Genomic DNA, 57,671 nt, shown 5'->3' on the forward strand with positions numbered 1-57,671 from the left:
TGTTAAGCCTGCCGCCAGCGTTCAATCTGAGCCATGATCAAACTCTTCAATTCAAAAAGTTTAATCGCTCAATACTGCTGACTTAATTAATCATCTATATAAATAAACGAATCTTCGTAGCACTATTCAGTTCAATTTTAAAATTCTTTAATGATAAAAACGAATCTTCAAGTGCCCACACAGTTTGTCTGATTGATTGTTAAAGAACATTTGCACTAAGCAAGGTTGATAATTCTAACTTCCCGTTATTTTATCGTCAAGAAAAATTCTCAAAAATTTTTCTTTTTGTTTGCTACCCTTGCGGTGCGGAGGCGTATTATAGAGATTCGATCTTGAGGATCAAGTGTTTTTTTCAAAAAAATGTTTGATAGGTTAGAAAAAATACAATCTATGTAATTTAATGCAAATTTTCACCGCACTTATACTACAATCTAAGCGAATAGCAATTATGCTTATTGGCGGTTAAACTATTTCGTCTTCTTTGATACAATTTCTTCAATTATTCAGATTCCTATTTTTGAGGTTTGTTGTGACAAAATTCCATTTTCCAACATTTCATGAAATGTTTCCCGTAGAAAAACGCAAATTAAAATTATTGCGGGAATGGCTACGTTATCAGGTGCGCCGTTTGTTTTTTGCAACGCAATGCCGGGCGTTAGTCAATTTTATTCATGAAAATCCATTGTGGCAGCCGGTTTTTGTACAGTATCCTTATCGTGTGAATACGCTATTAAGCCAGTACTGTGATAAACACTTTAATGTGACACAGCGTTTAGACGCTATTAAGACCAATTTTGCCATGGCGGAAAAACACTTTGGTGTGGCGTTATGTGAGACATTAATTTCACAACAGCCGATACTGTTGGCACAGTTAACAGATGAATTGGCGTTAAATTTAACGCTCAACCATATCGATCCTTATGAAGGCTTTTTTGCTATCGCTTTAACCGATGCTAATCAACGTACGATTTATTCTGCCAGCTTTACGTTTTTAGCGGATAACCGTTTATTGATCGCCTCAATTCAAGGACCAAAAGGCGATGAGGCGCAAGATTTAGTGCGTCAGGCGACAAAATTATTGCATGGTGTTCGCCCGATGTTTATGTTGGTGAATGCCTTTAAAGTTTTTGCGGAGACGTTGAATTGTCGTTTGGAAGGCATTCCGCATAAACGTCAGGCAAAATATCGTTGGAATGATTCGGCAAAATTATTGTTTAACTACGATGAATTTTGGCAGGAAAATGAGGGCAAGTTGGCAGAAAATTATTGGCAAATTCCGACCGCACTTGAGCGTCGTCCTTTAGAAGACATTCAAAGTAAAAAACGTTCTATGTATCGCAAACGTTATGACATGTTTGACCAAATGACGGTTGAGATTCAATCCCTTTTGACAGAGAAAAATCATGAATAAAATTATTACGGTTGACGGACCAAGTGGTGCCGGTAAAGGCACTTTATGTTACGCATTGGCAGAAAAACTAGGTTTTGCGTTGCTAGATTCCGGCGCAATTTATCGTGTGACGGCATTGGCCGCGTTAAAACGCCATGCCGATTTAACCAATGAAACCGAATTGGCTGATCTTGCCCGTCATTTGGATATTCAGTTTGTGCCGAAAAATGGTGAGGTGAATGTATTATTAGGTGGCATGGATGTCAGCCATTTAATTCGTACGCAAGAAGTGGCGGATACCGCATCAAAAGTGGCAGTTTTCCCGCAAGTTCGTGCGGCATTATTACAACTCCAGCAGGATTTTGCCAAAAATGAGGGTTTAATTGCGGATGGTCGCGATATGGGAACGGTGGTATTTCCTGATGCGCAAGTGAAATTATTTTTAGATGCGAGTGCGGAAGAACGTGCAAAAAGACGCTATAACCAGTTGCAAAATAAGGGGATTAGTGGTAACTTTGCACAGATTTTAGCCGAGATAAAAGAGCGTGATTTGCGCGATAGAAATCGAGCAGTCGCCCCTTTAAAACCTGCTGATGATGCGTTTTTACTTGACAGCACGACATTGAGTATCGATGAAGTGATTTGTCAGGCCTTAAGCTATATTCAGCAGCGTATTGATATTAAAGCTTAAATTTTTATGGTTTATTCAAGGATGGATAAACTTTATTATCAGCCCCACTTTTTATGGATTAGAAGTGGACGTTATTTACTTAAATTGAAGATTAATTATGACAGAATCTTTTGCTCAACTTTTTGAAGAATCATTAAAAGACCTTGAAACCCGTCAAGGTGCAGTTGTTAAAGGTACCATCGTTGCTATCCAAAAAGGCTTCGTCCTTGTAGATACCGGTTCTAAATCCGAGTCTGCAATTCCTTCCGAAGAATTTTTAAATGCACAAGGTGAATTGGAAGTTCAAGTTGGTGATGTTGTTGATGTTGTGCTTAAAGCTGTGGATGATGGTTTCGGTGAAACTGTTGCTTCCCGTGCCGATGCAAAACGCAACGAAGCTTGGATTGTATTGGAAAAAGCTTATGACGAACAAGCAACTGTACTTGGTTTAGTTAACGGTAAAGTGAAAGGCGGCTTCACAGTTGAGTTAAACGGTGTTCGCGCATTCTTACCGGGTTCATTAGTGGATACCCGTCCAGTTCGTGACGCAGATCACTTACTTGGTAAAGAATTAGAATTCAAAGTAATCAAACTTGATCAAAAACGTAACAACGTTGTTGTTTCCCGTCGTGCAGTAATCGAATCTGAAAGCAGCCAAGATCGTGAAGAAGTATTAGCGAACTTGTCTGAAGGTGCTGAAGTTAAAGGTACTGTTAAGAACTTAACTGACTACGGCGCATTCGTTGATTTAGGCGGTGTTGACGGTTTATTACATATTACCGATATGGCTTGGAAACGTGTTAAACACCCAAGCGAAATCGTTAATGTTGGTGATGAAATCACCGTTAAAGTATTGAAATTCGACAAAGATCGTACCCGTGTTTCTTTAGGCTTAAAACAATTAGGTCAAGACCCTTGGGCTGCAATCGCTGAAAATCATCCAGTAAACAGCAAATTAAGCGGTAAAGTCACTAACTTAACTGACTACGGTTGTTTCGTTGAAATTTTAGACGGTGTTGAAGGTTTAGTTCACGTTTCTGAAATGGATTGGACTAACAAAAATATTCACCCATCTAAAGTGGTTAGCTTAGGTGATGTTGTTGAAGTAATGGTATTAGAAATTGATGAAGAACGCCGTCGTATTTCTTTAGGTTTAAAACAATGTAAACCAAATCCATGGACTCAATTCGCGGAAACTCACAACAAAGGTGACAAAGTTGTTGGTAAAATCAAATCTATCACTGACTTTGGTATCTTCATCGGTTTAGAAGGCGGTATCGACGGTTTAGTTCACTTGTCTGATATTTCTTGGAATGTTCAAGGTGAAGAAGCGGTTCGTAATTACAAAAAAGGTGATGAAGTTGCCGCAGTTGTATTACAAGTCGATGCAGTAAAAGAGCGTATTTCTTTAGGTATCAAACAACTTGAAGAAGATCCATTCAATAACTTCGTTGCTATCAACAAAAAAGGTGCTGTATTAAATGCAAAAGTAGTTGAAGCTGATGCAAAAGGCGCTAAAGTTGAATTAGACGGCGGTGTTGAAGGTTACATTCGCGCAGCTGATTTAACTCATGAAGTTGCTGTAGGCGATGTTGTTGAAGCTAAATACACCGGTGTAGATCGTAAATCACGTATTGTTCACTTGTCTGTACGTGCGAAAGATCAAGCTGAAGAAGCGGCCGCTGTAGCAAACGTGAATAAGCAAGAAGAAGTTGCTATTCCAAATGCCATGGCTGAAGCTTTCAAAGCGGCTAAAGGTGAATAATTCACTTCATTAATAAACCGGCATAGCAATATGCCGGTTCATAAAAGTTAGGAGAATGGTATGACAAAGTCAGAGCTTATTGGGCTTTTAATGCAAAAAAATAATAGCCTTTCCCTGAAACATATCGAGGAAGCCGTCAAAGCCATTTTAGAGCAAATGTCATGCGTATTAGAAAATGGCGAACGTATTGAAGTGCGAGGATTTGGTAGCTTTTCTTTACACTGTCGCCAACCTAGACTTGGGCGAAATCCTAAAACGGGAGAACAGGTTCAATTAGAAGCGAAGTGCGTACCCTATTTTAAAGCGGGCAAAGAGCTAAGAAAACGCGTTGACGTTTATGCATAATTTATTTCACTAACTTTCATTAACGACACTTTTAAGTGTCGTTTTTTATGCTCATTTTTGGCATAATGAGCAACAACTTTATTTTAAGGAGAAACCAAATGATTAAATATATTTTGGGATTAATCATTATCTTGGCTATCATCTTAGTTGCTATTACCGTGGGAGCAAATAATGATCAAGTAATTACCTTTAATTACATTTTTGCACAAAGCCAATTCCAACTTTCTACCTTAGTAGCTATTTTATTTGGCTTAGGGCTTATCCTTGGTTGGTTTATCACAGGGGTTTTCTACCTTAAGTTAAAATTAAAAAATATTGCATTAAATCGTCAAATAAAACGCCAAACTCAACAAATCAATGAATTAACGACCAGCAGAGATAAGGCTCCTCAATAATGCTTGAACTACTCTTCCTTCTTCTACCAATAGCTGCCGCGTATGGTTGGTATATGGGGCATCGTAGCGCCAAAAAAGATCAGGAAGATATCAGTAATAAACTCTCCCGTGATTACGTTGCTGGGGTTAATTTTCTTTTAGCCAATCAAACTGAAAAAGCTGTTGATTTATTTTTAGATATGCTACAAAAGCAGGAAAATGAAAATGAAATTGACAGCAATTCACAATTTGAAGCTGAACTTACCTTAGGTAATTTATTTCGTTCTCGAGGTGAAGTGGATCGCGCATTACGTATCCATCAAGCCCTCGATAGCAGTCCTCATTACACATTCGAACAAAAGCTATTAGCTAAACAGCAATTAGCCCGAGATTTTATGGCAGTAGGTTTTTTTGACCGCGCCGAACACCTTTATATTTTAATGGTAGATGAACCGGAGTTTGCTGAAGGCGCACTACAACAGCTTGCGCTTATCTATCAGAAAACAAAAGAATGGAAAAAAGCCATTAATGTTGCGGAAAAATTAGCCAAAATATCACCCAATAGCCATCAAATTGAATTAGCGCATTATTATTGTGAGTATGTCAAAAATCTCCCTGACGAAAGTAAAGAAGATCCAAAACAAATTTTGTTACAAGCCCTCGCCGTTTCTCCAACTTGCGTACGCGCCTCTATGATGCTGGCAGAATTATCCATTAAACAGAAAGATTACCAAAGTGCGGTGCATTTTTTAGAAAATATTTTAATGCAAAATCCTGACTATATTGGTGAAGTCTTGCACCGTTTAAAATTCTGTTATCAACAACTCAATCAATGGGATAATTTTGAATTATTTCTCATTAAGGCAAGCCGTGAAAAGAATAATAGTGCCGTTGCATTAATGTTAGCAGACTTAATTGAAGAAAAAGATGGTCGCGCCGCTGCACAACTCAAACTCTACCAACAATTACAGCAAAATCCGGCAACCCCTATTTTTCACCGTTTTATTCAATATCAAATTGATGATGCAGAAAAGGGCCGAGGAAAAGACAGTTTGATCTTGTTACATAAAATGGTAGGAGAACGAATTAAACAAACATTTGGTTATCGTTGCAGTAATTGCGGTTATCAAACACACAAATTAATTTGGTGTTGTCCTTCTTGCCGCCAATGGGAAACGATTAAACCGGTTAGCTCAATTGAGCATAATTAAATGCTAACCTGCGTGTTTATAAGGAGAAAACTATGACGAATAAAGTCATCATTGCATTAGATTACGAAAAAGAAGCCGACGCATTGGCATTGGTTGATCAGCTTGAGCCACAAACCTGCCGCTTAAAAGTCGGAAAAGAAATGTTTACAACCCTTGGTACCGGATTTGTAAAACAACTACATAATCGCCACTTTGATGTTTTTCTGGATTTAAAATTCCATGACATTCCAAATACAGTGGCAAGAGCAGTTCGTTCTGCCGCTGATTTAGGTGTTTGGATGGTGGACTTACACGCCAGCGGAGGTTTGCGCATGATGGATGAAGCGAAAAAAATCCTTGAACCTTATGGTAAAGAGGCACCTTTACTGATTGGGGTAACCGTGTTAACCAGCATGGAAGACTTGGATTTATTACAAATCGGCATTAATTCCTCGCCAATGGAACACGTTATCCGTTTGGCACATTTAACACAACGTGCCGGATTAGATGGTGTGGTATGCTCCCCACAAGAGGTTGAAATTTTACGTAGTACCTGTGGACCGGATTTTAAATTAGTCACCCCGGGAATTCGCCCTATCGGCACAGATTTTGGCGATCAACGTCGTGTCATGACACCGGCAGCAGCAATTCGCTCCGGTGCAGATTATTTAGTGATTGGTCGCCCAATTACACAAGCTGAAAATCCGGTTGACGTTTTAAATGCGATTAACGCTTCCATTGCGTAAATTATTATGACGAATCATTTAGTTTATTCTACCGAGAGCGGGCGGATTAAAGCTGATAAACCACAAGCGCAAATTCCCCAAGGGGATGGCATTGTACGTATCCAGTTGCAAAAAAGCGGACGCAAAGGCAATGGTGTCAGTATCATCACCGGATTGGGGCTTGTTGAAACCGAATTAAAATTGCTTGCGGCAGAGTTAAAAAAACGTTGTGGTTGCGGAGGTGCTGTAAAAAATCACACCATTGAAATTCAAGGGGAAAAACGTGATTTACTGAAACAGTTACTGGAACAAAAGGGTTATAAGGTAAAATTAGCCGGCGGTTAAACACCTATTCTTTAAAAAATATCTCCATATTTAAAAATAGAAAGCACAAAATGCTAATGTTTTGTGCTTTCTTTGCTTTCTAATATTTCTAATAAAGTGATCTTAATCAGTTGAGGTGTTCTCAGGCTTATCTACAACGTTCTAATACATTAGCTAATTTGCCCCTAAAATTCACCGCACTTTTTGATCATAAAAGGCCTCATTACGATTTAGGTATATCAGCACCTGAAGCCAGTAGATCTTGAATATCTGATTTTAAGACATCGGCTTTAGGCCCGTAAATGGCTTGAATACCTGAACCTTTTACAATAAAACCCATTGCACCGGCTTGTTTCCAGCTCGCCTCATCTCCGACTAAATCAGGATTATGCACTGTGATACGTAAACGTGTCATACAGGCATCCACCTCAGCAATATTGTTGCGTCCACCGAGAAGATTGATGATTTGCACCACTTGCGCACTAGCATTTGCGACTTTTTTCTCCTCAGCAGCAGGCGATTCATCAGTACCTTTCGCATCGTAGTTGCCGTTACGACCTGCTGTAGCTAGATTGAATTTCTTAATCATGAAATTTGCGATGACAAATGACAACACAGCAAAAAGACCAGAAACCCAAATGAAATTAACTAGATCCATGCCAATACCTGCTTTAATCGCCATTGGTGTACGGGTTAAAAATTCAATATTCCCAAACGCATGAACCCGTAAATTCACAATGTCTGCCATGGCAAAGGCACAACCTTGCACAACGGCATAAACGAGGTAAAGGGGCAATGCAACGAACATAAACATATATTCGATAGGCTCAGTGACACCGGTTAAAAACACCGCAAGGGCAGAAGAAAGGAAAATCCCTTTATAGATGGTTTTCTTATCTGGATCAACATTGAGATACATCGCTAACGTAATCCCCATGAGAATACCACTTGAACCAATCATTTGACCTACTTTAAAACGAGCTGGGGTAACATGAGTGAGCAGTTCATTATATTGTGCTAAATCACCGGAATCTTTCAGGTTGATTAAATCACTGATCCAAGCGAGCCATAAAGGATCTTGTCCAAAGACTTGCTTACCTTGTTGCACTCCGGTTAAAAATTCATAGGTGCCGCCCAATGATGTGTAGTTCATAGGAATGGTAAGCATATGATGTAGCCCAAATGGTAATAAAAGACGTTCTAATGTTCCGTAAACAAATGGGGCTAAGATCGGCGCAGAACTTTGTGAATTCGCAATCCACTCTCCAAAATGGTTTATACCGGTTTGTACTAAAGGCCAGAATAACGCCAAAATAATTGCAACGAATACGGAACGATAAATGACAACAAAAGGAACAAAGCGTTTACCATTAAAAAAGGTCAACACCTCTGGTAATTTACGGAAGTTGTAGTAACTATTAAAGGTTGTTGCGCCTACAAAGCCCGCAATGATTCCCACAAAAACGCCCATATTTAATGCAGGTTGTCCAAGAATATTCACAAAATAATGTGCCACCGGAATATCACCTGCAAATAGCGTGCTCACATGCGCCGTTGGGTCGGTTAACATTTCAACTTTTACGCCGAAAAAATTTCCCGTAATTAAGTTAATGAGAATAAAGGCAAGACCTGCGGCAAATGCACCACCCGCACGTTCATTTGCCCAACTACCACCAATGGCCAAAGCAAATAAGAGATGTAAGTTACCAATAATCCCCCAACCAATTTGTGCAATTATATGACCGATGCGAGCCAGCCATTCAGCATCACTAATTAATGGTAATGAGTTACCGATACTCACCATTAAACCAGCAGCAGGCATTACGGCAATCACGACCATCAGACATTTGCCGAATTTTTGCCAAAATTCAAAACTGAGCAATTTTTTCATATGTGTTCTCCTACAAAATGAGCTCAACGTCTAAACCGAAATGATCGGAAACGACCGGTTTATTTTTACCATTAAAAATCACCTGACTTGATAAAACCTGTTTCGGTTGATTTAAAAAAATGTAATCTAAGCGCTTTTCTTCGCTGTGACCATTCCAACCATCAATGGCTTTCTCAACGGTAATTCCGCTGTCTTTCTGTTCTGCTATATCAAATGTATCAAGCAAACCTAAACATTTAATTTTCTGATACGAGACAGGATCGCTTATAGCATCTGTATTAAAATCACCCATCAGAATTTTAAGATTTTGGCTTTGATTGCGTTCCACGATGGTACGAATATTGTCCAATTGATCTTCCCCCTCGCAATTTGGTAAGTTGATATGGCAGGAATAACAATCCACAAGCTGCCCTTGATACTCTACTGTTAACCCCAGAATTTTACGGGAAAGAATAGAGTCGGCACATTGATGTTGGCTACAATAAAAGGCATCTACCTCATAAACCGGTAATTTGGTTAAGAATGCGATACCCTCATCATATTTGTCATAGCCAATATGCGAATTGCTCCAAAACAGTGAATATTTTTGTCTCACTCGCGGATTAATTTTATTCAACAACACCACACCGTAATTATCTTGCTTTAATGCTTGAGAAATCACTGGGGATGATATTAATTGATTCACTTCTTGCAACGCGATAATGTCATAACCTTTTTCAACAATAGTCTCGGCAATAACATCCATTTTTTCCGCTTGGTTATCTTCTAACCAAGCGTGTGTATTTAGGGTGAGCAGTTTCATAGATTCTCCCCTTTAATCCTCACAATGCCAAATATCAGCGTTATATTGTGCAATGGTGCGGTCAGATGAGAAAAATCCCGCTTTCGCAATATTATGAATCACTTTTCTATTCCAGCTATCTTGATCTTCATAATCCGCTAAAATGTGTTCTTTTGCTTTCACATACGCATCAAAATCAATCAAGGTCATAAACCAGTCTTTATTAAGCAATTCATCATGCAGACGTTTTAAACGCGTTTTATTACCCAGTTTCACTAGCGTAGAATCAAGGATAAAATCGACCGCTCTTTTAATATATTTATCCTTTTCATAGTAATCTTTCGACACGTAACCGGCAGTTTCATACAGCTTGATAATGCTTTCAGCATCCTTACCAAAGGTATAAATATTTTCTGCGCCGGCTAATTCTGCGATTTCAACATTTGCACCATCCATGGTGCCTAAAGTTAATGCACCATTCAGCATAAACTTCATATTGCCGGTACCAGATGCTTCTTTTGAAGCAAGGGATATTTGTTCTGAAATATCTGTTGCCGGAATCAATTTTTCCGCCACGCTAACATTATAGTTTTCCACTAAATACACGTTTAAATACTGATTCACGTCCGGATCATTATTGATTAACTCAGACAAGCAAAGAATTAAATGAATAATATCTTGCGCAATCACATAAGCAGGTGCAGCTTTCCCACCGAAAATCACGGTAATTTTCCGTTTTGGCAGTTTACCTGCTTTGATTTCAAGGTATTTATGAATTACATAAAGGGCATTCATTTGTTGGCGTTTATATTCATGGAAACGCTTAATTTGCGTATCGATAATCGAATTTTCATCCAATTCAATCCCTTTATTTTCTTTTAAATAGGTTTTTAGCGCTAATTTATTCTGAAATTTAATTTCAGCTAATTTTTGATGTACTTTTTTATCATCCTTAAACGCAAGCAATTTTTCTAATTTTGTTGCATCGTGTAAATAATCATCGCCAATTAACTCTTTAATATACTCCGCTAATGGTTGGTTAGAAAACTCTAACCAACGGCGGAAGGTAATGCCATTTGTCTTATTATTGAATTTTTCAGGATATAACACATAGAAGGCTTTCAGTTCAGAATTTTTCAAAATCTCTGTATGTAATGCAGCAACACCATTAACGGAATTTGAGAAATGAATATCCATATGCGCCATATGCACACGTTTTTGCTCATCAATAATGTGTACTGCGCTATCGTTATATGCCTTTTTGACTAATTTATCTAGTTTTTTGATAATGTTAACCAAATGTGGAACAACTTCTTCTAAATAGGCTAAAGGCCATTTTTCTAATGCTTCAGCAAGAATCGTATGATTAGTATAGCCCACCATATTACGTACAATCTCTACCGCTTCATCAAATTTGATCTGATGTTTTTCTGTTAGTAAGCGAATTAATTCAGGAATAACCATGGAAGGGTGAGTATCATTGATTTGCACGTAAGCATAATCAGCCAAATCATGCAAATTACTGCCACGCGCAATGGCTTCATCAATAAGTAATTGTGCCGCATTGGATACCATAAAATATTGCTGATAAATACGTAATAATTCTCCATTTTTATCTGAGTCATCCGGATAAAGAAATAAGGTCAAGTTCTCTTGAATATCAGTTTTATCAAATTCAATGCCTTTTTTAATCAAATGATAATTCACTGATTGAATATCAAATAAATTAAGGGAGTTTTTACTTTCTTTCTTGTAACCTAAAATATCAATGCGATCTAATTTTGAGGTTAACGTAAATTTTTTAAACGGCACTTCATAATGAATATCGGTGGGAATTAACCAAGAATTCTCTTCAATCCAATGGTTAGGTTCCGCATATTGTTCATTTTTCTTGAAGACCTGCTTAAATAAACCGCAGTGATAGTTTAATCCTACCCCTTCTGCATTTAGGCCAAGTGTAGCCATTGAATCAACAAAGCAAGACGCTAAGCGACCTAGCCCCCCATTCCCCAAAGAGGGTTCCGGTTCAATATCTTCGATATGACTTAATGACTTTCCTACCTGTGCCAGCTCATCTTTAATTTCTTGATAAATCCCAAGATTAATTAAGTTATTGGAAAGTAATTTACCAATCAAAAACTCTGCAGAAATGTAATAAACTTTCCGTTTTCCATTATTTTTAGGTTTATCTGCGGCAAGATGTTTAATGTAGTTTAGCAACTGAATATAAATTTCTTTATCGCTGAGCTGTTCTAATGATTTATTTGTCTCATTTTTCACATAGGTACTCAATTTCATCATGTCTTCTCCCTTATTTGCACGGTGATATAAGGTTGTCACCTGTCTTAAAAAGTCTTTTTTCGCTTGCGTTAAATCGCTTGGTTGCATACGCCATTCCCAATTTCCACCAATTGTTGAAGGCGTATTCATTCTTGAGCTAGCCGGTAACGCTAAAATATCCTGCATTGTGGCGATGGCAATATGACTAACCGTGGCAAAAAGCTGGCGAATCATTGCTTGGCAAATTGATTCATCATGACGGCGATGTGTATAACTGTTGATATATTGCTGTTGCTCTAGCGTTAGGCCGTTATACCATCCTTGCGTCACATCATTATCATGTGTCCCGGTATAAACAATGCTGTGAGGAATACAATAATGCGGACTATCTAAACTTTCACCGCTCACATCTTCAAAGCCAAACTGCAAAATCTTCATGCCGGGATAATTGCAATCTGTCAGTAATTTCCGGGCTTTATCATCAATATTTCCTAAATCTTCAGCAATAATTGGCAAATCGCCTAACTGCGCTTTAATTGCTTTAAATAAATCATATCCCGGACCGGGTTGCCAGCAACCATATTTGGCAATGTCCGCTTTGCCATCCACTTGCCAATAATCGGAGAAGCCCTTGAAATGGTCAATACGAAGAACATCATAAATCTTGAAGCTTTCTTCGATACGATGAATCCACCAAGCATAATGTTGTTTTTTGTGCGCCTCCCAATCATAAAGCGGATTGCCCCACAGTTGCCCCGTTGCACTAAATTGATCTGCCGGCACGCCGGCAACAAAACGAGGATTCCGCTCTGCATCTAATTGGAATAATTCCGGTTTGGTCCAGACTTCAACACTATCTGCAGCGACATAAATCGGCATATCACCAATAATCTGAATCCCTTTCCTATTGGCATAGGCTTTTAATGCCTTCCATTGTTGAAAGAAGAAATATTGCGTAACCTTAAAATACTGAATTTTTTCTTTCAGCATGGCTCGGTATTTCTCAAGTGCTTTTGGTTGGCGAGCAATGAGCTGTTTATCTTCCCATTTTTGCAGCGCTTTATTACCGAAATGTTCTTTAAATGCCATAAACTCGGCATAATCATCTAACCAAGTGCGGTTATTTTTTTCAAAGTTTTGAAAGTCTGAGCGGAAAGCGTCTTTGGTTAGGAAATTTTTGACGGCAATTTCAAGAATAGGACGGCGTGCATGAAAAATGCGTTCATAATCCACTTTAGTCAGATCCTCTCCAAAATTCACGGAAGCATAGTCTGATGTGTTTAATAATCCCGCTTGGGCCAATAAATCAAAATCAATAAAGTGTGTATTACCGGCAATCGCTGAGAATGATTGATACGGAGAATCGCCATAACTCGTTGTGGTCAGCGGAAGGATTTGCCAATAAGTTTGTTTGGTTTCCACCAAAAAATCCACGAAATCATACGCAGATTGACCAAAGCTCCCAATACCAAATGCGTTTGGAAGCGAAGTAATGTGCATTAAAACACCACTTGAACGTGTAAACATAGTCTCTCCTTTCAGAAGCAAAGTGTCTGCCGATTCTAAACGAAACTCATATTTATGCAACAACATTTACGTAAGAGTTACAACATTTCCGAAATATTGTGATAATTATCAAATTTATCCGTATAAGTAAGCTAATTTGTGTTATGCTATTCCGTATCAGAAAAGGGAATTAAAGAAACAATGAGTAAATACCGAAAAGTTTACAATGATATAAAAAACCAAATTAATCATGGTGTTTTAGCACCAAAGCAAGAATTACCGAGTGAAAGTGAACTCATGCAACACTATGGTTTTTCGAAAGATACGATTCGCAAAGCCCTTTCATTACTGGAAATGGATGGCTACATTCAGAAGCAACAAGGACGCAACTCCATTGTGCTTGAACACAATCTCTCCACCCCTCAAATCCTGTCTGAAATTAAAACCGTTGGTGAACTTAACCGCCCTTTAACCCATCAAGTCAAAACGACATTGACAAGTCTATATATCGTGCAAGGCGAAGAGACATTGATGCGGATCTTTAACGTCGATGATCAAATGGATTTTTACCGTATCGGCCGTGTGCGCGAAATTGACGGCGAGGCCGTGGAATACGAGGTTTCCTACTTTGATCGCCGTATCGTTTCTTTTATTAACCGAGAGATCGCAGAACAATCTATTTATCACTATTTAGAAAAGGAATTAGGTCTCAAAATCAGCCATTCCCAGCGAGAAATCGTTTTTCGCTATGCGAATGAAGAAGAAAAAAATACAATGGATCTCAATGAATATAATATGGTGGTTAACGTCGCCAGCACCACCTATTTATCCGATGGTCGCCCATTTCAGTATGGCAGCATTAGTTATCGTCCCGACAAAATTGCCTTTACTTCAATCGCCAAACGCCATGCATCCTAGTTTTTCATCATATCGTAAAGTGCGGTCGGCTTTTAAAATATGCTAAAAACTGACCGCACTTTGATCTGTTTCGCCCAAATGCCCAGTTTCCAAAAAATGCCCCGCCTCGAAAGCCAAACTAAGGCATAAAATACTACGCACGCTATGGCGCAAAACCTCAAACGCCCTCTAACATTTCTTGTGCATTCGCCAATACGGCATCCGTAATTTTGCTTCCGCCTAACAATTTTGCTAATGCCTTGACCCGTTGTTGAGGCGAAAGTGCGGTCATTTTTGTTTCCGTTTTTTGATCGACGGTCGATTTTTCAACGGAGAAATGATGTGTTCCATGGCAGGCGACTTGTGGCAAGTGGGTAACACAAATGACTTGGCATTTTTCGCTGAGTTTTCTTAATAATTTGCCGACTACATTTGCCGTGGCACCGCTAATACCGACATCAATTTCATCAAAAATCAATGTTGGGATGGCGGTTTGGTTAGATGCTTGTACCTGAATGGCTAAGGCAATGCGAGAAAGTTCACCGCCGGAAGCAATTTTGGCGAGCGGTTGAGCGCTTTGACCTAAGTTACTTTGTAGGGTAAAAATCGCATTATCTGCGCCATTTGCACTTATCTTGTCATAGTCACTATGCAATTCAATAAAAAATTCTGCGTGTTCCATGGCTAATTGTTTGATGGATTTGGTCACTTGCTGTGCGAGTTTTTGCGCACCCAATTGACGGCTTTGATGAAGTGCGGTCGCGGTAGCAAGCATTTTTTCATGAGCAGCTTGTTCTTGTTGAATGAGCATTTCTTCACTGCCGGAAAAATCTTCCAATTCATTCAATTCCGCTTTGAGACGACGGTGTAATGCCACTAACTCTTGTGGTTTTACATTGTGCTTGCGCGCTAATTGCACGGTTTGTCCTAGGCGTTGTTCAATGTCTGCCAATAACGTTGGATCTTGCTCAATATTGCTGCTTAACGATTGAATTTCATTGGTGGCTTCTTGCACTTGAATCAATGCTTCATTTAATAGATTTTGCACATCGGTATAACGATTATCTAACTCGCAGAGTTCACTTAAATGTTGCACAGCGCGATAAAGTAGTGAATCTGCGCTGACCGTTTCATTTTCGCTTAATAATTGCAAAACTGATTGGGAAAGCTGCGTTAATTCTTCACTATTGGAGAGACGAAGATGATCCGCTTCTAATTCCTCGTATTCATTTTCTTTTAAATTAAACTCATCCAGTTCACTCACTTGATATTGCAGAAGCTGTTTTCTCGCTTCGTTTTCCGCACATTTTTGTTGGAAGGTTTTGACTTGATGTTGCAAATTGCGCCATGTTTGATAATCAAGGCTCATTTGTTGTAAAAGTGCGGTATGTTGACAGAAATTATCGACTAACTGCAGTTGGTAGTCGTTTTTCAGTAAACGTTGTGATGCGTGTTGTCCATTAATTTGAATGAGATGTTGCCCGATCTCTTTTAATTGGGCGGCCGACACCGGAATGCCATTAATGAAGGCTTTAGAGCGTCCGTCATGATTAATAATGCGGCGTAAAATGCAGTCTTCAGGATTGTCAGGATCCTGCAATTCGTTTTCTTGCAGAAATTGGAAAGCCGGGTTGTTACTGTTTAGATGAAACGTCGCGCAAATATCCGCGCGTTCTTGACCTTCTCGTAACATGGAGGCTTCTGTTCGTTGTCCGAGACAAACACCTAGTGCATCAATGGCAATAGATTTTCCCGCACCGGTTTCCCCGGTGATGACGGACATTCCTTGTAATAATTCAATATTTAACTGACGAACGATAGCAAAATTATTAATGGTGAGTTGGGTCAACATAAGCAAATCCTCTTTACTGTATGTTTGTCAGTATATTACTGTTTTAATATACAGTAAAGAGGGTTTGTTAATCTTTAAGAAAAGTTACGTAACCAACCTAATTTGGAACTTAATACTTTGTAATAATTGTAGCTTTTAAGGTGCAGCAAACGGAGAGGATAGTCACACTTTTGAATGTGGATAATATCATCAGGCCCGAATTGGAGGGCAACTTGACTGTCGCAACCTAATTCTAATTGAGAGGTGTTGTATTCCGCAAAGCGAATAGAAATTTTGCTGTTCCCATCCACCACGAGCGGGCGTGAAGACAAGGTATGCGGAAACATCGGCACCAGTGCGATGGCATTTAATTGCGGGGTTAAAATCGGGCCACCGGCGGAAAGAGAATAGGCGGTTGAGCCGGTGGGCGTTGAAATGATTAAACCATCGGAACGTTGTGAAAACGCAAATTGGTCATTGATATGCACATGAAAATCAATCATATGCGCAATTTTTGCCGGGTGAATCACTGCCTCATTGACGGCAATACTACTGGCGATAATTTCGTTGTCGCGTTCCACGCAGGCTTTCAAGAGGAAGCGTTCTTCTACAAAAAACTCGCCGTTTTCCAAGCAGGCTTGTAATTGGGAATAGGCGTTTTTCGGGTCGATGTCGGTTAAAAAACCTAAATTGCCACGGTTGATGCCAATAAGCGGAATATGATATTCGGCTAAAATGCGGGCACGACCCAACATATTGCCATCTCCGCCAATAACAATCGCAAGCTGGGCGGATTGACCGATTTCCTCTAAGCTGGCTAAATGTTTTGGGGGAAGCTCAATTTTTTTACCGATATCTTGCTCAACCAACACGTGATAACCGCGTTCAATTAACCAAAAAAACAGGTTTTTATGCATTTGTAGGTTGATGTCATTTCTCGGTTTACCGACTAATGCAATGGTTTGAAACGAGGTATGCAACGTTTGCGGTTTTGCCGAATTTAACGTGTCCATATTGTTTTTACACTAACTTGAATTCAATGAATTGGGCACTATATTACAACAGAAAGCCTTTTACTCAAGTGGTAAATGCGGTATTTTTTGTTATAATCGCCCAACTTTTATTAATCGGAGAATGACAATGGCAGACGAGCAAAAACAAGAACAAAACGAAGAATTAGAACAAGATCTTCAATCGCAAGAAGTCGATGTTGAAGAACAAAATCAAGCCGAAGATCCTTTGGAAGAAGCTATCGCACGCGTACAAGAATTAGAGTCGCAATTAGCGGAAACCGCAAAAAAAGAACAAGATTTATTGTTGCGTACTCGTGCTGAAATCGACAATATTCGTCGTCGTACAGAACAAGATGTTGAAAAAGCGCATAAATTTGCGTTAGAAAAATTTGCCAAAGACATTTTAAACACCATTGATAACTTAGAACGTGCCCTAGCCACCCCGGCAAATATTGAAGATGAAAGCATTAAGGCTTTATTTGACGGCGTAGAATTAACCTTAAAAGAGCTATTGGCAACGGTTGCCCGTTTTGGCGTTGAGCCTGTAGGCGTTGTCGGTGAGGTTTTCAATCCGGATCTCCACCAAGCTATTTCTATGCAACCGATGGAAGGCTTTGAAACTAACCAAATCACCACCGTATTGCAAAAAGGCTACTTGCTTAACGGTCGCGTGATTCGCCCGGCAATGGTGATGGTCGCGGCGTAAGTCAGTCTAATCACTTCCTCCTTTTCCTGCTATCCTGTGGGGGTATTTTCCCCCATTAAGGATAGGCATAGATGATCTATCAACACAAAGAATAAAAAGGGATTGCAAGGTCTCGATAAACTCCTATAATACAATTGCTCATGAATTAACCTTTAAAGGATGATGCTAAAAAATATAAGCATCATCAATCGATTTTTGGCGGCAATAATATAGCGGATCTACCTGATTCCATACCGAACTCAGATGTGAAATGCCGTAATGCCGATGGTAGTGTGGGAATTTCCCATGTGAGAGTAGGTCACCGCCAAGCTTTATTAAATTGATATCACTTCTTTTAACCTTTTATGAAAAGGCATTGTAGTGCTGTCAGTTTAATATTAGGGCGCTGTAAATAGCCTATCTGGAAGGCATAAATAATTACTGATGCAATGAAAATTGCATTTGCGTAATAAGCCAAACTACAGGTATGTTCATTTAAACAGCAATCGTATATCACTCACGTTGGAAATTACTATGATATCGGCTGTGTCTAAACAGCTTAAGGATGAGCTAGTACCAATTATTGGTGACGTAAAGATTAAGAATCTCTTTGCAGGATATGGAATTTTTTATTCAGAAATGATGTTTGCTATCTACCAAAATGGTAGTTTATATCTTAGAGCGGAGGATGAATTAGCGCAGTACCTTGAATCTTTGGGGGCTGCGGCATATTCAAGAAATCCAGACTGCTCGGATGTTTTAGTCTTATATCATTATTATCAATTACCTCTGGCTGTTCAAAAAGATAAAGCACGATTAGGTCATCTAATTAGCCTTTCTTTGAAGCAAATTCAAACGAAAAAGTTGACTGAAGCGCTTACTAAAAAGTCAAGGATCAAAGAGCTTGCTAATCTCTCTATCAAACACGAAAGATTACTGGCTAAAATCAATGTTTACACTGTGGATGAATTTAGATCATTAGGTGCAACCAATAGTTATGTTAGGTTAAAAAAACTTGGCATCCCTATTAACATTGACATGCTTTGGCGTTTTGCGGCGGCATTAAAAAATAAGCATGTGCATTTATTAACAGAGAAGGAAAAACATACCCTCTTTGTCAGAGTAAATGAGTTGCTTGAAGCAAATGGCTTACGCAAAATTAAGCGCTAACGATCAATGAGTTTTATTGTGATAAGCTAATGCTTGTATCAGAAAAGAAAAGAGTTGATGTGTTCAACTCTTTTTTCTATCTAATATAACGGAATTTAGCAAACAAAAGGTTTCTGAGAAAATATTTTGCTATAGAGAATAAAGTTTTGTAAAATGCGCGCTTAATTAACCGGATTCAATGTAGAACTGTTTGGTTCGCCAAGCAGCATTTTCATAGTTTAACTAATAGAGGAATATCATTATTAAAACCGTAAAAAAAGCACCCGCAGTAAATCGCCCGAATCGTATTAATGACGAAATTAGAGTAAAAGAAGTCCGCTTGATTGATCAGGACGGCGAACAAGTTGGGGTTGTTGCGATTCAACAAGCATTAGAAATGGCGGAAGCCGCAGCTTTAGATCTTGTAGAAATCAGTCCAAATGCGGAACCTCCTGTGTGTCGCATTATGAACTACGGTAAATTCCTCTACGAAAAGAGCAAAACAGCCAAAGAACAGAAGAAAAAACAAAAAGTGGTGCAAGTGAAGGAAATTAAATTCCGTCCTGGCACAGATGAAGGTGACTACCAAGTTAAGTTACGTAGCCTAATCCGCTTTTTGGAAGATGGCGATAAAGCCAAGATTACTGTCCGTTTCCGCGGTCGTGAAATGGCTCACCAAGACATCGGTTTTGATGTATTGGAGCGTGTGAAAAATGATTTAGCCGATATTTCTGTGGTTGAATCTGCGCCAGGGAAATTAGAAGGTCGTCAAGCAGTTATGGTATTGGCACCTAAGAAGAAATAGTTTTTGTTCAGATTTCATCTGAATAACGGAATTTTCACTTCGGTGAAGATACAACGGTACATTGGGCACACTACGCAGCCTAATGACGTTTGAAAAGGGCAATTTTAGATTGTCTTGATTGGAAATAATCAGTGCCTACAAGTAATCGCCTTAAAACGGTTCGCCTGATTATGTTGTTTAAACTTAAAAATGCGGAGTTATTTAACAATGCCTAAAATTAAAACAGTACGCGGTGCTGCTAAGCGTTTCAAAAAAACTGCTTCTGGTGGTTTCAAGCGTAAACAATCTCACTTACGTCATATTTTGACTAAGAAAACAACAAAACGTAAACGTCACCTACGCCATAAATCTATGGTTGCTAAGTCCGACTTAGTATTAGTAGTCGCGTGCTTGCCATACGCATAAGCACAAACGTACGTCAGTTCATTTTAGTTAAAATATTACATAGGAGATTAAATAATGGCTCGTGTAAAACGTGGTGTTATTGCAAGAGCACGCCATAAGAAAGTTCTTAAGGCTGCTAAAGGTTATTATGGTGCACGTTCACGCGTGTATCGCGTTGCTTTCCAAGCGGTGATCAAAGCTGGTCAATACGCATATCGTGACCGCCGTCAACGTAAACGTCAATTCCGTCAATTATGGATTGCACGTATCAACGCAGCGGCTCGTCAAAATGGTTTATCTTACAGCAAATTCATCAACGGCTTGAAAAAAGCGTCTGTTGAAATCGACCGTAAGATCCTTGCCGATATCGCCGTATTCGACAAAGTGGCATTTGCTGCATTAGTTGAAAAAGCAAAATCTGCACTTTAATTCGTTAAAGTTTAGATAAAAATTAGGACGCTCTCGAGCGTCCTTTTTCATTTAATGCGCACTAATAGCAATCAATATCGTAAAAATACGTCAGCACAGGTCAATAAGAGACAAAAACACAACCTCACACTTAACCAAGCATGAGGTTATATTTTAACCATAAAGGCTTACTTCGCAATACGTTTATATTTCATGCGATGTGGTTGAAGCGCATCAGCTCCAAAGGTTTTCTTCTTCCATTCTTCATAATCGGAGAAGTTGCCTTCATAAAAGGTTACCTTGCCTTCATCGCCGTAGTCTAGAATATGGGTCGCGATACGGTCTAAGAACCAGCGGTCATGGGAAATGACCATAGCACAGCCCGGGAATTCTAAAATCGCATTTTCCAATGCGCGTAAGGTTTCCACATCAAGGTCGTTGGTCGGTTCGTCCAGTAATAATACGTTACCGCCGGCTTGTAACAATTTTGCTAGATGCAAACGGCCGCGTTCACCACCGGAAAGTTCACCCACGCGTTTTTGCTGATCCACGCCTTTGAAGTTGAAGCGTCCTACATAAGCACGGCTTGGAATTTCAAAGTTGCCGATAGTTAAAATATCTTGTCCGTTAGAAACTTCTTCCCACACGGTTTTTTTGTCGTCCATGGCATCACGGAATTGATCTACGGAAGCCAACACGACCGTTTCACCTAAGGTGATGGAACCCGAATCCGGCTGTTCTTTACCTGAAAGCATGCGGAATAAAGTCGATTTACCCGCGCCGTTTGCCCCGATAATCCCAACGATAGCGCCTTTCGGAATGCTGAAAGACAAATCATCGATTAAAGTGCGGTCGCCGTAAGATTTACTTAAATGTTGCACTTCAATGACTTTATCGCCTAAGCGTGGGCCAGGTGGAATAAAGAGTTCGTTGGTTTCGTTACGTTTTTGATATTCACCGGAATTAAGTTCCTCAAAACGCGCCATACGCGCTTTGCTTTTCGCTTGACGACCTTTTGGATTTTGGCGTACCCATTCCAATTCTTTCTCAATGGATTTTTGGCGGGCAGATTCTTGCGCTTGTTCTTGCGCCAAGCGTTTTTCTTTTTGTTCTAACCAAGAAGAGTAGTTGCCTTCCCAAGGAATACCTTCACCACGGTCAAGCTCCAAGATCCAACCGGCAACGTTATCTAAGAAGTAACGGTCGTGAGTAATTGCCACAACGGTGCCCTCGTAGTCATGCAAGAAGCGCTCTAACCATGCAACGGATTCTGCATCCAAGTGGTTGGTCGGTTCGTCTAATAACAACATATCCGGTTTTTCGAGCAATAAACGGCAAAGTGCTACACGACGGCGTTCCCCCCCGGATAAATGTTCGATTTTGGCATCCCAATCCGGTAAACGTAACGCATCGGCGGCGCGTTCTAATTGGTTATCTAAATTATGCCCGTCGTGCGCTTGAATGATGGCTTCCAACTCTGCTTGCTCCGCGGCAAGTTTGTCGAAATCTGCATCAGGATCGGCATATAAGGCATAAACTTCATCTAAACGCGTTAACGCACGCTTAACGTCACCCACCGCTTCTTCAATGGCTTCACGCACCGTTTGTTGCGGTTCCAGTTTGGGTTCTTGAGGAAGATAGCCGATTTTAATGCCGGGTTGTGGACGCGCTTCCCCTTCGATTTCTTTATCAATGCCCGCCATAATGCGAAGCAACGTGGATTTACCTGCGCCGTTTAAGCCGAGCACACCAATTTTGGCTCCTGGGAAAAAGCTTAGGGAAATATCTTTTAGAATATGACGTTTCGGCGGAACCACTTTGCCTACTCGGTGCATCGTGTAAACGAATTGTGTTGACATAATTTTTCTCTGGTTAAGGGAAAAGTGCGGTCATTTTTATCGATGTTTTGACATACGGAATGACCCTAAAGAAACAATAAATCACAAAGATTATTGCCATAATTCAGGTGGCTCATTCTACTTGATGTTTGCTGTTGTGCCAATTTCCATTCATGTTTTAGTCGTATTTTTGGCACAAAAAAAACCTCTCCGAAGAGAGGTAGGAAAGTTGTTTAGCTATTATGATTATTTTATTTAGGAACTTTATGAATATCAAGCAATCACTTGATGGTGAAAGATGTTATCGATTTTTCAATAAGAAGCAAAATGCAAAATTAGGTTTGTTTGATATAAATCACAAAAAATAGGTAATTTTTCCATGATAGATGCTTTTTTAACCGTACTGTGGTGCCTTTTTATTTGTGATAAAATAGAAAAATCCAATCTACCGAGAAGGTGAACCTGTGAAAAAAATAAGTTTATTTTTGATAACCTTACTTTGTGCTCAAACACTTTTTGCCCACCCCCATGCGTTTATTGACATGAAAACCAAAGTATTAGTGGAAAAGCAACAATTAGTCGGTTTTTCAATGCAATGGATTTTGGATGAACCCAGTTCGGCTGCTGTGTTATATGATGTAAAACAAGCAAAAGGTGACAAGAAAGCCTTGCAGAAATTAATTGATGAGGTTATCGGCAATGTGGTCAATGAGCATTACTTTAGCTATTTATTTGATAAACAAGGCAATAAAGTAAAATACAGCGCAAAACCTCAAAATTACGGCATGAAGACCAGTGGGGCACAGGTGTTGTATTATTTTGATTTTATGTTGTCAAAACCGCAGCTTTTGCAGGATAACGAATTTACATTAAGTACTTACGATCCGACTTATTATGTTTCTATGTATTACGATCAGCCTTTTCATTCCGCTGTTGATTTTTCTCAATTACCGGAAAATTGCCATGGCGAAGTGTTGGAGCCTAATATCAATGAAAAACTTAAAGCTTACGCCTCCTCGTTAGATCAGTCTCAACGCAACGAAGATGACACCCTTGGCGCACAGTTTGCGCAAAAAGTGCGGTTAATTTGTCGCTAGTTTCTTGTCATTCGGCGATAGAAAATCAAACATAACCCGATTGACACCCAATTTTAATGGGGAATCTCAGCTTGATGAAATCGGCTATCGATAAATCAATGTAAAAATTGCGTGATTCCCCTGCTCTCTGCTCTCCTCTAGTTAGCTCATTCCTCGTGCAGTGTGCATCTTGATGCACGAATCCATGCACAGAAATCGCGGATTTACACGTCGGAGTATTAAAATAGGATCTGTTTTTATCCGGAAAGGTCAGTATAATTAGGCTCTTTTTCTTTCACGCTTAATGAAGTCAATGAAATGCCAATAAACTTTACCCAAATTATTAAAGACAGCTTTCATTTCATGCAAAATGAAAAGCGAATTATCCTTCTCTTATCTATGTTCTACTTTTTTGTCGACATTATCATGGTATGGCTACAGTTTGTCATGTTGCCCAATGAAATTGTTATGTCTTTGTCAAACAATCAAATTGCCTCCACGATGTCAGAAGAACAAGGCATCGATTTGGTGACATTCTTTTTTCTTAAACAGTTTATTTATATTTTTATCAGTGCATGGTGTTTAGTCACCATTCATCAAATTAGCTTGCGTCAATTCAACACGATTTGGCAGAGTTTCTCCTCAACATTAAAACGGATTTTGGGCGCTATTTTGCTGAGTTTCCTGATTTTTATCCCGATCCTTATTGGGCTAACAGAAGCCATGATTGCTATTCAGCAAAACGTACAGCCTTCCATTATTTCATTATTTGCGATGGTTATCGGCATTGGGCTCTATATTCGTTTTTGCTTAGCGCCGGTACATTATTTGCTAACAAACGACAGCATAAGCCATTCCGCTAAAATTACGTGGCGTGCTGCGATGGGGCGTGTGTCTGTATTATTTATCTTCTGCTTGCTGATTTATGTGCTGATCCCATTCGTGGAAAATTTTCTCACCGCCTTTTCAAGCAATGCCATTATGGCACTCATTAGCGGTATCCTGGTTGCGCTAATCAATGTATTTGCATTGGTTGTCACATACCGTTTTTATACGTTATTTATATCAAAGGCATAACATCAATATGAAACAATTACTTGAATTTATTCCCTTAATTCTCTTTTTTGCCGTCTATAAATTAGTTGGAATTCGTGAAGCGGCAATCACCTTGGTGATCGCGACTATCATGCAATTCATTATTTTAAAAGTGAAATACGGCAAAATTGAAACACAACAAAAAGTTGTTGCAGGTGCAGTCATTTTCTTTGGCTCGTTAACCGCCTATTTTAACGATCTTGAGTTTTTAAAATGGAAAGTGACGATTATTTATGCGCTCTTTGCATTGGTTTTACTTGTCGCTCAATTTGGTTTTAAAAAACTGTTGATTAAACAACTTCTTGGTAAAGAAATCACCTTACCTGAGCCGGTGTGGAAGAACCTCAACTTAGGATGGAGCGGCTTTTTTATTTTATGTATGTTGCTTAACATTTATATCAGCCGATATTTATCGGACGACATTTGGGTCGATTTCAAGTCCTTCGGCATTATCGGCATGACGTTTGTCGCCACGATCATTACAGGTCTTTATATTTATCGCTATTTACCTCAAACACAACAAGAAAAAAACAAGGAATAATCGATGTCAGCTCAACTCACTGATAGTAAAACCGGACAACAATCTCACGGCACGCTTCTGCTCAGAACCTTAGCGATGCCCTCAAACACCAACGCCAACGGCGATATTTTCGGTGGCTGGATCATGTCTCAAATGGACATTGGCGGCGCCATTTTAGCAAAAGAAATCGCTCACGGACGCGTTGTGACTGTTGCCGTTGAAAGCATGAATTTCATTCAGCCGGTTTCTGTTGGAGATGTAGTTTGTTGCTATGGACAATGTTTACACGTTGGACGTAGCTCAATTAAAATTAAAGTGGAAGTGTGGGTTAAAAAAGTGGCAAGCGAACCTATTGGTGAACGCTATTGCGTGACAGAAGCACAATTTACGTTTGTTGCTGTCGATCAGGAAGGTAAACCTCGTGCTATTCCACGCGAAAATAATCACGAATTAGATGCCGCTTTGGCACACATGAAAACGCCATAAACTAACAAGAGGACTCAAAATGTACTACGTTATTTTTGCTCAAGACAAACCGAACACGTTGGCTCAACGCTTGGCCGTGCGTGAACAACACCTTGCTCGTTTGAAACAACTCCAAGCCGAAGATCGTTTATTAACCGCAGGCCCAAACCCGGCAATTGATGATGAAAATCCGGGTGAGGCCGGTTTCACCGGTTCGACCGTCATTGCCCAGTTTGAGAGCTTGCAAGCCGCCAAAGACTGGGCAGCTCAAGATCCTTATGTCGAAGCCGGCGTGTATGGTGATGTCATCATTAAGCCGTTTAAAAAAGTATTTTGATCTTCCCAACTATCAGGCAAATCACCAATCCACTGATTTGCCTGAAATCCCTGTTCATTATTTCTACTCTCCCCTATTTCCACCCTTCCCGATCGAAATGCTTTAAAACCTAACTCGTTTTTCCTTGATTTTGCGACTAAGATCCCAAAAGTGCGGTCGTTTTCTCGTGCATTTTTTCGATTTTCGGCAAAGTACGCCCGTTGATTAATTCAACGTGTATTTAACTTTAGTCTGAAAAGGAATCACTATGAAAGTAATGAAACATCTTTTGGCTTCTCTGTTCGTGTTAGGAACGGTGTTTACCGGCACTGCCATGGCAGCAGAAAAGGCGGCAGAACCTACAGCGCAAACAGAGCAACCCGTCGCAACGGCCGCTGTTAGCCAGAAAGTCAACATCAACACGGCCTCTGCTACCGAAATTCAAAAAGCACTTGTGGGTATTGGCGCGAAAAAAGCGGAAGCCGTTGTGCAATACCGTGAAAAACACGGGGCGTTTAGTGCTGTCGAGCAATTATTGGAAGTGCAAGGCATCGGCAAAGCCACACTCGAAAAAAATCGCGATCGCATCACACTTTAATCGCTCTACTCTAACATTGTTTTTATGTAAGACGAGGCAATGCGCCTCGTCTTTTTTATTGGGTGCGTTATAATACGAGGCATTTTTCAACCGCACTTAACAGAATAAGTAAGAGGACAATATGAAACAAAAAATTGTTTTAGCCACTGGCAATCAGGGTAAAGTCAGAGAAATGGCGGATGTGTTAGCCGATTTCGGTTTTGAGGTTATCGCCCAAACCGACTTAGGCATCGACAGCCCAGAAGAAACCGGCTTGACCTTCGTAGAAAACGCCATTTTAAAAGCCCGTTATGCGGCGGAAAAATCCGGTTTACCAGCGATTGCAGACGATTCCGGCTTAGTGGTTGACGCATTAAACGGCGCACCCGGCTTATATTCCGCTCGTTATGCTGGGGTAGATGGCGAGCAAGCTGATGCGAAAAATCGTGAAAAATTGTTAGCGGAATTAGCGAATGTACCCACCGAACAACGCAGTGCGCAATTTGTTAGCACCATTGTCTTGTTACAACACCCAAGCGATCCGTCTCCGATTATTGCGCAAGGCGCATGTCACGGTGTCATTACTTTTAAAGAAAAAGGCGACAATGGCTTTGGTTATGACTCACTCTTTTTCAGCCCGGAGACAGGTTGCACCTTTGCCGAACTGGAAACTGCCGAGAAAAAGAAAATTTCCCACCGTGCCCGTGCATTAGCGGTGCTTAAAGCCAAATTGGGCACCTAAAGTGCGGTCAGTTTTCATAACGAATTTAAAGGGAAAAAGATGATTATTACCACCACACCTCACATTGAAGGCAAGCAAATTGTCGAATATAAACAACTGGTATTCGGCGAAGTCGTTGCCGGTTCAAATTTTATCCGCGACTTTTTTGCCGGCATTACCGACATTATCGGTGGGCGTTCCGGCATGTATGAATCGCGCATTACCAAATCGCGCAAAGAAGCATTAGATGAAATGCAAAAAAACGCTCAAGCATTAGGCGCTAATGCCGTTGTGGGCGTAGAAGTCAATTACACCACCATCACCTCAGATGCCAAAAGCATGTTTATGATTGTGGCAAGCGGTACCGCGGTGGTCGTTCGCTAATGATAACACCGCCGTTAAATCCGTTGCGGTTACCACCGCTGAGTTTATACATTCACATTCCTTGGTGTGTGCAGAAATGTCCCTACTGCGATTTTAATTCGCATGCGCAAAAAGGCGCCATTCCTGAACAAGATTATGTGCATCATTTACTGGCTGATTTAACTGCGGATTTATCGCGTTATCAGGAAAGCCTGCAACAACGTCCGCTACATTCAATTTTTATCGGTGGCGGTACACCGAGCCTGTTTAGCGCAGAAAATATTGCCTATTTATTACATCAAATCGAACAGCACATTCCTTTTGATCCCAACATTGAAATTACCCTCGAAGCCAATCCTGGCACGGCTGAAGCTGAGCGTTTTTTAGGTTATGCACAAGCCGGCATCAATCGGATTTCTATGGGCATTCAAAGTTTTTCCGATGAAAAATTGCAAAAGCTAGGGCGCATTCATAATGCCGCCGAGGCAAAAAGTGCGGTAGGTTTCGCACGCGTTTCTTCTCTGCGCAGTTTTAATTTGGATTTAATGCACGGTTTACCTAACCAAACCTTAAACGAAGCCTTAGCGGATTTGCATCAAGCCATTGAACTGGCACCGCCGCATTTGTCTTGGTATCAGCTCACCATCGAGCCGAATACGATGTTTGCTTATCGTCCGCCGAAACTGCCTGATGACGATGAATTGTGGGATATTTTCGAACAAGGGCATCAATTATTAACGGCTGCCGGCTATCAACAATATGAAACTTCAGCCTATGCCAAACCAGGCTTTCAGTGCCAACACAACCTAAATTATTGGCGCTTCGGCGATTATCTTGCCATTGGTTGCGGTGCACACGGCAAACTCAGTTTTCCAAGCGGAAAAATTTTGCGTTACAGCAAAACCAAACACCCAAAAGGCTATATGCGTGGCGAATATTTGTATGAAGAACGGGACGTCAGCACCGAAGATCGCCCTTTTGAATTCTTTATGAATCGTTTTCGCTTATTGGAAGCCGTACCAAAAAACGAATTTGAACAATTCACCGGCTTGCCATTAAGTGTGGTAGATAAGACGATGGCTTGGGCGCTGGATCAAAAATTCATCACTGAAACCGACCGCACTTGGCAAGTCACCGAGCACGGAAAACTGTTTTTAAACGAGTTATTAGAAGCCTTTTTGCCCGAATAACGCATCTCTACTTGTTTATGCCAAGGAAACTGATTAAAGTAAACGCAATCGTTTACGCGATTTAACTGCGTAATTTTGTGATGTAAGGAGAAAAAATGAATCAACTTGAAATGAAAAAAATCGCCGCGCAAGCGGCTTTGCAATTTGTAAAGCCGGATATGATCGTGGGCGTGGGGAGCGGTTCGACCGTGAATTGCTTTATCGAAGCCTTGGGAACGCTAAAAGATCAAATTAAAGGCGCTGTAGCAGCATCGAAAAATTCAGAAGAACTCCTCCGCCAGCAAGGTATTGAAGTTTTCAGTACGAATGACGTTTCCAGTTTAGATATTTATGTGGATGGCGCGGATGAAATCAATCCACAAAAAATGATGATCAAAGGCGGCGGCGCGGCATTAACCCGTGAAAAAATTGTGGCTGCACTTGCAAAAAATTTCATCTGCATCGTGGATAGCAGCAAACAAGTGGATGTGTTAGGCTCAACTTTCCCGTTACCGATTGAAGTTATCCCCATGGCGCGTTCACAAGTGGCTCGTAAATTAGTCACACTTGGCGGCGCACCGGAATATCGCGAAGGTGTCGTGACCGATAACGGCAACATCATTTTAGACGTACATAATTTTGCTATTATGAATCCGGTGGAAATGGAAAAAGAATTAAATAACATTGCAGGTGTCGTGACTAACGGCGTATTCGCTTTACGCCCGGCAAACACGGTAATTGTCGGCACACCGGACGGCGCAAAAATCATTTAAAAATAATCGGAGAAAAATATGACATCAAAAGTTTCATTAGATAAAAATAAAATCAAATTTGTGTTGTTGGAAGGTGTTCACCAAAGCGCATTAGACACCTTGCACGCCGCAGGTTACACCAACATTGATTACTACAAAAAAGCGTTGGACGGTGATGAACTCAAAGAAGCCATCAAAGATGCCCACTTTATTGGCTTACGTTCGCGCACCCATTTAACCGAAGAAATAATCGCAGCCGCACCGAAATTGATCGCTATCGGTTGTTTCTGTATCGGTACCAACCAAGTGGATTTAAATGCGGCGAAAGTACGCGGCATTCCGGTCTTTAATGCGCCGTTCTCTAACACGCGTTCTGTAGCAGAATTAGTCTTGGGTGAAATCTTATTATTAATGCGTAACATTCCGCAAGCCAATGCCGATGTGCACCGTGGTTTATGGAATAAATCGGCGGTGGGTTCACACGAAGTGCGTGGCAAAAAATTAGGGATCGTAGGCTACGGTCATATCGGTTCACAACTGAGTATTATTGCTGAATCCTTGGGGATGGATGTCCATTTCTACGACATTGAAAACAAACTGCCTCTTGGCAACGCCAAACAAGTGCGTAGCTTGGAAGAATTGCTCGGTTCTTGCGATGTCATTTCCCTGCACGTTCCTGAATTGCCATCTACCCGCAATTTAATCAGCGCAGAACGTATTGCCCAATTAAAACAAGATGCTATTTTGATTAACGCAGCGCGCGGTACTGTCGTGGACATTGATGCATTAGCCAAAGCATTAGAAGAAGGTAAAATACGCGGTGCGGCAATCGACGTATTCCCGAAAGAACCGGCATCCATTAACGAAGAATTTATTTCCCCATTACGCAAATTCGATAATGTGATCTTAACGCCGCACATCGGTGGTTCTACCGCTGAAGCACAAGAAAATATTGGATTTGAAGTCGCCGGTAAATTTGTGAAATATTCCGACAATGGCTCAACCTTATCTTCCGTTAACTTCCCGGAAGTGTCTCTACCGGAACACGAAGGCTCCAAACGCTTGTTGCACATTCACGAAAACCGCCCGGGTATCTTGACTAAAATCAACCAAATTTTCGTTGAGGCCAATCTCAATATCGCTGCGCAATATTTACAGACCGATCCGAAAATCGGCTATGTGGTAATTGATGTGGAAACCGACGATTCCGCACCATTGCTCGATAAATTACGTCATATTGATGGCACAATTCGCACGCGGATCTTGTTTTAACGAAAAAATAACAATCCGCTCATAAAACGTGCGGTTTTTAGGCTCCCCTATAAGGGCCTATACTTCACAAGCCCCTCAAGGGGCTTGTGAAAACCGGTCACCGTGTTTATTTTCATATCACTATTTTAGTGAATCGTAGCGTGCAACTTGTTGCACGAAATCATGAATGCCCGAAAGCGTTAAATAACGTTCCGTGCGTAATTTGGTCGTGCATCAAGATGCACGCTACGAACGAAATCACGAATTACACATCGAGGTTAATGTTAATCATTTGTGCAATAAAAGCCTTTCATCTGAAAGGCTTTTATATTAAGAAAAACAAATAAAGTCGGTTGGCTTATGCGTTATTCCGACTCTATCGCATTCAGCGGAAAGTTTGGAGGCAGTTGTGGACTGGCCTCATCCTCCCCCATAGGATCGATTTCCGGTTGCGTTTTAAACGCTTCCGGTGAAACATTTCCTTTTTCCTTACCCAATAATTGGGGCTGCAATTTGACGAAGTTACTCTGTGGTGACAACCAAATATTGATCAGCATTTGGCTGAATTCCGGTTCAAACTCATGATCTAAAATGGAATCATTCAAAATAAAATACCCTTTATCGGGTAGCGCAATATAACGCAATATCGCATTTGGAGAGAAGTCCGGGAAAATAGCCTGCATGTCTTTTAGCCACAAATCCGTTTTAGCTTTATCCGCTTTCAGAAATTCCATTTCTTTAATCAAGCTAATCGCAAAATTTTTTCCTTCAACGGGCTTTTCATATTTAAAAGAAAGCATCACCGGCAACTGGTTTTCTTTATATTCGCCATTTTCTGTTGCTAAATCAATGGAATACACTAAAAATGGGCCCCAGTTATAATCAGCATTTCCCACGTTCACCCAATGGGCAGAAAGTGCGGTCGGTATTAAACCTAAAATAAACAGCAGCGATTTTAATTTCATAAACAATCCGTCATAAAAATTTATGTGGGCGATTATAACAAAAAAGACGGGAAATTGATCCCGTCTTCTTTACTCATGGCTTAATTTAACGCATCACGTTATTTTAAGCTGCCCACCATATCTTCCGGACGCACCCATTTGTCGAAGTCTTCCGCAGAAACTAAGCCAAGATTAATGGCTTCTTCGCGTAAGGTGGTACCGTTTTTGTGTGCAGTTTTCGCAATTTTCGCCGCATTTTCATAACCGATATGGGTATTAAGTGCGGTGACCAACATCAACGAATTTTCAAGTTGTTGTTTAATGCGAGGGTAGTTCGGTTCAATACCGGTTGCGCAGTGTTCATCGAAAGAAACACAGGCATCTGCCAACAATTGAGCGGATTGTAAGAAGTTCGCAATCATTACCGGATTGAATACGTTCAATTGGAAGTGACCTTGAGATCCGACGAACGCGATAGTGGTGTCGTTACCAAACACTTGTGCACACACCATAGTCATGGCTTCACATTGGGTTGGGTTAACTTTACCCGGCATGATGGAAGAACCCGGTTCATTTTCCGGAATTAAGATTTCACCGATACCGGAGCGTGGACCGGATGCCAATAAACGAATGTCGTTAGCAATTTTGAACAAGCTCATAGCAAGTTGACGTAATGCACCGTGAGTTTCCACGATAGCATCATGTGCTGCCAACGCTTCAAATTTGTTTTCTGCGGTAATGAACGGAAGACCGGTGAATTTAGCAATGTATTCTGCTACTTTCACATCATAGCCTTTCGGTGTATTCAAACCGGTACCCACAGCCGTGCCGCCAAGGGCTAATTGGCGTAAGTGCGGTAGGGTATTTTTCAATGCAAGTAAACCGAAGTGTAATTGCGCCGCATAGGCAGAGAATTCTTGACCTAATGTTAATGGGGTTGCATCCATTAAGTGCGTACGGCCGATTTTCACCACATCTTTAAAGGCTTCAGATTTTGCTGCAAAAGTTTTTTGTAAACGTTCTACGGCAGGGATAGTGGTTTCGACCACTTTTTTGTATGCGGCAATGTGCATTGCGGTTGGGAAGGTATCGTTGGAAGATTGGGATTTGTTCACATCATCATTCGGGTGAATAATGGATTTTTCGCCCAATTTGCCACCGTGTAAAACGTGAGCACGGTTTGCCACCACTTCGTTCACGTTCATGTTGGATTGCGTACCGGAACCGGTTTGCCAAATCACCAACGGGAATTGATCGTCTAATTTATTTGCTAAAATTTCATCGCAAGCTTGTGCGATTAAATCACGTTTTTCAGCAGGCAACACGCCTAAATCATGGTTGGCAAATGCCGCCGCTTTTTTCAAATAACCAAAGGCTTCGATGACTTCATGTGGCATAGATGCCGCAGGACCGATTTTGAAATTGTTGCGGGAACGTTCGGTTTGAGCCGCCCAGTATTTGTCTGCCGGAACTTGAACTTCACCCATGGTGTCTTTTTCAATACGAAATGCCATTGTAATTACCTCTTATTGATTATTAATGAAAAGTCAGCCAGATTTTAACACCGCCTGACTCATCTATGAACTGAAATTACAAACAGAAAATCGGTTTTGTGACTTAGATCATAAAGTGCGGTGAGTTTGTAAAACGTTTTGAAAATTAACATTTTCTATTTAAGCTGATTTCCGCTAAAATCTCAGCTTGCATCTCTCTTGAGGTATGTTTTTATGGCGCAATCAGCACAATTTTATTTACTCCATGACATGGCGTCCCCAAATGGGCTGTCTGCTCAAGAACAGTTGGCGTGCAATCTTGCCGCGGCGGCATGGCGTTTGGGGAAACGGGTGCTCATTAGCTGTGAAACACAGGAACAGGCATTGCTATTAGATGAAGCCTTATGGCAGCGAGATCCTGATGAATTTGTCCCGCATAATCTCTTTGGTGAAATAACAACCTACGCAACACCCATTGAAATTAGCTGGTCATCAAAGCGTAACGCTCAACGAAGAGATTTACTGATTAATTTGCAACAAGTACTGCCTGAATTTTTTGGCACCTTTAATCAAATTATTGATTTTGTGCCCGCAGAAGAACAAGCCAAAAAACTTGCTCGGGAGCGTTATAAATTCTTGCGAACCCAAGGTTGGCAGCTTTCGACAGAAAACGCTGCCTAATCTTGACTCATTATTTTATATGGAGCCTAAAACATGAAAAAATCAATTCTCGCTTTATTTATTGCCTGCTCAACGTTCTTATTCACCGCCTGTGATGATCCTAAGCCACAGGTCGTACAGGAAGAAACCAAAGCCTCAGAACCTGCCGAACCAACAAAAGAAATGCCGGCACAAAGCCCTGAAGCAACATCTCCTATCGCAACAGAAACCGCACCTGCCACTACCACAGCAATGCCGGCACAGCCTAATACAAATATGGCTGAACCTGCACCACAAGAAAATGCAACAGCAGCAGCCCCTGCGACAACAGAAGAGCCTGCGCCAGCGAATGCGGCAGCACAAGCTACCCAACCGGCACAACCTAAAAATGCGACTGCCGCACCGGTAATCGTTAAACCAACGAACAAACAAGCCGCACACAAACAAGAATTAGCACGTGTATTAAGCATGTTAGAAAAACAATACACGCAAGTTCGCTGTGTAAACGACATTAAAGATGACAGCGGAAAGATTAAAATGGATTCCTATTGCCGCCAAGAAGAAGAACGTCTGATTCGAGAAATGCAACGCGTAAAACGCGAATTGGCAAAATAAAAGATTGCCGGCATTAATCTATAGCACAAACCTCATCTTAAAAGATGGGGTTTTGTTGCAAAAATACCTAAAGATCCGACCGCACTTTCAGAAATAAAATGCAACCGAACGACATCACTTTTTACCAGCGCTTCGAAGCCGATATTCTCTCCGGGCGCAAAACCATCACTATTCGGGACAAATCCGAAAGTCATTTTAAAGCGGGCAATATTTTGCGAGTGGGTCGATTTGAAGATAATCAATATTTCTGCACTATTGAAGTGTTAAGTGTTTCACCGATTACCCTTGATAAACTGACGGAACAACATGCGAAGCAGGAGAATATGGGATTGGATGAATTGAAAGAAGTGATTCGGGAGATTTATCCGAGAGAAAATTACTTTTATGTAATTAAATTTACAAAAAATATATAAAGGAGAATGGTGTAATGATTATTGTGAATTCATCTAACCTCAGTTATCTTCTTCAAGACGCTGAGAAACTGGTTTCTGAGCTTGAGGGAATTTCTGTTTTTAAAAACATAAAAAAGTCAAAGTTTTATTTATGGTTAAAAGAGGTAAAAAATAGAAAAAATCAAGATGCTAAACAATTGATTCCAATTTTCTCAAAACTATATCATTACAATAGAATATTGGAATTTGTTAGAGATAATATTATATCTATAAAAGAAGATACCATCTCTCATTTAATTTCGGGTCCTTATAATATATTAGATGATAGTCATCAATCAGAAAATTATTTTTTTGAAATAGATATGGCCAGTCGTTTTCCTGATGGATGTAGTAAGAATCTTCTTTCCCCTACTGACATTGTTATTAATGATAACCTTTTTATTGAATGTAAAAAACTTCATTCATATAAGAAATTTGAAAAAAATATAAAAGATGCAAATAATCAAATTTCTAATTTAAAACGCGACATTAAGGCATTTATAGCTTTAGATTTTACGGATATTTTTAAAAGTAATGAGTATCTAGAGTTATTAGCTCCTATAATATCTTTCTTTAAAAAATATCATCTAGAGCTAAATGGGGCTAACTTTATAGGAAATCCCAACTTTAGGAACGTTGCAATAACACTACTATCTAGCGCTTTAGAGTTCAAATTCAATGAATTATTGATTGATTTTGAAAGGAAAAATCCAGAGTTTCAGTTTAATAGAAATGTTATTGGTATATTTTATCAACTGTATACCTTTTTAGAGTTGGATGATGAAAGTATTATTCTAGTTAGAGGTGCCACATATCTACCATTTGATAACTCTGATGAGACTAAGCGTTTTTTTCATGATTTAGCCTCTGGATTTTAGTTTAACATCTGTATTTTTATAGTACTTATTTTATGCAATAAAGAGAACAATAATGACACAAAAATTCGAAATGGCAGACCGTTTTAATCCGTCTGCAGTAGAACAAGCCCTTTATCAACATTGGGAAGAGAGCGGTTATTTTAAACCGTCTGAAAATGAAAATGCGCCGAGCTATTGCATTGCGATTCCGCCACCGAATGTAACGGGTTCTCTACACATGGGGCATGCTTTCCAACAAACCTTAATGGATACCTTGATCCGTTTTAACCGTATGGAAGGGCATAACACCTTATGGCAAGCAGGGACAGACCACGCGGGGATCGCGACTCAAATGGTGGTGGAACGTAAAATCGCAGCAGAAGAAGGTAAAACCCGCCACGATTATGGTCGTGAGGCGTTCATCAACAAAATTTGGGATTGGAAAGCCTATTCAGGCGGCACAATTAGCCAACAAATGCGTCGTTTAGGTAACTCAATCGACTGGGAACGTGAGCGTTTCACTATGGACGATGGTTTATCTAACGCGGTAAAAGAAGTGTTTGTTCGCTTGCATGAAGAAGGTTTGATTTACCGTGGCAAACGCTTGGTAAACTGGGATCCAAAACTCCACACCGCGATTTCCGATTTAGAAGTAGAAAACAAAGAGAGCAAAGGTTCGCTTTGGCATTTCCGTTATCCGTTAGCAAACGGTGCGAAAACGGCGGATGGCAAAGATTACTTAGTGGTAGCAACCACGCGTCCGGAAACCATGTTGGGCGATACGGCGGTGGCGGTGCATCCGGAAGATGAACGTTATCAATCTTTAATTGGTAAAACAGTGGTTCTGCCATTGGCAAACCGTGAAATTCCGATTATTGCCGATGAATATGTAGATCGTGAATTCGGTACCGGTGTCGTGAAAATTACCCCTGCGCACGACTTTAACGACTACGAAGTGGGTAAACGTCACAGCTTGCCGATGGTTAACGTATTAACCTTAAATGCGGATATTCGTGATGAAGCGGAAATTATCGGTACTGACGGTAAACCGCTTGCTGGCTATGAAGCGACAATTCCGGCTGATTATCGTGGCTTAGAGCGTTTTATTGCCCGTAAGAAAATCGTGGCAGATTTTGAAGCGCTGGGTTTATTAGACGAAATCAAACCACACGATTTGAAAGTGCCTTATGGCGACCGTGGTGGCGTGCCAATTGAGCCGATGTTAACCGACCAATGGTATGTGAGCGTGAAACCGCTTGCTGATGTAGCAATTAAAGCGGTAGAAGACGGCGAAATTCAATTCGTACCGAAACAATATGAAAACCTTTACTTCTCTTGGATGCGTGATATTCAAGATTGGTGTATCTCTCGCCAACTTTGGTGGGGACACCGTATTCCAGCGTGGTATGACGCGGAAGGCAACGTTTATGTCGCGCGCAACGAAGCCGAAGTGCGGTCAAAATACAGCTTGGATTCTGCGGTTGAACTCAAACAAGATGAAGATGTATTAGACACATGGTTCTCATCAGGCTTATGGACGTTCTCTACCTTAGGTTGGCCAGAGCAAACCAAAGAACTCAAAATGTTCCATCCAACGGATGTGTTAATCACAGGTTTTGACATCATCTTCTTCTGGGTTGCGCGTATGATTATGTTTACGATGCACTTTGTGAAAGATGAAAATGGCAAACCACAAGTACCATTCAAAACGGTGTATGTAACAGGCTTGATCCGTGATGAGCAAGGCCAAAAAATGTCGAAATCAAAAGGTAACGTGCTTGACCCAATTGATATGATTGACGGTATCAGCCTTGAAGATTTACTTGAAAAACGCACTGGCAACATGATGCAGCCGCAATTAGCAGAGAAAATTGCCAAAGCAACCCGCAAAGAATTTGCGGACGGCATTGCTGCACACGGCACAGACGCATTGCGCTTTACACTAGCCGCACTGGCCTCAAACGGTCGCGATATCAACTGGGATATGAAACGCCTAGAAGGCTACCGCAACTTCTGTAATAAATTGTGGAATGCGAGCCGTTTCGTCTTAACGAATGAAAAATTAGATTTAAGCCAAGGCGAAATTGAATTCTCTGTGGCAGATCGTTGGATTCAATCTGAATTCAATCGCACAGTAGAAACTTTCCGCAGCGCATTAAGCCAATACCGTTTCGACCTTTGTGCCAATGCGATTTATGAATTCACTTGGAACCAATTCTGCGACTGGTATTTGGAACTCACCAAACCGGTATTTGCCAACGGCAGCGCTGCGCAAATTCGTGCGGCAAGCCAGACTTTGGTTCAGGTTTTGGAAAAATTGTTGCGCTTAGCGCATCCACTCATGCCATTTATTACTGAAGAAATTTGGCAAAAAGTGAAAGGCTTTGTGGGCATCACCGCAGACAGCATTATGTTACAACCTTTCCCACAAGTGGAAGAAAACGCCTTTGATGCCGAGGCGGAAACAGAGATTAATTGGCTCAAAGAAGTAATTGTTGCCGTGCGTAACATCCGTGCAGAGAGCAATATTGCACCAAGTAAAGGCCTTGATCTGTTATTCCGTAATATTCCGGCTGATGAGCAAAAAATCCTGGAAAAACAGGCCGCACTTTTACAAGCCATGGCGAAGTTAGACAATGTCAGCGTGCTTAAAGAGGGCGAACAAGCACCGTTAGCGGTGGCGAAGTTAGTCGGCAATACCGAAATCCTCGTGCCGATGGCGGGTTTCATCAACAAAGAAGCCGAGCTTGCCCGTTTAACCAAAGAGATTGAAAAATATCAAAACGAAGTTAAACGCATTGAAAGCAAACTCAGCAACGAAGCCTTCGTCGCCAAAGCCCCGGAAGCGGTTATCGCCAAAGAACGCGAAAAACAAGCCGAATACCAATCCGGATTAGAAAAAATTCGTGAGCAGTATAAGGCGATTGAGGCGTTGTAATTAAATATAAAAAGTAGGCACTATGCCTACTTTTTTTCAATAAAAACAAAAAGAGAAGAATGGACTGTTACCACTTAGCTACATTATTTTCATTCTCTCAAGCCTAATAAGGTATCGAAACAATGAATATCAGCTTTATTGCTAAATAAAAAATTGTGCAAAAATCTCTGGTAAATGTGCGGTTAACATGTTTTTCCCCGCAATTTCTTCATTTTCCCACGCCTTCAACAACACCGCCGGCGTAAATGTTTTTGCCGCTTGTTCAGCCAATGGCATGTAACTAATATGCCAAGGCTCACGCCCGATTTTTTTCTCTGCCGGCATTTGTATAAAAGGCAAACTAAAATCAAAGTGCGGTAGGTTTTCAGTGAGAAATTCACTCAGTTCAAAGAAATAACCGCCTTTTTCATATTCCCAAGGCTCAAGCTGTAAGGATTGACCTTGCGGCAATAAATCGGGATCGAAAATATCAATTTCCGTGCCCCAATGATGACGGCTCGCCCCCGGTAGCGCTGACCAACGTAAAATCGCTTGCGCTTTTTGCCAATCGTCCAATTGGGTCAAATCTAACGCATTGCCTGCATCATCGTGCACTTTACGTTCACCGTTAAATTTGCCGTTCCAAATAAGTTGTTGGCGCGCAAAATCACGAAAACTGCTGGCGGGTTGTAAATTAAAGCCATTTTTGACCGCACTTTGTTGCAAGCCTTGAAAGGCTTTTGCCGCTTCCGCCTGCAAAAAATGGTTCGGCGAATGCGGTGTTGGCAAACTCACCAAATGTTCCCGCGATTTGCCGGTCAACATGTCAGGGGTTAATTTCATCTTATTTGTCCAATAAATTGACTAACATTTGATGATAAATCTGACCGCACTTGGCGAGATCATCTACGCTCACACACTCATTGACTTTATGAATAGTCGTATTAAGCGGCCCAAATTCCACCACTTCAGCCCCCATCAACGCAATAAAGCGACCGTCAGAGGTACCGCCACCGGTTTCCGCTTGTGGCGTAATGCCTGTGGTTTGTTCAATAGCGGCGGTTAACGCATCTAATAATTTACCCGGTTTGGTTAAAAACGGTTTGCCGGAAAGATTCCACTCAATGCGGTATTTCAATCCATGCTTTTCCAGCATTTCAGCGACTTTTTGCTTGATGATTTCATCGGTAACTTCCGTGCAATAACGCAAATTAAATTGCACGTAAAGCTCGCCCGGAATCACGTTATTGCTGCCCGTACCGGCATGAATATTGGCGATTTGCAAACTGGTGGGCGGGAAAAATTCATTGCCGTTGTCCCACTGATAGGTTGTCAACTCTTGTAGGAATGGCGCGGCTTTGTGAATCGGATTTTCCGCCAAATGCGGATATGCCACATGGCCTTGAACGCCTTGAATATAGAGGTTGCCCGTAATCGAACCGCGACGACCATTTTTGACCACATCACCCAAGGTTTTCGAACTGGACGGCTCGCCCACCATGCAATAAGTGATTTTTTCACCGCGCGCCATCAAGGTGTCCACCACGCGCACCGTGCCATCTTTCGCAGCCGCTTCTTCATCGGATGTAATCAACAAAGCGATTGTGCCGGCATGATTCGGGTTGGCTTTCACATATTCTTCCGCTGCCACAATCATAGCTGCCAGCGATCCTTTCATATCCGCTGCGCCACGTCCGTAAAGCACGCCATCCATAATTTCGGCAGAAAACGGCGGATACGTCCATTGGCTTTCATCCCCTGTTGGCACCACATCCGTATGCCCTGCAAAGGCAATCACAGGCTCACCAACACCATGCTTTGCCCATAAATTTAAGGTGTCATTAAACGGCATCCATTCAATTTGAAAGCCTAATTTTTCTAAACGTTCGGCAATCAGTTGCTGACAGCCTTCGTCATTCGGGCTGATGGAGGGGCGGCGGATTAACGCCTGTGCGAGAGAAATCACTTTTTCGTTCATAAAAACTCCTGAAAAAATCACCGCACTTTAGGCAAAAACAGCTTGATATTCTTTTTCATCAAAACCAATCAATGCCTTCCCCTCTTGCAAAATAATCGGGCGTTTAATTAAGGTCGGATTGTCTGCCAAGACAGAAAGTGCGGTGGATTTTGACAACGTTTTTTTCACCTCTTCATCGAGATTGCGCCAAGTCGTGCTACGTTTATTCACCAAATTTTCCCAACCGAATTGCGCTTCGGCTTGCTGTAAAAAAGACTTATCCAAACCGTCCACTCGATAGTCATGGAGTTTATGTTCGATGTTGTGATCCGCAAGCCATTTCAATGCTTTCTTCACGGTGTCGCAGTTTTTAATGCCGTAAACGGTGATCATAAAATTTCCTCAATAATAATTAATCGCTGAGAAATTGTAGCGTAAATCAAGCGAAATCTTAACTTGAAAAACACTATCTTTAATTATAAATAACTTATAAAATACTTATAATCTTGAAGCAAGGACTCTTAAATGTATCAAGTTATTTATAAAACAAAGGCAATTAAACAACTCAAAAAAATTCAACGGGAACAGGCCACACAAATCCGTGAGAAATGCCGTGGGTTATCCGCTTTCCCCAATTGCCAAAATATAAAATCGCTTACCAACCACCCGTACCAATACCGCCTGCGAGTAGGCAATTATCGTGTCTTTTTTAATACAGGTGCCGATGGTGAGGTTTATGTTATTCATATTGAAGAGGTGAAAAAACGAGATGAAAACACATACTAATTATCAGATTATCAATGACTTACAAGGCATGCCGGCTTATGTCCTCGTCCCTTACCACGAATTTCAACTGAAATTTGAGCAACCTCATTTAAGCCTTGATGATGGTGTGCCGGCTGAAGTCGTCGATCTCAGTTTTGATCATAACTATTCTGCAGCACGAGCATGGCGTGAATATTTGGGATTGACGCAATCAGAAGTGGCTGCTCGAATGGGAATCAGTCAATCCGCTTACTCACAACATGAAAATGCGGAGCAGTTAACCCAAACAGTGCGAACCAAAGTCGCGACGGCGTTGGGTATTAAAGCGGAACAACTGGATTTTTAATATAAAAAAAACGCCTCAGCTTTGATCTGCACCCCAAAAGTTAGACTAATCTTCTAACTGATTAAGGTGCAGATTTTTTTATGACTAAATACAATCAACTTTTCAAACAACAAGTCGTGAATTTCTATTTCGAACATCACGAAAATCTTGCTTTCACATTAAAGCATTTCAACTTAGCGTCAAAAACCGTTAGATATTGGATTGCACAATACAAATATTCAGGCACTAATGGATTAGCGGTATTACACCGTAAAAGACTTTACTCTCCTGAATTTAAACATAGTGTTGTTCAATCCATTCTCTCCGGCGGATTTTCGATGGAAAATGCTGCGCTTTACTTTGGTATTGCTAATAGTGGAACCATTAGTCAATGGTTGAAAGCCTTTCGGAAAAACGGTATAAATGGGCTCCACCCCAAACCCAAAGGGCGCCCAAGTATGAAACCTAAATACGCTAAAATGCCTCCACCACCCAAAACAGAAGAAGAACGTTTACGCCTACGCATCCTGGAGTTAGAAGCAGAGGTGGCTTTTCTAAAAAAGTTGGACGAAATAATCAAGAGGGACGAAGCCAAACGGCAGAAACAGTCCAAAGTTTGAGAGCGCATTATCCGTTAGAGATACTTTTGCCTATAGCGAAATTAGCGCGAAGTACCTTCTTCTATCATCGCCACCCCAAACCTGATAGAGATAGCACACTAAAAGCTCGAATTCGTGATATTAAGCAGGCAGAGCCCAATTATGGCTATCGACGAGTGAGTGCGAAGCTAGTGGGAGTGAACCATAAGCGCGTACAACGCTTGATTCAAGAAATGGGTTTACAAGTTTGCACGAAGAAACAGCGTAAATATAGTTCATATAAAGGTGAACAAGGCAAAATTGCGCCGAACTTGTTACAACGGGATTTTAGCGCGAGTAAACCGAATGAGAAGTGGCTGACCGATATTACCGAATTTAGAGTGAAAGACGAAAAGCTCTATTTTTCCCCGATTTTAGATTGCTTTAATAATGAGCTGATTGCTTACGGGTTAAGTCGTCACCCCAATGGCATGTTAGTGCAAGAAATGCTGTTACAAGCGGTGGAAAAATTGCCGAGAAATGCGAATTTGATATTACATTCAGACCAAGGAATTCATTATCAAATGCCTAGCTATCAACGTCTATTAGCGAAAAATAGGATTTCTCAAAGTATGTCGCGAAAAGGAAATTGTTTGGATAATGCGGCAATGGAAAGCTTTTTTGGGCGAATGAAAACGGAGTGTTTTCACGGAAAATCGTTTACTAGCATTGATGAACTTGAGAAGATTATCAATGATTATGTGCGGTACTATAATGAAGAACGAATCCAATTAAAATTAAAAGGACTGAGTCCAATACAATATCGGAAGCAGTCCTTTAAATAACAGTCTAACTTTTTGGGGTCAGATCACTTGACACTAAGGCGTTTTTATCACTAACCCAATAACTTATTAACGCGCTTAATAAACGCCGCCGGATTTTCTAACGAACCGCGCTCTGCAAGCATGGCTTGCTCTAGCAACAATTCTACCCAATCGGCAAATTCCGCTTCATCAGCAATGTCAGCTACCTTTTTCACCAAGTGATGTTCCGGGTTAAGTTCAAAGGTGTATTTCACTTCCGGTACGGGTTGACCTGCGGCAGCAAAAAGTTTTGCCATTTGCGTAGTCATTTGGTCATTACCGGTGGAAACCACTGCCGGCGTGTCTGTTAAGCGGTGAGTTAAACGTACTTCTTTCACGCGTTCGCCCAGCAAGTTTTTTACGCGCTCAATAAAACTATCAAAGGCTTTATCTTGTTCTTTTTGCGCTTCGGTTTCTTCTTTGTCCGCCAAATCACCTAAATCCAAATCGGCCTTGGTGATAGTTTGGAGCGACTTGCCATCAAATTCCGTTAAGTAGCTTAACATCCATTCGTCAATACGATCGGAAAGCAATAAGACTTCAATGCCTTTTTTATTGAACAATTCCAAGTGCGGGCTGTTTTTCGCCGCCACATAACTGTCTGCCGTGATGTAATAGATGGCTTTTTGCCCTTCTTTCATGCGGGCAACGTAGTCTTCTAATGACACGGTTTGTTCACTGCTGTCGTTGTGGGTAGAGGCAAAACGCAATAATTTCGCAATGGTTTCTTTATTGCCAAAATCTTCCGCTGGGCCTTCTTTTAACACTAGGCCAAATTCTTTCCAGAACTGCTGATATTTATCGGCATCCTCTTTCGCCAATTTCTCTAACATTTGCAACGAACGTTTGGTTAACGCTTTGCGTAACGCCGCTGTGGTTTTGTTGTCCTGCAAAATTTCACGGGACACATTTAACGGCAAATCATTGCTGTCGATTAAACCACGCATGAACCGCAGATAATTCGGCATGAATTGCTCCGCATCATCCATGATAAACACGCGTTGTACATAGAGTTTCAAGCCGTGTTTATGTTCACGGTTAAATAAATCCCAAGGCGCTTTCGACGGCACATAAAGCAAACTGGTGTACTCTTGGTTACCTTCCACTTTGTTGTGCGCCCACAATAACGGATCCGCAAAATCATGGCTTAAATGCTTATAAAATTCCTTATATTCTTCATCGGAGATGTCGTTTTTAGAACGTGTCCAAAGGGCATCCGATTTATTGATTTTTTCCCATTTTTCACCGATTTCTTTGCCTTCATCATCATATTCTTTGGTAAGCATTTCCACCGGCAGACCAATATGATCGGAATATTTACCGATAATTTCACGCAAACGCCATTCGTTTAAGAATTCTTTTTCATCCTCACGTAAATGTAAAATCACGTCAGTGCCACGGGATTTTTTCTCAATATCCGCCACGGAATACTCGCCTTCCCCGGCAGATTCCCAAAGCACGCCTTTATCCGTTGCCTCGCCTGCCGCACGGGTTTTCACCGTCACTTTATCGGCAACGATAAACGCCGAATAGAAACCCACACCGAATTGACCGATAAGCTGACTGTCTTTCGCTTGATCTTGCCCAAGTGCGGTCAAAAATTCTTTTGTTCCGGATTTGGCAATCGTGCCCAAATGATCAATCACTTGTTCACGGGTCATCCCAATCCCGTTATCGCTGATGGTAAGCGTGCCTTTATCCGCATCAAAACTAACGCGCACACGTAATTCGCCGTCACCTTCATATAAAGCCGGATTAGACAGGGCTTTGAAACGCAATTTATCCGCCGCATCAGAGGCATTTGAAATCAGCTCGCGCAAGAAAATCTCTTTATTGGAATATAAAGAATGAATCATTAATTGGAGAAGTTGTTTGACTTCCGATTGGAAGCCACGGGTTTCTTGATTTGTACTCATATTCTTCCTACCTATGTTGAATCAATTAAAAACATTATAGATATAAGTGCGGAAGGTAAAATTTCAAGAGCTATAAAGAAGAAAAGTGCGGTAGAAAATGACGCTATTTTTAACGAATATCCTAATCCGAACCGTGATCTTCTCTTTTAATTGCGCTGATATAACCCGTTGTTTTGAGAAATTAAATCCTGTAATTCCAGTTCCATCAGCTGAATCAACACCTGCTCTATCGGCATCTTTAAGTTTGTGGCGAGATCATCGGCGCTTATCGGTGTATGTCCAATCGCTTGGTACAACGCAGGGTGTGCTGGGGGCTCTGCTGGAGGCGCGTATGTGTCAAGCGGCGCTTTTGGCTTGTCTATCTCATGACTGAATGGCACTGCCTGCTGATACGGTGTCGGGGAATGCAAAGGCAAATTGTCTAAAATATCGTGGATATTTTCTACCAGCATGGCGCCTTGTTTGATGAGCTTGTGGCAACCGTGACTAAATTCATTTTGAATATTGCCGGGGAGCGCAAAAATCTCTCTATTTTGTTCCAACGCATAACGGGCGGTAATTAAGGAACCGCTTTTTTCCGTGGCTTCAATAATTAATGTGGCAATCGATAATCCGCTAATAATGCGGTTTCTTCGTGGAAAATTTTCCGCAATCGGCGGTTGTGATGGTAGAAATTCGGAGACTAATGCGCCCTGATATTCCAAAATTTGTTGCGCCAGTGTTCGATGTCGGGTCGGGTAAATTTTATCTAATCCGCTACCTAATACGGCAACGGTCGGGCGTTTTAAGGTTACTGCCGCTTGATGGCAGATGCCGTCAATCCCGAGTGCTAAACCACTGGTGATAGTTAAACCGTTGAGGGTTAATTCCGTTGCAAAATAGTTGGCCCAATACTCGCCATAGTGCGAACATTGGCGACTACCGACCATGGCAATTTGGGATTGGGCAAGGCTATCGACATTTCCTTTGACAAATAATATCGGTGGTGCGCTTTCGATTTGTTTTAGGAGATAAGGATAATCCGGCTCGAGGCAGGTTAACAGTCTGTTGCCCTCAGCTTCCGCCCATTGTAATGCAGGTTCAATATAGCGTTGTTGCGGTTGAAACCAAGCGCGAATTTGTGCAGGCGACCAGCCAATTTGTGTGAAAGCGACTTCATCGTAATCCAGTAAATCCGTTATATCGATTTGACTAATGATTTTATTCACCGCTGACGGGCCGAATTTTGGGATCTGTAATAAACGTAATAATAATGCCGAAGGTGTTGTCATTTTTTGATCCTGTGACAGAAAATGACATCGTTAAAGAAGTGCAAGGCTGTTGCTAGTTATACCTTTGAAATATGCGATCTCGATCGGATTTTTTCTATTTTGTTTGATGAATTTACCTTATAGCAAACGCTATCTGGCATCTGCTGAGAAACAAATGCATGCTCAGACCAAACAAAACATTGAGGCAATATCGAGCTTTCTTGATTCACAAAAAAGGCGAGATAAAAAGGAAGTTCATCGGTAAAACAAAGCTGTCCACGGGGGCAATGCGTCGAGAAAATGTGTAAGGTTTCCGGCTGATGTGTGACTTCTGATAATTTGGCGATACCCACGCCTTGGGATTTCAGCACGGCTTCACGCAGGCACCAAATGCGGTAAAAGGCAGATTTGGGGTTAGTTTGTTGTTGAAACCAGTTGATTTCTTCCGCGCTTGCAAAGTGTTCCAATAGGGCTAAATAAGGGCGTTGTTTGCTAGGCGATTCAATGTCGATTCCAACCGCACTTTTTTCGCCTGGTTGGCTGATGTGCAAAATCACTGCTACCCAATCACCGGAATGGCTGATATTAAAATCAAGTTCAGAAGGAGGAAATTGCGGACGGTCGCTTTTTGTTCGCGAAATTTGTCCTAAAAGTGCGGTCGGTTTTTCTGCTGTTTTGAGTAATTGCCACAGCAAGAAATGCGCTAAACGACGACATTGCCAACGTTGTTGCATACGCGGGTTGTTGTGGCTTAACGTCAGCAAATTTGCCGGAACAAGGTCGGCTGGAATGTCATGAAAGGGGAAGGGCGTGTGAATATTTCCCCAAGCGATTAGTGTTGTCATCGTGATAAGAAAAGTGCGGTTAAAATTCGTTGAATTTTGTCACCGCACTTTGTCGCCTTATTTCAATAAATAAGCTCTTAAGTGCGCAAAATCGTTTTCCATTTCATCGGATAACAACGGCAGTTTGTTGTGTTTATCCAACGCTTCCGGTAGCGGCAGTGTTAAATCCAGAATACGTTCGACGGATTCTTTAAATTTTGCCGGATGCGCTGTGCATAGGAATAAGCCGGTTTCACCTGGTTGTAAATCCTGTTTTAACACTTCATAAGCCACCGCACCGTGTGGTTCGCACAAATAACCCAGTTGGTTCATGGCGCGTAACGTGTCTTCTGTTTGTGCATCGGAAATTGCAGCCGAATGTAACTCATTTAATGCCCAACCATTGCGTTTGAACAATTCTTCCACACGAGGCCAGTTGTTTGGACGAGAAACGTCCATGGCGTTGGAAAGGGTGGCCACGGTTGCATTTGGAGACCAGTTTCCGCTGTGTAAATAACGCGGCACTGTGTCGTTGGCGTTGGTGGCAGCGATAAAACGTTTAATTGGTAAACCGAGGGTTTTAGCGATTAATCCGGCTGTGAGGTTGCCGAAGTTGCCACTTGGCACAGAAACCACCAAGTTTTCACGTTTCTCTTTTGGTAATTGTGCTGCCGCTTCAAAGTAATAGCACACCTGCGCCAATAAACGGCTGATATTGATGGAGTTCGCCGAGTTTAAGCCTATAGCTTGGCGTAGTTCTGCATCATCAAAGGCTTGTTTTACTAACGCTTGGCAGGCATCGAAATCGGCATTGATCGCGATGGTGCGAATATTGCCGCCGAGGGTACAGAATAATTTTTCTTGCAACGGGCTGATTTTACCTTTCGGGTATAAAATCACCACATCGATATTTTCTAAGCCATAGAATGCATGGGCGACCGCCGCACCAGTGTCACCGGAGGTTGCCGTTAAAATCGTGATTTTGCCGTCACCGCGTACAGTCGCAAGGGCTTGTGCCATAAAACGTCCGCCGAAGTCTTTAAAAGCAAGGGTCGGGCCATGGAACAATTCCAGTGCATAAATATTGTCTTCCACGTTGGCAACCGGTGCCGGGAAAGTAAAGGCATTGCGTACCATTTGTTCAAGCTGTACCTGTGGGATTTCATTGCCGATTAATGCGCCGAGAATTTTTTGGCTGCGTTCAACCAGTGGCAATGCTAACAGCTCATCAATATTGCTTAAATGCGGGATGTTTTCTGGGAAAAACAAGCCTTGATCTTTGCCTAACCCTTGGCGTACGGCTTGGGCAAAATTGACCTGTTCTTCGGGGTGTTTGATGTTGTATAAATTCATGTGAAACCTGTTCTTTTGTTTGGCACCTTTAAGACAAAAGTGCGGTGATTTTTTTCGGTGTTTTAATCAAGCTCTCTCGCGCCGGCATTATCGACTTTGCAAATGTGCACAAAGCCTTCGTTGTTTTGTAAATAATGATTTTCAAGGTAAGTGGCAAGTTTGCCGGCAATATGCAAGTCCGGTGCGATGGAAAAGATCGTAGGGCCGGAACCTGAAATTCCGGTAGCTAACGCCCCTAAATCACGCGTCGCTTGTTTCACTTCGGCAAAGTTAGGCAACAAGGCTTCACGATAAGGTTCGGCAATGACGTCTTTCATCATCATGGCGGCTAAATTTTCCTGTTGTGTGTGGCAAGCATGCACGAAACCACCCAGATGACGACCATGTGCAATAACATCTTGGCGCGTATAGCTTTTCGGTAAAATTGCTCGGGCTTCTGCAGTGGACACTTCAATACCCGGATACGCCAAGACCCAATACCAATGATCAAAAAACGGTAAGGTTTGGCAAATGTTACCAAGCGATTGCACCATAAATTGCACGCCACCCAAGTAGCAAGGCGCCACATTATCGTAGTGAATAGAGCCGGAAATGCGTCCTTCCAACTCGCCCATCATTTCTAACAATTCCATTTTAGAAAACGGTTCGTCATGGAATTTATTCAGCGCGACCAAGGCGGCAACGATAGAGCAGGCGCTGGATCCTAAGCCTGAACCGATAGGCATATTTTTCTCTAAGGTTAAGCGTAGCGGTTTGACTTTTGTGTTACGTAATTTGAGCTGTTCGCTGAATAACACATAGGCTTGATAAACGATGTTTTTTTGCGGCTCTTTTGGCAATTTACGCACAAAATAACCCGCACTTTCTAACTCAAAACCGGAGGCGATAGGTTCGATTTGCACCACATCGCCTAATAATGAACCGTTAATCGGGGAAATTGCCGCACCTAAGGTATCGAAACCGACGCTGATATTGGCGCTGGAGGCCGGCGCATAGACTCTTAGCATAACATTCTCCGTTTAGGGCTTTAAGGTTCTTAAAATATCGGCAAAAATGCCGGCGGCAGTGACGGCATTACCTGCACCGTAACCGCGTAATAATAGCGGAATCGGTTGATAATAACGAGTGTAAAATGCCAGCGCATTCTCACCGTTTTTGACCTTGTATAGCGGGTCATCTTTGCCTACGGCAACGATAGACACTTTGCATTTGCCGTTTTCAATTTGTCCAACATAACGTAAAACTTTTTCTTCCGCTTCGGCTTTTTCGACACGTGCAGCAAATTCGGTATCCAATTGCGGCAACATCGCCATAAATTCTTCAGTAGATTTGCCCTCGGCAAAACCTTTTGGAAGAACGCCTTCGACTTCGACATCTGACAATTCCAGTTCTAAGCCGCTTTCACGAGCAAGAATTAACAATTTGCGGGCAACATCCTGACCAGATAAGTCATCGCGCGGATCCGGTTCGGTGAAGCCTTTTTCGCGGGCAAGTGCGGTCGCTTGGGAAAGGCTCAAATCTTCTTCCAATTTACCGAAAATAAAAGAAAGGGAACCGGATAAAATCCCGTCAAAACGTTCTACTTCATCGCCGGCGGCTAATAAGTTTTGTAAGTTCTCAATGACCGGTAAGCCTGCACCTACGTTGGTTTCGTATAAGAATTTACGTTGGTTTTTATGGGCTAAATCGCGCAGTTTGTGATAATAATCCAAGGCGCGGGTATTCGCTTTTTTGTTTGGCGTAACGACATGGAAACCTTCCGCCAAGGCACGTTCATATAAACTCGCCAAGGATTCTGCCGATGTGCAATCCACAAAGACCGGATTCACAACATGATGTAACTTAATGAAAGACAACAACACGTCAAAATCAGACGGTTGGGTGGCATTTTCCAAGTCTTTTTGCCAATTGTCTAGGTTTAAGCCATTTTCGTTTAATAACATTTTATTGGAATTGGCTAAGGCGCAGACACGAATTTCAATGTCTTTTTTGGCTAAATACTCTTTCTGATGTTTGATTTGCTCGATTAATTCACCGCCGACACCGCCAACGCCCACGAGAAAAACTTCCACGATTTTTTTGTTATTAAATAAGGCTTGATGTGTTGCTTTTACCGCTTCAATCGCTTTATTTTGAGCAACCACAGCGGAAATAGAACGCTCGGAAGAGCCTTGTGCAATGGCATTAATACTGATGTTGGCTTGAGCTAAGGCAGAGAAGAAACGTGCGGCAATGCCTTTGGCTTGGCGCATTCCATCCCCCACCACTGAAATGATGGAAAGGTCTTTAATCGTTTCGATAGGATCTAATTGATGGGCTTTTAATTCTTGCTCAAATTCCGTTTCTAATGCTTTGAGTGCAACCTCCAAAGATTTTACCGGCACACAGAAACTAATGCTGTATTCGGAAGAAGATTGAGTGATTAAAATCACCGATACATTGGCGTTAGACATGGCAGAGAATACGCGTGATGCCATACCAACCATGCCTTGCATTCCCGGACCGGAAACGTTGAACATGGCAACGTTATCTAAGTTCGTAATGCCTTTGACCTGCAAGCCTTCAGATTTAATATCACCGGCGATAACAGAACCGGGTGCGCTTGGATTGCCGGTATTTTTAATTAAACATGGAATATTCGGACGTACCAACGGACCGATAGTGCGTGGATGAATCACTTTTGCACCAAAGTAGGAAAGCTCCATGGCTTCGCGATAAGACAGGCTTGGCAACAAACGTGCATCCAATACTAAACGAGGGTCGCAAGTATAAACGCCGTCAACATCGGTCCAAATTTCACAGACGCTAGCGCCTAAACAGGCCGCCAAACAGGCAGCGGAATAGTCGGAACCATTACGGCCTAACAAGACCAACTCACCTTTATCATTGCCGGCAGTAAAGCCTGCCATTAACACTACACAATCTTTTTCAATGGCTTTGGCATTCACACGTTTGGTGGATTCTTCAATATCAACTGACGATTCCAAATAACTGCCTTGAGCCAATAATTGTTTAACCGGGTCAACAACGTGTACGCTATATCCATTGGCTTCAAACCAAGCTTTCATCATTGCAATAGAGAGTTTTTCGCCGCGGCAATCAATGGTCGCCTTTACCGCATCTTCCACTTTACCGGCTTCACGAATTTGTTCTAATAAAGAGGCAATTTGTTGGAATTCTTGATCGATCAGTTGTTTGGTGCCGGCAAGGTCAAACTTATTGTTTTTGGCATGTAAGCCGTTAATGATGGTATAGAAAATATCTAATGCTTCGTTGAAATGGGAATCGGTAGGTTGATTTAAGCTGGCTTTTTCGGAAAGGGCAACAAGATGATTGGTGATTTTAGCCGGTGCCGATAGCACGCCTGCCGCCTGCTCCTCTAAATGGGCTTTCTCAATAAGCTCGGCAGCCTGCAAAAACCGTTCCGGATTGGCGAGTGATGTGCCGCCAAATTTTAATACGCGCATGATATTCTCCTGAGTATGATATATAAAAATGTTTGCATAAAAAAACCCGCTTTATAGAAGAAGCGGGTTGATGAATCTTATTCTTAACGCACTAGCCCGCCCCATTAATCATCGTAATGGTAATCATGATGGTTGACATAATAATAGTGCGGTTAAGTTGACGCATAATTTATTTTACATGGTGAAAAATTGGATATAGAAATACCGAAATTTCATATCCTTGTCAAACGGAATTCAGAGAATTTTGCATTATTTTCTAACTTTTTTAGTTGGTGTAAAATAAATCACCATTTTTATTACAAGGACGCCTTATGATTGCGCAAAATCTTGCTCATATTCGGAAACAAATTACACAATGCGAATGTCATTCTGAGACTCAAAGAGCGGTCAAATTACTTGCTGTTTCTAAAACTAAACCGATTGAAGATATTTTAACCGCGTACGAAGCGGGTCAAATGGCATTTGGCGAAAACTATGTGCAAGAGGGCGTTGAAAAAATTCAATTTTGCCAACAACAGCAGATTGAATTGGAATGGCATTTTATTGGCCCGCTACAATCTAACAAAACCCGCTTGGTGGCGGAATATTTTGACTGGATGCAAACCCTTGAGCGTGCAAAAATCGCTGACCGCTTAAATGAACAACGCCCACCGCACAAGGCACCATTAAATGTGTTAATTCAAGTGAATATCAGCAATGAAACCAGTAAATCCGGCGTACAACCCGATGATATTTTGCCTTTAGCAAAACACGTAGAAAATCTACCGCACTTACGTTTGCGTGGTTTAATGGCGATTCCTGAACCTACCGATGATGTGGCGCAACAGGAACAAACGTTTCGTCAAATGTGTACCTTGTTTGAAGGATTGCAGCAGGCTTTACCTCATGCCCAAATTGATACTTTATCCATGGGCATGACCGACGATATGCAAGCTGCGATTAAATGCGGTTCTACGATGGTGCGCGTCGGCACGGCGATTTTTGGCAAGCGAGTTTACAAATAAGATTATCGGCAGCGCAGTCGTAAATCAGATTCTCAGATTCATTGTTGCAACCACGCTTAACGACGACAGTTCATTAAGCGTAGGAGTGGTTTTCTCTCGCGTATTTGGTTTTGCAAAAAACACATAGAAAAACGACCGCACTTTTAGCATGATTCATAAAAAAATAGCTCCCATTGGGAGCTATTTTTATGTTGAGGATAAAGAATTAGCCTTTGTAGTTGTGAACGTGCGCAACTAAGTCTAATACTTTGTGAGAATAACCGGTTTCGTTGTCATACCAAGAAACAAGTTTCACGAAGGTATCGGTTAATGCGATACCTGCAGCGGCGTCAAACACAGAAGTGAGTGAACAACCATTGAAGTCAGTAGAAACTACAGCATCTTCAGTATAGCCTAAAACGCCTTTCATTTCGTTCTCTGAAGCACGTTTTAATTCTGCACAGATTTCAGCGTAAGTTGCCGGTTTTTCAAGGTTAACAGTTAAGTCAACAACAGATACGTTTGGTGTAGGAACACGGAACGCCATACCGGTTAATTTGCCGTTTAATGCAGGGATAACTTTACCAACTGCTTTAGCTGCACCGGTAGAAGATGGGATGATATTTTGGGAAGCACCACGACCACCGCGCCAGTCTTTTGCAGATGGACCATCAACGGTTTTTTGTGTTGCTGTGGTTGCGTGAACAGTGGTCATTAAACCATCTTTGATACCGAATTTATCGTTGATCACTTTGGCTAATGGCGCTAAACAGTTCGTTGTACAAGACGCGTTAGAAACGATGTCTTGACCTTTATACGCATCAAAGTTTACACCACGTACAAACATTGGTGTGCTGTCTTTGGATGGACCGGTTAAAACTACTTTTTTCGCACCGGCAGTGATGTGTTTACGAGCAGTCTCATCGGTTAAGAATAAACCGGTGGCTTCAACAGCAACATCAACGCCGATAGCGCCCCAATTAAGATTTGCCGGATCACGTTCAGATGTCACACGGATAGTTTTGCCGTTGACCACGAGGTTGCCGTCTTTTACTTCAACAGTGCCATCAAAGCGACCGTGAGTTGAATCATATTTTAACATGTAAGCCATGTATTCAACGTCGATTAAGTCGTTGATACCCACCACTTCAATGTCATCACGATGTTGTGCTGCACGGAACACGATGCGGCCGATACGACCGAAACCATTGATACCAATTTTAATAGCCATAAGTTTTCACCTTATATTTTTAAGTTAAACAAAAAGGTTAAATAGGCATGGAGGTTTGTTTTCTCTCTACCAATTTTGAGGGGGATTATAACATACTTTCTTGAATTTGAGAATGCGCCTCTCAAAAACACACAAGACTGCCGTCTCAAAAATTTTGTTAAAAACGACCGCACTTTTGCTGATTTTTTATTGGGTTAGAGGCATAATAAGCTAAATTATCGATGAGAGAATAATATGTTACAAGGCAATTTATACATTATTTCTGCACCGAGTGGTGCCGGCAAATCTTCATTAATTAGCGCATTATTGAAACGTGTCAACAGCCATAAAATGATGGTTTCCGTATCACATACTACTCGACTCCCCCGCCCGGGTGAGCAAGAAGGCGTGCATTATTATTTTGTTTCACATAATGAGTTCGAAAATTTAATCGAACAAAACGCATTCTTAGAATATGCCAAAGTGTTTGGGGGCAATTATTACGGCACCTCTTTGTTTGCCATTGAAGAAAATTTAGCGAAAGGCACTGATGTGTTTCTCGATATTGATTGGCAAGGGGCACAACAAATCCGTGAAAAAGTTCCTCACGTAAAAAGCATTTTTATTTTGCCGCCCTCATTAAGCGAACTCGAAAAACGCTTAATCGGACGTGGACAAGACTCTGCCGAAGTCATTGCCGGCCGCATGGAAAAAGCCATGAGCGAAATCTCTCATTATGACGAATATGACTATGTCATTGTAAACGATGATTTCGAACAAGCACTTGTTGATTTACAAGCTATTTTGCGCGCAGAGCGTTTAACAACACGTCATCAACAACAAGAAAACAAAGGCTTAATTGAACAATTACTGGCAAACTAAAGGCAGTTTTAGTATCATATTGCCCCTTTAGATTCATTAGATTTAGCAAACTGGAGTAATTTATGGCTCGTGTCACCGTGCAAGATGCAGTAGAAAAAATTGGTAACCGTTTTGATTTGATTTTAACTGCGGCTCGTCGTGCAAGACAATTGCAGTTACATACCCGCGAACCCTTGGTGCCGGAAGATAACGATAAGCCGACAGTTATCGCCTTGCGTGAAATTGAAAAAGGTCTCATTAACAATGAAATTTTAGACGCGCAGGAACGCCAAGATCATTTGGCACATGAACGTGTTGAAGTGAGCGCTGTGTCTTTGTTATCTGAATAAAGTGCGGTTAATATTTACAACGTTTTTCATCGGTTGGGTGTGTTTTGTATCTATTCGAAGGGTTAAATCATATTATTCAGGAATACTTACCGCCTGAACAAATTGAATTAGTTAAACGTGCATTTGTGATTGCTCGCGATGCGCACGAAGGACAGTCTCGCTCAAGCGGCGAACCTTATATCACCCACCCTGTTGCTGTCGCCTCTATTATTGCCGAAATGCGTTTGGATCATGAGGCGGTTATGGCAGCTTTATTACATGATGTCATTGAAGATACGCCTTATACCGAAGAACAGTTGAAAGAGGAATTCGGCGCCAGTGTCGCGGAAATCGTGGAAGGCGTCTCTAAGTTAGACAAACTCAAATTCAGAACGCGCCAAGAAGCGGAAGTGGCGAACTTCCGTAAGATGATCTTGGCAATGACCAAGGACATTCGCGTTGTTCTTATTAAACTTGCCGACCGTACCCATAATATGCGCACACTTAGCGCATTACGTCCTGATAAACGTCGTCGTATCGCCAAAGAAACCCTTGAAATTTACGCTCCGCTTGCTCATCGTTTAGGCATTGAACATATTAAAAATGAACTGGAAGATCTTGGCTTTGAAGCCATGCATCCGCAACGTTATGCCGTGCTGCAAAAGGTTGTGCAAATCGCACGCGGCAATCGTAAAGATATGATTGAGCGTATTTCTGCCGAAATTAAAGGTCGATTAGACGATGTGGGCATTCAAGCACGCGTATTTGGACGCGAGAAACATCTCTATGCCATCTACCAAAAAATGCGCTTAAAAGATCAGCAGTTTCATTCCATTATGGATATTTATGCATTCCGCACCGTTGTAGAGAACGTGGATACCTGCTATCGCGTCTTGGGACAAATGCACAGCCTGTATAAACCACGCCCGGGGCGGGTTAAAGATTATATTGCCGTGCCAAAAGCCAATGGCTATCAGTCTTTACATACATCGATGATCGGTCCACATGGTGTGCCTGTTGAAGTGCAGATTCGCACAGAAGAAATGGATCAAATGGCAGAAATGGGTGTGGCAGCACATTGGGCGTATAAACAAGGCGGAAGAAATGACAGTACGCCAGCGCAAATTCGTGCACAACGTTGGCTGCAAAGTTTGGTGGAGCTGCAACAAAGTGCGGGGAACTCGTTTGAATTTATTGAAAGTGTAAAATCCGAATTCTTCCCGAAAGAAATTTATGTTTTTACACCGAAAGGACGCATTGTTGAATTGCCGAAAGGCGCAACACCGGTCGATTTTGCCTACGCAGTACACACGGATATAGGTAAAAATTGTGTAGCTGCAAACGTGGATCGCAAGCCGTATCCATTATCCCAACCTTTAGAGTCTGGACAGACCATTGATATTTTAACCTCACCAAATGCACGTCCAAATGTGGCTTGGTTAAATTTTGTCGTTACCGCTAAAGCCCGTTCCAGTATCCGCCATGCCTTAAAAGATTTACGCCGTGATGAAGCAATTGAGTCGGGCAAGCGTCAATTGGCACACGCCTTAAGTCCGTTAAAACTGGAAGAACTTAATCCGGAATTTATTCAACAGGTATTAGCGGATCTCAAACTCACCAGCCTGAACGATGTCTTTATGGAAATCGGTTTGGGCAATCAAATGAGTACGGTGATTGCCCATCGTTTGTTGGGAGAATCGATCGAAATTGATACGGATGGTAATCCGGATAATAATGCGACGCCATTAGAAATTACTGCCAATGGTGGTTTATTGACTACTTTTGCGCAGTGTTGCCATCCGGTCCCGGGTGATCCGATTATTGCTTACGCGAGTCCGGGGAAAGGTTTAGTGATTCATCATGAAGCTTGCTCAAATCTCAAAGATCGTAAAGACAATCCTAAACATTATATGCCTGTGGATTGGGAGAAAAGTGATACTCAAATTGAATTTGAGACGGAACTACGTATTGAGATGATCAATCAGCAAGGCACTTTACCACATTTGATGTCCACGATCTCCTCCATGGACAGCAATATTCAAAGCATTTGGACAGAAGAGCAAGAGGGGCGTTTATATCAAATCATCGTCTTATTAACAGTAAAAGATAATAAACATTTGGCAAATATTATCCGTAAAATCAAGCAAATGCCTGAACTGATTCACATTGAACGTAATATAAACCAATAATGCACGCCCAATTATTAGATGCCATTCCACTCACCGCCATCTCCGGTGTCGGCGCTGCAATTGCAGAAAAATTAGGTAAGTTGGGCATTTTCAATCTGCAAGACCTTCTCTTTCATCTCCCTCTACGTTATGAAGATCGTACCCGAATTACGCCCATTGTTGATCTTCGTCCCGAGCAATATGCCACCATCGAGGGCGTAGTTCAGAGCGCAGAAGTGCAATTTGGTCGTCGCCCCATGCTGATGGTTTACCTTTCCGATGGTACATCCAAGTTAGCATTACGTTTTTTCAATTTTAATGCCGGCATGAAAAATAGCTTACAGCCAGG

Annotated in this window: 56 protein-coding genes and 1 rRNA gene (1 of these 57 running past the window's edge); 39 read left to right on the forward strand and 18 right to left on the reverse strand. The window is 41.5% G+C overall.

The features are described from left to right. Positions 1 to 517: 517 nt before the first annotated feature. From Q0203_RS03645 to yciH, 8 genes are all read left to right on the forward strand, one after another. Positions 518 to 1,411, forward strand: coding sequence for a DUF535 family protein (locus Q0203_RS03645; protein WP_297929627.1), 894 nt, complete (start codon positions 518 to 520; stop codon positions 1,409 to 1,411). Next, a complete protein-coding gene (gene cmk / locus Q0203_RS03650; RefSeq protein ID WP_297929629.1) occupies positions 1,404 to 2,081 on the forward strand; it encodes a (d)CMP kinase in 678 nt (225 codons plus the stop codon). The genes Q0203_RS03645 and cmk overlap by 8 nt, the downstream gene beginning before the upstream one ends. Positions 2,082 to 2,178: 97 nt before the next feature. After that, complete coding sequence (gene rpsA / locus Q0203_RS03655) at positions 2,179 to 3,825, forward strand: 30S ribosomal protein S1 (protein ID WP_297929632.1); 1,647 nt, start codon at positions 2,179 to 2,181, stop codon at positions 3,823 to 3,825. A gap of 60 nt (positions 3,826 to 3,885) precedes the next feature. Further along, on the forward strand, positions 3,886 to 4,170 hold the full coding sequence (locus Q0203_RS03660) for an integration host factor subunit beta (protein WP_021617105.1): 285 nt from the start codon (positions 3,886 to 3,888) through the stop codon (positions 4,168 to 4,170). Between the two features lie 98 nt (positions 4,171 to 4,268). Then, positions 4,269 to 4,565, forward strand: coding sequence for a LapA family protein (locus tag Q0203_RS03665; protein ID WP_297929634.1), 297 nt, complete (start codon positions 4,269 to 4,271; stop codon positions 4,563 to 4,565). Beyond that, entirely contained in the window at positions 4,565 to 5,755 is a 1,191-nt protein-coding gene (lapB, locus tag Q0203_RS03670) for a lipopolysaccharide assembly protein LapB (protein ID WP_295974314.1), read from the forward strand. Before Q0203_RS03665 ends, lapB begins: the two co-directional genes overlap by 1 nt. A 32-nt stretch (positions 5,756 to 5,787) precedes the next feature. Further along, positions 5,788 to 6,480, forward strand: coding sequence for an orotidine-5'-phosphate decarboxylase (gene pyrF / locus Q0203_RS03675; RefSeq protein ID WP_297929636.1), 693 nt, complete (start codon positions 5,788 to 5,790; stop codon positions 6,478 to 6,480). A gap of 6 nt (positions 6,481 to 6,486) precedes the next feature. Continuing rightward, entirely contained in the window at positions 6,487 to 6,804 is a 318-nt protein-coding gene (yciH, locus tag Q0203_RS03680; protein WP_209362955.1) for a stress response translation initiation inhibitor YciH, read from the forward strand. Between the two features lie 202 nt (positions 6,805 to 7,006). Here yciH and Q0203_RS03685 read toward each other — a convergent pair whose 3' ends face one another. The 3 genes from Q0203_RS03685 to malQ are packed head-to-tail and all read right to left on the reverse strand — an operon-like array spanning position 7,007 to position 13,262. After that, positions 7,007 to 8,674: a PTS transporter subunit IIBC gene (locus Q0203_RS03685; protein WP_297929639.1), complete on the reverse strand. Its 1,668-nt coding sequence runs from the start codon at positions 8,672 to 8,674 to the stop codon at positions 7,007 to 7,009. A gap of 10 nt (positions 8,675 to 8,684) precedes the next feature. Then, positions 8,685 to 9,476: an endonuclease/exonuclease/phosphatase family protein gene (locus Q0203_RS03690; protein ID WP_297929641.1), complete on the reverse strand. Its 792-nt coding sequence runs from the start codon at positions 9,474 to 9,476 to the stop codon at positions 8,685 to 8,687. Positions 9,477 to 9,488: 12 nt separating this feature from the next. After that, positions 9,489 to 13,262, reverse strand: coding sequence for a 4-alpha-glucanotransferase (gene malQ, locus Q0203_RS03695; RefSeq protein WP_297929643.1), 3,774 nt, complete (start codon positions 13,260 to 13,262; stop codon positions 9,489 to 9,491). A 180-nt stretch (positions 13,263 to 13,442) separates the two neighbouring features. Here malQ and Q0203_RS03700 point away from each other — a divergent pair, with 180 nt between their 5' ends. Continuing rightward, positions 13,443 to 14,159 (forward strand): UTRA domain-containing protein, encoded by a 717-nt coding sequence (locus Q0203_RS03700; RefSeq protein ID WP_021617113.1) that lies wholly within the window; start codon positions 13,443 to 13,445, stop codon positions 14,157 to 14,159. Between the two features lie 157 nt (positions 14,160 to 14,316). Here the strand turns inward: Q0203_RS03700 and recN are convergent, their stop codons facing one another. Continuing rightward, entirely contained in the window at positions 14,317 to 15,990 is a 1,674-nt protein-coding gene (recN, locus tag Q0203_RS03705) for a DNA repair protein RecN (protein ID WP_297929645.1), read from the reverse strand. Between the two features lie 74 nt (positions 15,991 to 16,064). Further along, a complete protein-coding gene (locus Q0203_RS03710; protein WP_021617115.1) occupies positions 16,065 to 16,982 on the reverse strand; it encodes an NAD(+) kinase in 918 nt (305 codons plus the stop codon). A gap of 127 nt (positions 16,983 to 17,109) precedes the next feature. Here Q0203_RS03710 and grpE point away from each other — a divergent pair, with 127 nt between their 5' ends. From grpE to rplT, 6 genes are all read left to right on the forward strand, one after another. Then, positions 17,110 to 17,688, forward strand: a complete 579-nt coding sequence (gene grpE, locus Q0203_RS03715; RefSeq protein WP_297929648.1) for a nucleotide exchange factor GrpE — start codon at positions 17,110 to 17,112, stop codon at positions 17,686 to 17,688. A 194-nt stretch (positions 17,689 to 17,882) separates the two neighbouring features. Next, positions 17,883 to 17,998, forward strand: a 5S ribosomal RNA gene (gene rrf / locus Q0203_RS03720). Positions 17,999 to 18,204: 206 nt separating this feature from the next. Beyond that, positions 18,205 to 18,837, forward strand: coding sequence for a TfoX/Sxy family DNA transformation protein (locus Q0203_RS03725; protein WP_297929773.1), 633 nt, complete (start codon positions 18,205 to 18,207; stop codon positions 18,835 to 18,837). A 241-nt stretch (positions 18,838 to 19,078) separates the two neighbouring features. Then, positions 19,079 to 19,621: a translation initiation factor IF-3 gene (gene infC, locus Q0203_RS03730; protein WP_081456132.1), complete on the forward strand. Its 543-nt coding sequence runs from the start codon at positions 19,079 to 19,081 to the stop codon at positions 19,619 to 19,621. A 207-nt stretch (positions 19,622 to 19,828) separates the two neighbouring features. Then, complete coding sequence (rpmI, locus tag Q0203_RS03735) at positions 19,829 to 20,026, forward strand: 50S ribosomal protein L35 (RefSeq protein ID WP_005542274.1); 198 nt, start codon at positions 19,829 to 19,831, stop codon at positions 20,024 to 20,026. Positions 20,027 to 20,080: 54 nt separating this feature from the next. Then, positions 20,081 to 20,434, forward strand: a complete 354-nt coding sequence (gene rplT / locus Q0203_RS03740) for a 50S ribosomal protein L20 (protein ID WP_005596075.1) — start codon at positions 20,081 to 20,083, stop codon at positions 20,432 to 20,434. A 167-nt stretch (positions 20,435 to 20,601) separates the two neighbouring features. Here the strand turns inward: rplT and ettA are convergent, their stop codons facing one another. After that, positions 20,602 to 22,272, reverse strand: a complete 1,671-nt coding sequence (ettA, locus tag Q0203_RS03745) for an energy-dependent translational throttle protein EttA (protein ID WP_297929651.1) — start codon at positions 22,270 to 22,272, stop codon at positions 20,602 to 20,604. A 443-nt stretch (positions 22,273 to 22,715) separates the two neighbouring features. Between ettA and zevA the strand changes: the two genes are divergently transcribed. From zevA to serA, 11 genes are all read left to right on the forward strand, one after another. Continuing rightward, positions 22,716 to 23,348 carry a zinc transporter binding subunit ZevA gene (zevA, locus tag Q0203_RS03750; protein WP_297929653.1) on the forward strand — a complete coding sequence of 211 codons (633 nt, stop codon included), beginning with the start codon at positions 22,716 to 22,718 and terminating at the stop codon, positions 23,346 to 23,348. Positions 23,349 to 23,645: 297 nt separating this feature from the next. Next, the gene (locus tag Q0203_RS03755; RefSeq protein WP_297929655.1) at positions 23,646 to 24,404 is read left to right on the forward strand and encodes a beta-methylgalactoside transporter; all 759 of its coding nucleotides are present in this window, start codon (positions 23,646 to 23,648) and stop codon (positions 24,402 to 24,404) included. A 7-nt stretch (positions 24,405 to 24,411) separates the two neighbouring features. Beyond that, positions 24,412 to 24,963: a septation protein A gene (locus tag Q0203_RS03760; RefSeq protein WP_297929657.1), complete on the forward strand. Its 552-nt coding sequence runs from the start codon at positions 24,412 to 24,414 to the stop codon at positions 24,961 to 24,963. A gap of 3 nt (positions 24,964 to 24,966) precedes the next feature. Next, a complete protein-coding gene (yciA, locus tag Q0203_RS03765; protein ID WP_297929659.1) occupies positions 24,967 to 25,428 on the forward strand; it encodes an acyl-CoA thioester hydrolase YciA in 462 nt (153 codons plus the stop codon). Between the two features lie 19 nt (positions 25,429 to 25,447). Next, positions 25,448 to 25,744, forward strand: coding sequence for a YciI family protein (locus tag Q0203_RS03770; RefSeq protein WP_209362972.1), 297 nt, complete (start codon positions 25,448 to 25,450; stop codon positions 25,742 to 25,744). A gap of 247 nt (positions 25,745 to 25,991) precedes the next feature. After that, positions 25,992 to 26,321 (forward strand): helix-hairpin-helix domain-containing protein, encoded by a 330-nt coding sequence (locus tag Q0203_RS03775; protein WP_109128231.1) that lies wholly within the window; start codon positions 25,992 to 25,994, stop codon positions 26,319 to 26,321. Between the two features lie 121 nt (positions 26,322 to 26,442). Then, positions 26,443 to 27,042: an RdgB/HAM1 family non-canonical purine NTP pyrophosphatase gene (gene rdgB / locus Q0203_RS03780; protein ID WP_109128232.1), complete on the forward strand. Its 600-nt coding sequence runs from the start codon at positions 26,443 to 26,445 to the stop codon at positions 27,040 to 27,042. A 39-nt stretch (positions 27,043 to 27,081) separates the two neighbouring features. Beyond that, positions 27,082 to 27,405, forward strand: coding sequence for a YbjQ family protein (locus Q0203_RS03785; protein ID WP_006719266.1), 324 nt, complete (start codon positions 27,082 to 27,084; stop codon positions 27,403 to 27,405). Continuing rightward, positions 27,405 to 28,574, forward strand: coding sequence for a radical SAM family heme chaperone HemW (gene hemW, locus Q0203_RS03790; protein WP_109128233.1), 1,170 nt, complete (start codon positions 27,405 to 27,407; stop codon positions 28,572 to 28,574). Before Q0203_RS03785 ends, hemW begins: the two co-directional genes overlap by 1 nt. 95 nt (positions 28,575 to 28,669) lie before the next feature. Further along, a complete protein-coding gene (rpiA, locus tag Q0203_RS03795; RefSeq protein WP_006719268.1) occupies positions 28,670 to 29,326 on the forward strand; it encodes a ribose-5-phosphate isomerase RpiA in 657 nt (218 codons plus the stop codon). A gap of 18 nt (positions 29,327 to 29,344) precedes the next feature. Then, positions 29,345 to 30,577, forward strand: a complete 1,233-nt coding sequence (gene serA, locus Q0203_RS03800; protein WP_297929664.1) for a phosphoglycerate dehydrogenase — start codon at positions 29,345 to 29,347, stop codon at positions 30,575 to 30,577. 344 nt (positions 30,578 to 30,921) lie between these two features. On the opposite strand, the gene Q0203_RS03805 is transcribed toward serA, so the two are convergent. Together Q0203_RS03805 and fumC are read right to left on the reverse strand one after the other, a co-directional pair. Further along, positions 30,922 to 31,521 (reverse strand): hypothetical protein, encoded by a 600-nt coding sequence (locus Q0203_RS03805; RefSeq protein WP_297929665.1) that lies wholly within the window; start codon positions 31,519 to 31,521, stop codon positions 30,922 to 30,924. 98 nt (positions 31,522 to 31,619) lie between these two features. After that, a complete protein-coding gene (gene fumC / locus Q0203_RS03810; protein ID WP_109128058.1) occupies positions 31,620 to 33,014 on the reverse strand; it encodes a class II fumarate hydratase in 1,395 nt (464 codons plus the stop codon). A 213-nt stretch (positions 33,015 to 33,227) separates the two neighbouring features. On the opposite strand from fumC, the gene Q0203_RS03815 reads away from it, so the two are divergent. From Q0203_RS03815 to Q0203_RS03835, 5 genes are all read left to right on the forward strand, one after another. Next, entirely contained in the window at positions 33,228 to 33,674 is a 447-nt protein-coding gene (locus Q0203_RS03815) for a DNA polymerase III subunit chi (RefSeq protein WP_297929667.1), read from the forward strand. Positions 33,675 to 33,707: 33 nt separating this feature from the next. Then, the gene (locus tag Q0203_RS03820; protein WP_297929669.1) at positions 33,708 to 34,268 is read left to right on the forward strand and encodes a hypothetical protein; all 561 of its coding nucleotides are present in this window, start codon (positions 33,708 to 33,710) and stop codon (positions 34,266 to 34,268) included. A gap of 98 nt (positions 34,269 to 34,366) precedes the next feature. Further along, entirely contained in the window at positions 34,367 to 34,681 is a 315-nt protein-coding gene (gene yqfB, locus Q0203_RS03825) for a N(4)-acetylcytidine aminohydrolase (protein ID WP_297929671.1), read from the forward strand. Positions 34,682 to 34,695: 14 nt separating this feature from the next. Further along, positions 34,696 to 35,577 (forward strand): hypothetical protein, encoded by an 882-nt coding sequence (locus Q0203_RS03830; RefSeq protein WP_297929673.1) that lies wholly within the window; start codon positions 34,696 to 34,698, stop codon positions 35,575 to 35,577. Between the two features lie 52 nt (positions 35,578 to 35,629). Continuing rightward, positions 35,630 to 38,494: a valine--tRNA ligase gene (locus tag Q0203_RS03835; RefSeq protein WP_297929675.1), complete on the forward strand. Its 2,865-nt coding sequence runs from the start codon at positions 35,630 to 35,632 to the stop codon at positions 38,492 to 38,494. 141 nt (positions 38,495 to 38,635) lie between these two features. On the opposite strand, the gene Q0203_RS03840 is transcribed toward Q0203_RS03835, so the two are convergent. From Q0203_RS03840 to Q0203_RS03850, 3 genes are read right to left on the reverse strand one after another with little or no spacing between them, the layout of a single operon-like run. Continuing rightward, the gene (locus tag Q0203_RS03840; RefSeq protein ID WP_297929677.1) at positions 38,636 to 39,316 is read right to left on the reverse strand and encodes a M15 family metallopeptidase; all 681 of its coding nucleotides are present in this window, start codon (positions 39,314 to 39,316) and stop codon (positions 38,636 to 38,638) included. Between the two features lies 1 nt (position 39,317). Then, the gene (dapE, locus tag Q0203_RS03845) at positions 39,318 to 40,451 is read right to left on the reverse strand and encodes a succinyl-diaminopimelate desuccinylase (RefSeq protein ID WP_297929679.1); all 1,134 of its coding nucleotides are present in this window, start codon (positions 40,449 to 40,451) and stop codon (positions 39,318 to 39,320) included. Positions 40,452 to 40,478: 27 nt separating this feature from the next. After that, complete coding sequence (locus tag Q0203_RS03850) at positions 40,479 to 40,823, reverse strand: ArsC family reductase (protein ID WP_297929680.1); 345 nt, start codon at positions 40,821 to 40,823, stop codon at positions 40,479 to 40,481. Positions 40,824 to 40,955: 132 nt separating this feature from the next. Here Q0203_RS03850 and Q0203_RS03855 point away from each other — a divergent pair, with 132 nt between their 5' ends. The 3 genes from Q0203_RS03855 (at position 40,956) to Q0203_RS03865 (ending at position 42,943) form a co-directional block, all read left to right on the forward strand. Further along, positions 40,956 to 41,216 carry a type II toxin-antitoxin system RelE/ParE family toxin gene (locus Q0203_RS03855; protein ID WP_297929682.1) on the forward strand — a complete coding sequence of 87 codons (261 nt, stop codon included), beginning with the start codon at positions 40,956 to 40,958 and terminating at the stop codon, positions 41,214 to 41,216. Next, a complete protein-coding gene (locus Q0203_RS03860) occupies positions 41,200 to 41,541 on the forward strand; it encodes a helix-turn-helix transcriptional regulator (protein WP_297929683.1) in 342 nt (113 codons plus the stop codon). Before Q0203_RS03855 ends, Q0203_RS03860 begins: the two co-directional genes overlap by 17 nt. A gap of 80 nt (positions 41,542 to 41,621) precedes the next feature. Next, a protein-coding gene (locus tag Q0203_RS03865; protein WP_297929685.1) for an IS3 family transposase occupies positions 41,622 to 42,943 on the forward strand; the annotation gives its coding sequence in 2 pieces (ribosomal slippage) (positions 41,622 to 42,114 and positions 42,114 to 42,943; 1,323 coding nt in all). A gap of 50 nt (positions 42,944 to 42,993) precedes the next feature. Here the strand turns inward: Q0203_RS03865 and htpG are convergent. The 6 genes from htpG to thrA form a co-directional block, all read right to left on the reverse strand. Beyond that, positions 42,994 to 44,877 (reverse strand): molecular chaperone HtpG, encoded by a 1,884-nt coding sequence (gene htpG, locus Q0203_RS03870; protein ID WP_297929687.1) that lies wholly within the window; start codon positions 44,875 to 44,877, stop codon positions 42,994 to 42,996. 146 nt (positions 44,878 to 45,023) lie between these two features. Then, complete coding sequence (gene dprA, locus Q0203_RS03875; RefSeq protein ID WP_297929689.1) at positions 45,024 to 46,148, reverse strand: DNA-processing protein DprA; 1,125 nt, start codon at positions 46,146 to 46,148, stop codon at positions 45,024 to 45,026. A 56-nt stretch (positions 46,149 to 46,204) separates the two neighbouring features. Next, positions 46,205 to 46,972 (reverse strand): 4'-phosphopantetheinyl transferase superfamily protein, encoded by a 768-nt coding sequence (locus Q0203_RS03880; RefSeq protein ID WP_297929691.1) that lies wholly within the window; start codon positions 46,970 to 46,972, stop codon positions 46,205 to 46,207. A 57-nt stretch (positions 46,973 to 47,029) separates the two neighbouring features. Continuing rightward, the gene (gene thrC / locus Q0203_RS03885; RefSeq protein ID WP_297929693.1) at positions 47,030 to 48,304 is read right to left on the reverse strand and encodes a threonine synthase; all 1,275 of its coding nucleotides are present in this window, start codon (positions 48,302 to 48,304) and stop codon (positions 47,030 to 47,032) included. Positions 48,305 to 48,366: 62 nt separating this feature from the next. Further along, the gene (thrB, locus tag Q0203_RS03890; protein ID WP_297929694.1) at positions 48,367 to 49,311 is read right to left on the reverse strand and encodes a homoserine kinase; all 945 of its coding nucleotides are present in this window, start codon (positions 49,309 to 49,311) and stop codon (positions 48,367 to 48,369) included. 12 nt (positions 49,312 to 49,323) lie between these two features. Continuing rightward, on the reverse strand, positions 49,324 to 51,771 hold the full coding sequence (gene thrA, locus Q0203_RS03895; RefSeq protein ID WP_297929696.1) for a bifunctional aspartate kinase/homoserine dehydrogenase I: 2,448 nt from the start codon (positions 51,769 to 51,771) through the stop codon (positions 49,324 to 49,326). A 311-nt stretch (positions 51,772 to 52,082) separates the two neighbouring features. On the opposite strand from thrA, the gene Q0203_RS03900 reads away from it, so the two are divergent. Further along, positions 52,083 to 52,775, forward strand: a complete 693-nt coding sequence (locus tag Q0203_RS03900; protein WP_297929698.1) for a YggS family pyridoxal phosphate-dependent enzyme — start codon at positions 52,083 to 52,085, stop codon at positions 52,773 to 52,775. Positions 52,776 to 52,980: 205 nt separating this feature from the next. Here the strand turns inward: Q0203_RS03900 and gap are convergent, their stop codons facing one another. Next, on the reverse strand, positions 52,981 to 53,985 hold the full coding sequence (gene gap, locus Q0203_RS03905) for a type I glyceraldehyde-3-phosphate dehydrogenase (protein WP_021615630.1): 1,005 nt from the start codon (positions 53,983 to 53,985) through the stop codon (positions 52,981 to 52,983). A gap of 234 nt (positions 53,986 to 54,219) precedes the next feature. Between gap and gmk the strand changes: the two genes are divergently transcribed. The 4 genes from gmk to recG form a co-directional block, all read left to right on the forward strand. Next, positions 54,220 to 54,846: a guanylate kinase gene (gene gmk / locus Q0203_RS03910; RefSeq protein WP_297929701.1), complete on the forward strand. Its 627-nt coding sequence runs from the start codon at positions 54,220 to 54,222 to the stop codon at positions 54,844 to 54,846. Between the two features lie 62 nt (positions 54,847 to 54,908). After that, positions 54,909 to 55,175 carry a DNA-directed RNA polymerase subunit omega gene (rpoZ, locus tag Q0203_RS03915; RefSeq protein ID WP_021615632.1) on the forward strand — a complete coding sequence of 89 codons (267 nt, stop codon included), beginning with the start codon at positions 54,909 to 54,911 and terminating at the stop codon, positions 55,173 to 55,175. Between the two features lie 44 nt (positions 55,176 to 55,219). Continuing rightward, positions 55,220 to 57,343, forward strand: a complete 2,124-nt coding sequence (spoT, locus tag Q0203_RS03920; RefSeq protein WP_021615633.1) for a bifunctional GTP diphosphokinase/guanosine-3',5'-bis pyrophosphate 3'-pyrophosphohydrolase — start codon at positions 55,220 to 55,222, stop codon at positions 57,341 to 57,343. Continuing rightward, positions 57,343 to 57,671, forward strand: partial view of an ATP-dependent DNA helicase RecG gene (recG, locus tag Q0203_RS03925; protein WP_297929703.1) — the start only. The gene runs 1,753 nt beyond the window's last position; 329 of the gene's 2,082 nt are visible here — the first part of the coding sequence; it begins with the start codon at positions 57,343 to 57,345; its stop codon lies off the right edge, out of view. The genes spoT and recG overlap by 1 nt, the downstream gene beginning before the upstream one ends.

It is taken from the genome of uncultured Aggregatibacter sp. (assembly GCF_938046485.1).
Taxonomy (GTDB): domain Bacteria; phylum Pseudomonadota; class Gammaproteobacteria; order Enterobacterales; family Pasteurellaceae; genus Aggregatibacter.

Bases quoted from the DNA above. Each gene is read 5' to 3' on its own strand.
- Q0203_RS03710 (WP_021617115.1), bottom strand. From the start codon at position 16,982: ATGGACACGTTAAATTCGGCAAAACCGCAAACGTTGCATACCTCGTTT.
- yqfB (WP_297929671.1), top strand. From the start codon at position 34,367: ATGCAACCGAACGACATCACTTTTTACCAGCGCTTCGAAGCCGATATT.
- yciA (WP_297929659.1), top strand. From the start codon at position 24,967: ATGTCAGCTCAACTCACTGATAGTAAAACCGGACAACAATCTCACGGC.
- Q0203_RS03850 (WP_297929680.1), bottom strand. From the start codon at position 40,823: ATGATCACCGTTTACGGCATTAAAAACTGCGACACCGTGAAGAAAGCA.
- hemW (WP_109128233.1), top strand. From the start codon at position 27,405: ATGATAACACCGCCGTTAAATCCGTTGCGGTTACCACCGCTGAGTTTA.
- dprA (WP_297929689.1), bottom strand. From the start codon at position 46,148: ATGACAACACCTTCGGCATTATTATTACGTTTATTACAGATCCCAAAA.
- Q0203_RS03690 (WP_297929641.1), bottom strand. From the start codon at position 9,476: ATGAAACTGCTCACCCTAAATACACACGCTTGGTTAGAAGATAACCAA.
- yciH (WP_209362955.1), top strand. From the start codon at position 6,487: ATGACGAATCATTTAGTTTATTCTACCGAGAGCGGGCGGATTAAAGCT.
- Q0203_RS03770 (WP_209362972.1), top strand. From the start codon at position 25,448: ATGTACTACGTTATTTTTGCTCAAGACAAACCGAACACGTTGGCTCAA.
- Q0203_RS03665 (WP_297929634.1), top strand. From the start codon at position 4,269: ATGATTAAATATATTTTGGGATTAATCATTATCTTGGCTATCATCTTA.
- lapB (WP_295974314.1), top strand. From the start codon at position 4,565: ATGCTTGAACTACTCTTCCTTCTTCTACCAATAGCTGCCGCGTATGGT.
- Q0203_RS03755 (WP_297929655.1), top strand. From the start codon at position 23,646: ATGCCAATAAACTTTACCCAAATTATTAAAGACAGCTTTCATTTCATG.
- rdgB (WP_109128232.1), top strand. From the start codon at position 26,443: ATGAAACAAAAAATTGTTTTAGCCACTGGCAATCAGGGTAAAGTCAGA.
- rpmI (WP_005542274.1), top strand. From the start codon at position 19,829: ATGCCTAAAATTAAAACAGTACGCGGTGCTGCTAAGCGTTTCAAAAAA.
- pyrF (WP_297929636.1), top strand. From the start codon at position 5,788: ATGACGAATAAAGTCATCATTGCATTAGATTACGAAAAAGAAGCCGAC.
- Q0203_RS03785 (WP_006719266.1), top strand. From the start codon at position 27,082: ATGATTATTACCACCACACCTCACATTGAAGGCAAGCAAATTGTCGAA.
- thrA (WP_297929696.1), bottom strand. From the start codon at position 51,771: ATGCGCGTATTAAAATTTGGCGGCACATCACTCGCCAATCCGGAACGG.
- Q0203_RS03835 (WP_297929675.1), top strand. From the start codon at position 35,630: ATGACACAAAAATTCGAAATGGCAGACCGTTTTAATCCGTCTGCAGTA.
- Q0203_RS03660 (WP_021617105.1), top strand. From the start codon at position 3,886: ATGACAAAGTCAGAGCTTATTGGGCTTTTAATGCAAAAAAATAATAGC.
- htpG (WP_297929687.1), bottom strand. From the start codon at position 44,877: ATGAGTACAAATCAAGAAACCCGTGGCTTCCAATCGGAAGTCAAACAA.
- Q0203_RS03860 (WP_297929683.1), top strand. From the start codon at position 41,200: ATGAAAACACATACTAATTATCAGATTATCAATGACTTACAAGGCATG.
- Q0203_RS03880 (WP_297929691.1), bottom strand. From the start codon at position 46,972: ATGACAACACTAATCGCTTGGGGAAATATTCACACGCCCTTCCCCTTT.
- recN (WP_297929645.1), bottom strand. From the start codon at position 15,990: ATGTTGACCCAACTCACCATTAATAATTTTGCTATCGTTCGTCAGTTA.
- Q0203_RS03760 (WP_297929657.1), top strand. From the start codon at position 24,412: ATGAAACAATTACTTGAATTTATTCCCTTAATTCTCTTTTTTGCCGTC.
- rplT (WP_005596075.1), top strand. From the start codon at position 20,081: ATGGCTCGTGTAAAACGTGGTGTTATTGCAAGAGCACGCCATAAGAAA.
- Q0203_RS03775 (WP_109128231.1), top strand. From the start codon at position 25,992: ATGAAAGTAATGAAACATCTTTTGGCTTCTCTGTTCGTGTTAGGAACG.
- Q0203_RS03820 (WP_297929669.1), top strand. From the start codon at position 33,708: ATGAAAAAATCAATTCTCGCTTTATTTATTGCCTGCTCAACGTTCTTA.
- rpiA (WP_006719268.1), top strand. From the start codon at position 28,670: ATGAATCAACTTGAAATGAAAAAAATCGCCGCGCAAGCGGCTTTGCAA.
- malQ (WP_297929643.1), bottom strand. From the start codon at position 13,262: ATGTTTACACGTTCAAGTGGTGTTTTAATGCACATTACTTCGCTTCCA.
- thrC (WP_297929693.1), bottom strand. From the start codon at position 48,304: ATGAATTTATACAACATCAAACACCCCGAAGAACAGGTCAATTTTGCC.
- gmk (WP_297929701.1), top strand. From the start codon at position 54,220: ATGTTACAAGGCAATTTATACATTATTTCTGCACCGAGTGGTGCCGGC.
- Q0203_RS03855 (WP_297929682.1), top strand. From the start codon at position 40,956: ATGTATCAAGTTATTTATAAAACAAAGGCAATTAAACAACTCAAAAAA.
- rpsA (WP_297929632.1), top strand. From the start codon at position 2,179: ATGACAGAATCTTTTGCTCAACTTTTTGAAGAATCATTAAAAGACCTT.
- Q0203_RS03830 (WP_297929673.1), top strand. From the start codon at position 34,696: ATGATTATTGTGAATTCATCTAACCTCAGTTATCTTCTTCAAGACGCT.
- Q0203_RS03840 (WP_297929677.1), bottom strand. From the start codon at position 39,316: ATGAAATTAACCCCTGACATGTTGACCGGCAAATCGCGGGAACATTTG.
- serA (WP_297929664.1), top strand. From the start codon at position 29,345: ATGACATCAAAAGTTTCATTAGATAAAAATAAAATCAAATTTGTGTTG.
- Q0203_RS03700 (WP_021617113.1), top strand. From the start codon at position 13,443: ATGAGTAAATACCGAAAAGTTTACAATGATATAAAAAACCAAATTAAT.
- ettA (WP_297929651.1), bottom strand. From the start codon at position 22,272: ATGTCAACACAATTCGTTTACACGATGCACCGAGTAGGCAAAGTGGTT.
- thrB (WP_297929694.1), bottom strand. From the start codon at position 49,311: ATGCTAAGAGTCTATGCGCCGGCCTCCAGCGCCAATATCAGCGTCGGT.
- rpoZ (WP_021615632.1), top strand. From the start codon at position 54,909: ATGGCTCGTGTCACCGTGCAAGATGCAGTAGAAAAAATTGGTAACCGT.
- dapE (WP_297929679.1), bottom strand. From the start codon at position 40,451: ATGAACGAAAAAGTGATTTCTCTCGCACAGGCGTTAATCCGCCGCCCC.
- Q0203_RS03685 (WP_297929639.1), bottom strand. From the start codon at position 8,674: ATGAAAAAATTGCTCAGTTTTGAATTTTGGCAAAAATTCGGCAAATGT.
- gap (WP_021615630.1), bottom strand. From the start codon at position 53,985: ATGGCTATTAAAATTGGTATCAATGGTTTCGGTCGTATCGGCCGCATC.
- Q0203_RS03900 (WP_297929698.1), top strand. From the start codon at position 52,083: ATGATTGCGCAAAATCTTGCTCATATTCGGAAACAAATTACACAATGC.
- fumC (WP_109128058.1), bottom strand. From the start codon at position 33,014: ATGGCATTTCGTATTGAAAAAGACACCATGGGTGAAGTTCAAGTTCCG.
- grpE (WP_297929648.1), top strand. From the start codon at position 17,110: ATGGCAGACGAGCAAAAACAAGAACAAAACGAAGAATTAGAACAAGAT.
- cmk (WP_297929629.1), top strand. From the start codon at position 1,404: ATGAATAAAATTATTACGGTTGACGGACCAAGTGGTGCCGGTAAAGGC.
- Q0203_RS03815 (WP_297929667.1), top strand. From the start codon at position 33,228: ATGGCGCAATCAGCACAATTTTATTTACTCCATGACATGGCGTCCCCA.
- Q0203_RS03805 (WP_297929665.1), bottom strand. From the start codon at position 31,521: ATGAAATTAAAATCGCTGCTGTTTATTTTAGGTTTAATACCGACCGCA.